Source organism: Pseudomonas sp. (genome assembly GCF_050739655.1).
Lineage (GTDB): Bacteria > Pseudomonadota > Gammaproteobacteria > Pseudomonadales > Pseudomonadaceae > Aquipseudomonas.
Genome location: NZ_JBOIBY010000003.1, coordinates 1 through 42392 on the forward strand (window position 1 = coordinate 1; position 42392 = coordinate 42392).

The window sequence follows — 42392 nt, forward strand, 5'->3', positions numbered from 1 at the left end:
ACACACTGCTTTCGCGAGCAAGCCCGCTCCCACATGGAGAAGTGTGTTACTTGCAGACCTTGGCGATGGCCTCAGCCAGCAAATCCAGGCGCGTGGCATCGATACCCGCCACGTTGGCCCGCCCGGAACTGACCATGTAGACGCTGTGATGGTCGCGCAGGTTTTTCACTTGCTCAGGCGTCAACCCGGTGTAGGAGAACATCCCGCGCTGCTGACCAATGTGTGCAAAGCGTTCGCGCAATCCGTGGGGCTCAAGGGCTTCCACCAAACCGCTGCGCAATTGGGCGATGCGAACGCGCATGGTTTCCACTTCGTCGGCCCAGAGATTTTTCAATTCCGGATCGCCGAGGATGGTCGCCACTACGGCGGCGCCATGATCCGGTGGGGTCGACCACAGGTTGCGGGCGATGTTGGCCAATTGGCTGCGGATGTCGATGAGCTTGTCTGCGTTTTTCGCACAAACAATCAGCGCACCGGTGCGATCGCGGTACAAGCCGAAGTTCTTCGAGCAGGAACTGGTGATCAGCACTTCCGGCAACTCGGCGGCGAACAGCCGGGTCGACCAGGCATCCTGCTCCAGGCCATCACCGAAACCTTGATAAGCAAAGTCGATCAGCGGCAGCAATTCACGGCGGCGCACTACTTCCAGCACTCGCTGCCAATCGTCATGGGACAAATCGAAGCCGGTCGGGTTGTGGCAGCAGGCGTGCAGCAACACAACGTCACCTTTCGGCGCTTCGTTGAGCACGGCGAGCATGCCCTCGACGTCGAGGCGGTTGTCGCTGCCCACGTAGGGGTAGTGACTGACCTTGACCTTGGCCGCCGCGAAAATGGTTTCGTGGATCGGCCAGGTCGGATTGCTCAGCCACACGCCACGGCCCGGCAGGCACTGGGCGATGAGTTCGGCGCTCAGGCGCAACGCACCGGTGCCACCCGGTGTCTGGGTGGCGCCGGCGCGGTGTTGGGCGATCAACTTGGAATCGGCGCCGAGCACCAACTCATTGATCGCTTTGCCGAAGGCAGGTTCGCCATGACCGCCGATGTAAATCTTGGTGGTTTGGGAGCCCACCAGACGCGCCTCGGCCAGTTTCACTGACTGAGGAATCGGCGTCAGGCCCTGGGCATCTTTATAGACGCCCACGCCAAGGTCGAACTTGCGCGGGTTCGGGTCCTGCGCATAGGCCTCCATCAGGCCCAGGATCGGGTCGCCAGGCACTCGACCGATGGCGTCGAAATGCATTATTTGCGGCCCTCGGCGTCTTTGGCCACTTCGTCAGTGCGCGCGGCCATGATGAAGTCGTTGCGGTGCAGGCCCTTGATCGAGTGGCTCCACCAGGTCACGGTGACTTTGCCCCACTCGGTCAGCAGGCCAGGGTGATGACCTTCTGCCTCGGAGATTTCGCCGACAGCGTTGGTGAACGCCAGGGCGTGCTTGAAATTTTTGAACAGGAAGACTTTTTCCAGCTGCATGATGCTGTCGCGTACTTCGATGTTCCAGTCCGGGATCTGCTTGATCAGGATCGGCAATTCTTCGTCGCTGACTTGTGGAGCGTCGGCGCGGCAGGCTTCGCAGTGGGCTTGGTTCAGTGTGGACATGATGTATTCCTGAATTCGAATTATTGGGGTTCGGCCGTCAGTGTCACCACGCTAAAGCAAAGCGTCGGCGCCGGACAGGCTCACTTGAATCTAAAAGCTGCGGTTCACGCCGCTTTTGGTTTTGGCGGAAATTTAGGTGCGTGCAAACCCATCTGCATCGCTTGCTTGACCATGCCCATGATGTCTTCGTGGGCCAGGTCGAACAGGCGCTTGAGGTTTGGCAGCGCGAAATACACCGGTTGCAGAATGTCGATGCGATACGGCGTGCGCATGCACTCCAGCGGATCGAAAGCTTGATGCTCCGGCTCGCTGGACAGGCTGTAAACGGTTTCCTTCGGTGAGGACAGGATGCCACCGCCGTAGATGCGCTGGCCTTGCGGGGTGTCGAGCAGGCCGAATTCGATGGTCATCCAGTACAGCCGCGCCAGGTACACGCGCTCTTCCTTGGTCGCTTGCAGGCCGAGTTTGCCGTAGGTGTGGGTGAATTCGGCGAACCAGGGATTGGTCAGCAATGGGCAGTGGCCGAAAATCTCGTGGAAAATGTCCGGCTCTTGCAGGTAATCCAGTTCTTCGCGGGTACGAATAAAGGTAGCCACTGGAAACTGCTTGCTGGCGAGCAATTCGAAAAAGGTCTGGAAGGGGATCAGCGCCGGAACGCGGGCGACCTGCCAGCCGGTGGTTTCACCGAGGACCTTGTTGATCTCGCCCAGTTGCGGAATGCGGTCGTGGGGCAGACCGAGTTTCTCGATACCGTCCAGGTACTCCTGGCACGCACGCCCTTCGATCACTTTCATTTGGCGAGTGATCAGCGTGTTCCACACCGCGTGTTCTTCGGCGGTGTAGTCGATAAAACCTTGCGCATCGGGCTCGCGAGCCACGTATTGCGTCTGCTTCATGCTGCTCTCCTGCTAAGGATTTCGTTCTTGTTATGTGCTGCTATGGACTTAGGAATAACCCATGAATTGCGTTGTTGCAGCAGATGGTTCGAGCCGTGCGTAGGAAAATCCTTCGATATTCGTAAAGTTTTCGTTACGGTTTTGCCGTTGTCGCGCAGATGTTGAGATTGGCGGGTGGGAAAAGCGCTCCACCTGTCACATAATCTTGACGACTATCTGGGTGCCTCGGCAGAAAAGTCGGGCGCTAAACCTGTGGGAGCCAGCCTGCTGGCGATAGCGGTGTGTCATTCGACATCAAATCGCCTGCTGCGACGCCATCGCCAGCAGGCTGGCTCCCACAGGTCAATCATCGTTTATCAGGTCTTTCATATGCGTATCAAAGTCCACTGCCAGAACCGCATCGGCATCCTGCGCGACATTCTCAACCTGTTGGTGGAGTACGGCATCAACGTCGCTCGCGGCGAGGTGGGCGGGGAGCATGGCAACGCGATCTATCTGCACTGTCCGAATCTGATCAACATTCAGTTCCAGGCGCTGCGTCCGAAATTCGAGGCGATTGGCGGGGTATTTGGCGTCAAGCGCGTAGGGCTGATGCCCAGCGAGCGTCGGCACATGGAGCTCAATGCGCTGCTCGGTGCCCTGGAGTTCCCGGTGTTGTCGATCGACATGGGTGGCTCGATCGTGGCGGCCAACCGTGCGGCGGCGCAACTGTTGGGCGTGCGGGTCGACGAGGTGCCAGGGATTCCGCTGTCGCGTTACGCCGAGGATTTTGATTTGCCGGAACTGGTGCGGGCCAACAAATCGCGAATCAACGGGCTGCGGGTCAAGGTCAAGGGCGATGTATTTCTGGCTGACATCGCGCCACTGCAATCGGAGCATGACGACAGCGAGGCCATGGCCGGCGCTGTGTTGACGCTGCACCGCGCCGACCGCGTGGGCGAGCGTATCTATAACGTGCGCAAGCAGGAATTGCGCGGCTTCGACAGCATCTTCCAAAGTTCGAAAGTGATGGCAGCAGTGGTGCGCGAGGCACGACGCATGGCGCCACTGGATGCGCCGCTATTGATAGAAGGCGAAACCGGCACGGGCAAGGAATTGTTGGCACGCGCCTGCCATCTGGCCAGCCCCCGGGGGCAATCGCCCTTGATGGCGCTCAATTGCGCGGGCCTGCCGGAATCCATGGCTGAGACTGAACTGTTCGGCTACGGCCCCGGTGCCTTCGAAGGGGCTCGGGCCGAGGGCAAGCTTGGGCTGTTGGAACTCACGGCGGGCGGTACGCTTTTTCTCGATGGTGTCGGAGAAATGAGCCCGCGCTTGCAGGTCAAGTTGCTGCGCTTCCTGCAGGACGGTTGCTTCCGGCGTGTAGGCAGCGATGAAGAGGTTTATCTGGATGTGCGGGTGATTTGCGCGACTCAGGTCGATCTCTCGGAGTTGTGCGCGCGCGGGGAGTTTCGACAGGACCTGTACCACCGCTTGAATGTGTTATCGCTGCATATTCCGCCGCTGCGCGAATGCCTCGACGGATTGACGCCGCTGGTGGAACACTTCCTCGATCAGGCCAGCCGGCAGATCGGCTGCCCGCTGCCCAAGCTGGCGCCAGCGGCCATGGAGCGACTCAGTCATTACCATTGGCCGGGCAATGTTCGGCAACTGGAAAACGTGTTGTTCCAGGCGGTTTCCCTGTGCGATGGCGGGACGGTCAAGGCAGAGCATATTCGTTTGCCGGACTACGGCGTGCGTCAGCCCCTTGGCGATTTTTCGCTGGAAGGCAGTCTGGACGAGATCGTCGGTCGTTTCGAAAAAGCGGTGCTTGAAAGCCTCTATTCCGAGCATCCGAGCAGTCGGCAACTGGGCAAGCGATTGGGGGTTTCCCATACCACCATCGCCAATAAGTTGCGTGATTACGAGGTGGGCAAGAGCCTCGGTGACTGATCGTTCCCACGCTCTGCGTGGTAACGCCTCAACGGACGCTCTGCGTCCGCTTTTGGGACGCAGAGCGTCCCGGGCTGCGTTCCCACGCAGAGCGTGGGAACGATCGCTGTGCAGGTCGGCATTTGCCGTTAGCGGCATGACACCGCCGGTTTTTCGTCTCTGACACAATTCCCCTAATCCCCTCTGTCCCCCTCAAGTCCTTTGTTTACCGGGCCTCACGTCGCCAAAAACAAGTTGGTCTGCAAATTGCTTATGGCTCATCAGTACAGCAGTGGGCGGCAAACGTCCAGCAGGCAGAGGAAAGATTGTGGACAAGTACCTTTATGTGGCAATGACCGGCGCCAGCCAGAATGCTCTGGCGCAAAAGGCCCATGCCAACAACCTCGCGAACATCTCCACCAACGGCTTCCAGAAAGACCTGGAGCAGGCGCGTTCGATGCCGGTGTTCGGTGACAGCTTTCCGGCGCGTGCGTTTGCCATGTCCGAACGCCCGGCCACCGACTTTTCTCCTGGCTCACTGGTTCAAACCGGTCGCGACCTCGATGTGGCCGTGCAAGGCAACGGCTGGCTGGCGGTGCAGAACCCCGATGGCGGTGAAAGCTATGTGCGCACCGGCAGTCTGGTGGTTGACGCATTGGGCGTGCTGCGTGCCGGCAATGGCATGCCGGTGATCGGCAATGGCGGACCGATTGCCGTGCCGCCCGAGCAGCAGATCGAAGTGGGCGAGGACGGCACCATCAGCATCCGTGCGATGGGTGAAGGCCCTCGCGTGATGGCGGAGGTCGACCGCATCAAGCTGGTCAATCCGGACTTCAAGAACATGACCAAGGGCCTGGACGGTTCGATCCACACCAAGGACGGCAAGCCGGCGCAAGCCGATGCCAACGTCAAGCTGGTGTCCGGTTTTCTTGAGTCGAGCAACGTCAATGCCGTGGAGGAAATGACCTCGGTGCTGGCTTTGTCCAAGCAGTTCGAGCTGCACATCAAGATGATGAACACCGCCAAAGAAGACGACCAGGCCATGGCTCGGGTCTTGCAGATCAGCTAATTATCAGAACGTCGCGCCGTAAAACAGGCGCACGAGGAGAATTGAATGCTTCCGGCTCTATGGGTTGCCAAAACCGGTCTGTCCGCCCAGGACACCAACCTGACCACCATTTCCAACAACCTGGCCAACGTGTCGACCACGGGTTTCAAACGTGACCGCGCCGAGTTCCAGGACCTGCTCTACCAGATCAAGCGTCAGCCAGGCGCCCAGTCGACCCAGGACAGCGAGCTGCCGTCGGGTCTGCAAGTGGGTACCGGTGTGCGCATCGTTGGCACCCAGAAAAACTTCACCGCCGGCAGCCTGCAAACCACCGAGCAGCCGCTGGACATGGCCATCGACGGTCGCGGTTTCTTCCAGATCCTGCAGCCGGACGGCACCACGTCCTACACCCGTGACGGTACTTTCCACCTGGACTCCAATGGCCAGATCGTCAACGCCAGCGGCTTTGCCCTGGAACCGGCGATTGTCATTCCCAACGATGCCCAGACGTTCACGGTCGGCAAGGACGGCACCGTGTCCATCACTGTGGCCGGCAACCCTGCCTCCCAGGTGATCGGCAACCTGCAAACCGCCGACTTCATCAACCCCGCCGGCCTGCAGGCGGTGGGTAACAACCTGTTCCTGGAAACCGCCGCCAGTGGTGCACCGCAAGTCGGTACGCCGGGCCTGGCCGGTTTCGGTACCACGCTGCAGAACACCCTGGAAACATCCAACGTCAGCACCGTTGAAGAGATGGTCAACATGATCACCACTCAGCGTGCCTACGAGATGAACTCCAAGGTGATCTCCACCGCCGACCAGATGCTCTCGTTCGTAACGCAGAATCTGTAATCAAGTCTATGAGGCGGTCATGAGACCGCCTGCAACACCGTGAGGTAAGGGTCATGAAACGCTTCGTCTCTGTTCTGGCATTGAGTGGGATCACCGCGCTCGCAGGCTGCGTGCCTGCGACGCCAAAGCCCAATGACCCTTACTACGCCCCGGTGTTGCCGCGTACGCCGCTGCCGGCTGCGGCGAACAACGGCTCGATCTATCAGGCCGGGTTTGAACAGAATCTCTACAGCGACCGCAAGGCGTTCCGGGTCGGTGACATCATCACCATCACCCTGAACGAGAAGACCCAGGCCAGCAAAAACGCCAACTCGCAAATCGGCAAGAACAGCAAGACCAGCATCGGCCTGAGCTCGCTGTTCGGCTCTACCCCGAACACCAACAATCCGTTTGGCAGCGGCGACCTGAGTCTGGACGCCAGCTATGAAGGCGACCGCGCGACCAAGGGTGACAGCAAGGCGGCGCAGGGCAACACCCTGACCGGTTCGATCACCGTGACGGTGGCCGATGTATTGCCCAACGGGATTATTGCGGTACGTGGCGAGAAGTGGATGACGCTCAACACCGGCGACGAGCTGGTGCGCATTGCCGGGCTGGTTCGTGCCGACGATATCTCGACCGATAACACCGTTTCGTCGACCCGTGTCGCCGATGCGCGCATCACCTATTCGGGCACCGGTTCGTTTGCCGATGCGAGTCAGCCAGGCTGGTTCGACCGTTTCTTCCTCAGCCCGCTGTTCCCTTTCTAGGTGGCTTTCCCGTTGAGCATGTTGAACTTCAGAAGTCTCATCGTTGCTGCCCTGATGCTGTCGGCAGCCTTCAATGCTCAGGCCGAGCGGCTGAAGGACATCGCCAGCATCTCCGGCGTGCGTTCCAACCAATTGATCGGCTACGGCCTGGTGGTCGGGCTTAATGGCACCGGCGACCAGACGACCCAGACACCGTTCACCCTGCAGACCTTCAACAACATGCTCTCGCAGTTCGGCATCAAGGTGCCGCCGGGTTCGGGCAACGTGCAGTTGAAGAACGTTGCGGCGGTGTCGATCAGTGCTGATTTGCCAGCCTTCGCCAAGCCGGGTCAGCAGGTCGACATCACCGTGGCGTCGATCGGTAACTCAAAAAGCCTGCGCGGCGGTACTTTGCTGCTGACACCCCTCAAAGGTATCGATGGCAACGTCTACGCAATCGCCCAAGGCAACCTGGTGGTTGGCGGTTTCGATGCTGAAGGTCGCGACGGTTCGAAGATCACCGTCAACGTTCCGTCGGCCGGTCGCATCCCTGGTGGTGCATCGGTTGAGCGGGCGGTGCCGAGCGGTTTCAATCAGGGCAACAGCCTGACCTTGAACCTCAACCGTTCCGACTTCACCACGGCCAAGCGCATCGTCGACAAGATCAACGACATGCTCGGCCCAGGCGTGGCCCAGGCCATCGACGGTGGTTCGATTCGCGTCACCGCGCCGCTGGATCCGAGCCAGCGTGTCGACTACCTGTCGATCCTCGAAAACCTCGAAGTCGATCCGGGTCAGGCGGTGGCGAAAGTCATCATCAACTCCCGTACCGGCACCATCGTGATCGGTCAGAACGTCAAGGTTTCCCCGGCCGCCGTCACCCACGGCAGCCTGACGGTGACTATCACCGAAGACCCGATCGTCAGCCAGCCAGGCCCTCTGTCCAATGGTCAGACCGCTGTCGTGCCGCGCTCGCGAGTCAATGCCGAGCAGGAAGCCAAGCCGATGTTCAAGTTCGGCCCGGGCACGACCCTGGACGAGATCGTGCGTGCGGTGAACCAGGTGGGCGCCGCACCGGGTGACCTGATGGCCATTCTCGAAGCATTGAAACAGGCCGGCGCGTTGCAAGCCGACCTGATCGTGATCTGAGGACGGCGACCATGGACATGTACAAGAGCGGTCGAATCAGCAGCAGCGATTCAGGATCATTTTCCGACCTGAACCGGCTGAACCAGCTCAAGGTCGGCGACAAGAACAGCGATGCCAACATGCGCAAGGTCGCGCAGGAGTTCGAGTCGCTGTTCCTCGGCGAAATGCTCAAGTCCATGCGCTCGGCCACCGAAGCGCTGAGCAAGGACAACCCGCTCAATACGCCTGAAGCCAAGCAATATCAGGAAATGTACGACCAGCAACTGGCGGTTTCCATGTCCCGCGAGGGCGGTGGTATCGGGCTGGCAGATGTGCTGATGCGGCAGATGTCGAAGAACAAACCGTTGGCACCCGGTGAGGCGGCGAGCTTGTCCGCCGCCAAGCAGGAAGCCGCGAAAGCCGCCGCGCAGACGCCAGTGGCGGCCGGCACGGTGGCGATCAACGGGCCGCTGTCGCGGGTCAATGGCGAGCGTCCGTTGTGGGCTTCGCGTTCGGTCAACGCGCCGACAGGCGAGGGCGCGCATCGCAATGACATGGCGCTGATCAATCAACGGCGTCTGGCGTTGCCACCGAAGCTCGCTGATCGTCTGTTGGCTGGCCTGGTGCCTTCCGCCACGACGACCCCCGCAGCAGTCAACAAGACGTCATTGCCGGAGCGTGTCGCAACCACCGGTGCAGGGCCTTTGTACAACGGCGACTGGCTGGCGAGCGCACAAGCCGCGTCGAGCGGGGGCCTGCAGATTCACGGTCGCGCCATTGCGCAAATCCCGCTGGCACCGGCAAAGAAAGCCTTCAGCTCCGCCGACGAATTCGTCAACACCATGCTGCCAATGGCCAAAGAGGCCGCCGACCGTATTGGTGTCGATCCACGTTACCTGGTGGCTCAGGCTGCCCTGGAAACCGGTTGGGGCAAGTCGGTCATGCGCGCCCAGGATGGCAGCAGCAGCCACAACCTGTTCGGCATCAAGGCCAGCAGCAATTGGCAGGGTAATTCGGCGCGGGCGATCACCAGCGAATTCAGGAATGGCGAGATGGTCAAGGAGACGGCCGAGTTCCGTTCCTATGACTCTTACAAGGACAGTTTCCATGACCTTGTCACGTTATTGCAGAGCAACAATCGCTATCAAGATGTCGTGAAGTCGGCCGATAACCCAGAACAATTTGTACGCGAGTTGCAAAAGGCCGGTTACGCAACCGACCCGAACTACGCCAGCAAGATTTCGCAGATAGCCAAGCAGATGACGAGTTACCAGAACTACGCTGCGGCGGGCGCTTCCACCACGCCTTTATAGGCATAAGGGACTGAACAATGAGTTTGCTCAATATCGGCATGTCGGGTCTGTCCGCTAGCCACGCCTCGTTGGTGACTACCGGTAACAACATTTCCAACGTCGATACCGTCGGGTACTCGCGCCAACAAACTGTGCAGAACAGCAAAGGTTCTATTCAGTACGGCAATGTGTTCATCGGCACCGGCACCTCGCTGGCAGATGTGCGTCGGGTGTACAACAGCTACCTCGATGCGCAGTTGCAGACCACCACTTCGCTCAACAGTGATGCGCAGGCTTATCTGAAGCAGGCTACCCAGGTCGACAAGTTGCTGTCCGACAGCGGCACTGGCGTGACCAAAACGCTGCAATCGTTCTTTGCCTCCTTGCAAACCCTGGCTGGCAATTCCAATGACAGCGCTGCTCGTCAGGCGTTGCTGACCAATGCCCAAGGCCTGAGCGGGCGCTTCAATGCCATTTCGCAACAGTTGAAGCAGCAAGGTACGTACATCAATGATCAACTGGGCTCTATGGCCGATCAGGTCAACAAGCTGGCGTCGACCGTTGCTGCTTACAACAAGAAAATTTCCGAAGTCAGCGGCTCGGGCGGCACGCCGAACGAACTGCTGGACCAACGCAATGAAACCATTCGCCAGCTCAATGAATTGGTTGGTACCCAGGTCACTCAGACCGAAGGGCGACTGGACATCTATCTGGGCAGCGGCCAGCCGCTGGTGATTGGTGACACTGTCAATAAGTTGCGTGTAGCGGTCGATCCCACCGACCCGACCCAGTCCTCGATCATCATGGACCGTAATGGTTCGTCGATCGACATCACCAACGTGATGGGCGGTGGCGAGATGGGCGGGCTGGTGCGTTATCGCAACGAGGTGCTGACACCTGCGGTCAATGGCCTGGGTCGTATCGCCATGGTCGTGGCCGATCAGGTCAACAAGCAGTTGGGCCAAGGGCTGGATCAGAACGGCAACTTCGGCGCGGCGCTGTTCAACAACATCAACAGTGCGGCAGCGATCAGCCAGCGCAGCATTGCTGGCGCCGATAACAATCCGGCATCCGGCAACCTGAACGTCACCATCAAGGACACCAGTAAACTGGCGGCCAGCGATTATCAGGTAACCATTACGGCTACGGGGTACAACGTGCGTCGCCTGTCGGATAACTCTGATATGGGCAACTTCGCCTTCGCCACTCCGCCTGCAGCGGATCCGGTCATCGATGGCTTCAGCCTGAGCCTGAATGGCGCCGGCGTGAATCCTGGCGATACATTCAAGATTACTCCGACCCGCAGCAGCGCCGCCGACATGACCACGGTCATGACCGACACTAAAACCTTGGCCACTTCCGCTCCACTGACGTCTACCAAGGCTTCGGGCAACAACGGCACCGGTGCGGTCAGCCAGCCAAACCTGACCACTGCCCTGGATATTTACGATCCGGTACAGCGCCTTGACGTGCAGACAGCGGTCAAGGCATCGATGCCTGTTCGCATGCTCATGACCAGCGCCAGCGCCTATGAAGTATTCGACGCCAAAGGCAACAGCATCGGCACCGGCAGCATCGTGCCAGGCCAGAACAATGATGTGAGTATTTCGGTGCCTTACACCGATGCGGGTGGCAACGCCAAAACCTTCAGCGTGGGAATGACTGTCAGCGGTAGCCCCAAGTCGGGCGACAGTTTCAACATTGCCATGACGGCGGCTGACAGCACTGACAACCGTAACGCCCAGGCACTGCTCGCTTTGCAAACCAAGGCTACCGTCGGCGCAACCACCACCAGCCCGGGTGTGAGCTTTACCGATGCGTATGGTGGCCTGGTATCGACCGTCGGCTCCCAAACAAAGCAGGGCCAGCTTGATGCCACGGCAACGGACACCATCCTGACCGGGGCGCGAAACGCCCGTGACTCGCTGTCGGGTGTCGACCTCGATGAAGAGGCAGGCAACCTGACCAAGTACCAGCAGTACTACACGGCTTCTTCGCAGATCATCAAGACTGCGCAGGAAATTTTCAGCACCCTGATCAATGCCCTTTAAGGAGCCGTAGAACATGCGCATTTCTACTGCACAGTATTACGCCACGACGGCAGCCAACTATTCCCGCAACCTCAGCAACGTCGTCAAGACGGCTGAGCAAGCCAGCAGCGGTGTAAAGCTCGAAACCGCGGCGGACGATCCGGTTGGAGCGGCTCGCTTGCTGCAACTCGAACAGCAAAAAGCCATGTTGGGTCAGTACACCACCAACATCAATGCGTTGAACACGGCTCAAGCACAGGAAGAAAGTGTGCTCGACAGCATTAACAACGTGCTGCAAAAAGTCAGTGAACTGGCGGTGCGTGCCGGTGGTGGTTCGTTGAACGACGATGACCGCAAATCCATTGCGGCAGAGCTCAAACAGTCCGAGGAGCAATTGCTGAGCCTGATGAACAGCAAGGACGCCAACGGCAAGTACATCTTTTCCGGCGCGAGCAATAATACGCAGCCTTTCGCGCGCAACAGCGATGGCACCTACAGCTATCAGGGCGACCAGACCCAGCTGGAGCTGAAGATCGGCGACTCGATGTCGCTGGGCCTCAACGATACCGGATGGGATGTTTTCCAGCAGGCGATCAATGCGGCCCGTAGTTCGACCAAGATGACCTTGCCGGTTGTCGACGATGGGCGTGTGGCCTTGTCGCCGGGACTGGTGAGTTCTGGTCCGGCTTTCGATGCAAATTTCCGCAGCGGTCAGCCTTACACCATGTCGTTCACCAGCAGCACCCAGTTCAAGATTACCGATGCGCTGGGTAATGACGTGACTGCCGAAGCGGCTGGCGGTGGCAAGTTTGACCCGAATGCCAAGGGCGGTTCCGACGTCAATTTCCGTGGTGTGACCTTCAAGCTGGATATCACGTTCCAGGCTGGTGACACCCCCGCTGATTCCGCCAGTGCCGATGCTGTGATTAAAGATCATAGTTTCCAGCTGACGGCCAAACCGGACAGCTTCGTCGCCAACCGCGCACCGAACAACCCGTCGACGGCGATCATTTCCCAGACCACGGTGACCAACGCTGCCGACTACAAGAGCTTCTTCCCTGAAGGCGGCGCAGTCCTGAAGTTCACCGGTCCTGGCGCCTTCGAGCTGTACGCCCGTCCATTGACCAGCACGAGCACCCCGGTCACCACCGGGACTGTAGTGGCCGGCGTGGCGACGGCGGCCGGCGTCAGCTTTACCTTGGGCGGCACGCCGCCGACTCCAGCAGCGGGTGATCAGTTCGATATCGCGGTCAATACCCACCAGACTCAAAATGTACTCGATACCATCAGTCAGCTACGTTCGGCCCTCGATACGCCGACTCAGGGCAATCCGGCCGCGCAACGTTTTCTCGAAGATACGATTGCGTCGTCCATTGCGAACCTGAACAACTCCAAGAACCAGGTCGACCTGGCACGTGGTGCGATCGGTGCACGTGGCAATGTGATGGATATGCAGACTGAGCAGAACACCAGCACCAGCTTAATCAACGAATCGACGAACAACTCGATCAAGAACACTGACCCGGCTGAAGTACTGACCCGTCTGACCTTGCAGCAAACCATGCTGCAGGCGGCGCAACTGGCGTTCGCCAAGGTTTCCCAGTTGAGCCTGTTCAACAAGCTTTGAGTCGGTCTTGACCGCTCGCGGCCAGCTCCTGTCATAGGGGGCTGGCTTTTTTTTGCCTTTTTTTCGGTGTCGGACGAAGCGGGGTAGTGCGCTTTCTTGGCCACAAAATCAAATAAAGCACTGATCTCTGAGTGACCCGTCAGTCAAAACGCGCATCTTCACTGTATCCTGTCTGCGGGCGGTGAAAGGTGGCGGACTGTTCAAGGTGTTTGCTTGAGCTCCGACGATGCCAGGCCCTGACTGTAGACGCCCTCGGTTCAGCGAGCGGCGATGTTCAGCTGTTTATTATTGGGAAGCCATAATGATTGGCATAAAAAATATAGCGAGTTACGTGCCGGCAGCCGGGGTTGATAACTACGCCCAGGGTGCAAAGTTCGACAAGGACGAAACCTTCATCCTTGGCAAAATCGGTTCAGCGTTTTTGCCGCGCATGGATGCCGATCAGGAAACTTCCGATCTGTGTGTCGAAGCCGCCAATGCGTTGTTCGCCGCCAGTCCCGAACTCAAGCGTGAAGCCATCGACTGCTTGATCGTCGTCACCCAGAACGGTGATGAAGAAGGCTTGCCGCATACCGCTGCAATCGTTCAGGACAAGTTGGGCCTGCCGACTCATGTTGCTGCATTCGATATTTCCCTGGGCTGTTCCGGCTACGTTTATGGCATCTATGCGATCAAGGGCTTCATGGAAGCGGCAGGGCTGAAAAATGGCCTGCTGATCACCGCCGATCCGTATTCGAAGATCGTCGACCCTGAAGACCGCAACACCACCATGCTGTTCGGCGATGCCGCCACCGCGACCTGGATGGGTGAAAACGCTGTCTGGCAGTTGGGCAAGTCGAAGTTCGGCACTGATGGTTCCGGTGCGCCACACCTGAAAGTCAGCGACGGCGTGTTCTTCATGAATGGTCGCCAGGTGTTCAACTTCGCCTTGCTCAAAGTCCCGGCGCATTTGCATGAGCTGCTGGATGAGTCGAACTTGCAAGCCAGCGACATCGATGCCTTCTGCATTCACCAGGGCAGCGCGGCCATCGTCGATGCGGTGGCGCGCCGTTTCGAAGAAGGTGAGCCGGAGAAGTTCGTCAAGGACATGCTCGAAACTGGCAACACGGTTTCATCGAGCATTCCGTTGTTGCTGCAAAACCATGTATTCGATTCCAAGTGGACGCGTGTGGCCATCAGTGGCTTTGGCGTGGGCCTTTCGTGGGGGTCGGCGATTCTTTATCGCGGCTGATCGACCTCTGCGCAGTCGCAATGAAGAACGCCCGGTAACGTAAGTTACCGGGCGTTTTGCGTTTTATTGACGCCGACTTTCTGGCTTTAAAACCTTGAAAACAAAGGGGCTGGCACGCGGCCACTAAAAAAATCAAAAAAACCGCTCAAGCAAAGTCCTATCACGACGATAACTATTACGTAGGTTCTCTAGGCCAAACCCGACGGATGTCAGGGCCGGAAGCCGAAGTATCCATCCAACGAGGATTTCGTCATGGCTTTAACAGTAAACACCAACCTTGCTTCCTTGACCGTTCAGAACAACCTGAACAAAGCTTCCGGCAACCTGCAGACTTCGATGCAGCGCCTGTCCTCCGGCCTGCGCATCAACAGCGCTAAAGACGACGCCGCTGGCCTGCAGATTTCCAACCGTTTGACCAGCCAGATCAACGGCCTGGGCACCGCCATCAAGAACGCCGGTGACGGTATCTCCATCGCGCAAACTGCTGAAGGCGCGATGCAGGAATCCACCAACATTCTGCAAAAAATGCGTACCCTGGCCCTGGCTTCCGCAAACGGCTCGCCAAGCGCTGAAGACCGTAAGTCGAACGACGCTGAATACGCTGCTCTGACTTCCGAACTGACCCGTATCGCTACTACCACTACTTTCGGTGGTCGCAATCTGCTTGATGGTTCTTTCGGTACCACCGCTTTCCAAGTGGGTGCTAACTCGAACCAAACTATCAACATGACTCTGGGCGATGTATCTGCCAGCAAAATTGGTTCGCAACAATTGAAAAGTGGCGGTATTACCCCGGGCGCTGGTGTCGCTGGCGGTACCATCACTGTAAACGGCAGCGGCCAATCGGTTAACGTAGTAACCGTCGCGAAAGACTCGGCCAAAACCATCGCCGCCGCTTTGGATGGCGCTGTAGGTGGTTTGTCTGCCACCGCGAGCACTGAGGTTACGTTCACTACTGCTGCGGCTACAATCACGGCCTCGAAACTCGACGTGACGGTGGGTGGTGCGACACTCAATCTAGTGGGTGTGACCAGTCTCACCGATATGGCCGATCAACTGAAGTCGGGTGCTGCAAAACTGGGTATCAGTGTGAACTTTGATGCCAAGGCAAATACTCTGTCGGTGAAGTCTGACACTGGTGAAAACGTCAGTTTCAATAACGTCACCTTGGGCGGCGCAGCGACTGACCTTAAAGTAGCGACCAAAGACGCTTCTGGCACTCTCGGTACTGCTGCCAACGTTGCGACTGGTGTTATTGCTACTGGCGCGGTCTCCTTGAACTCTACCTCCAGTTATTCGATGACCGAGGCCGCTGCTGGCACCTTGAGCGACATGTTCGGTGGTACATCTAAGAGCTCCGGCTTGGTAAGTGTTTCAAATACCAACGTGACTACTGCTGCCAACGCTCAGAACGCAATTGACGTGATCACCAAGGCGATCAGTAACATTGACTCCCAGCGTGCTGACCTCGGTGCGGTACAAAACCGTTTCGACAGCACCGTAGCTAACCTGCGCAGCATCTCGGACAACTCCACCGCAGCTCGTGGTGTGATCCAGGACGTTGACTTCGCTGCTGAAACCGCTCAGCTGACCAAGCAGCAAACCCTGCAACAGGCTTCCACCGCGATCCTGTCCCAGGCTAACCAGCTGCCATCGGCTGTGCTGAAACTGCTGGGTTAATTCCACAGTTTGATGAATGACGGAAGGGCGCGTTTACGTGCCCTTTTGTCTTTTGAGCGACGAGGAGATTTAGCATGGACATGAGCGTCAAGTTGAACCTGTCTTATCCCGCCGTTGCCCCGCAAAGTGCAACGCCAGTGGTTGCAGACAAAAAAGATCAGCCCAAAGTTGAAGCCGTTTCGGCATCGGGTTCCGAGCCTAAGCGTGACGAACTGAAAAAGGCTGTGAGTGATATTCAGGAATTCGTCCAGGCTGCCCAGCGCAATCTGGATTTTTCAATTGATGATTCCACTGGCCGCGTCGTGGTCAAGGTCATCGCCACCGAAACGGGGCTCGTGATTCGTCAGATCCCGTCGGAAGCTGCACTGAAGCTGGCCCGGAGCCTGTCGGACGCCAGTAGTTTGTTGTTTGACGACAAAGTCTGATCTGGCATGAATTTTGTTGCTGTCTGCGCTCGAGGCGCATTTCGTCAAGAAAGCAGCAGCCACTGAACAAGGAGATAGAGGATGGCGGGTACATCGGTTAGCGGTATCGGTTCGAACATTGATACCCAGAAGATTGTGCAGTCTTTGGTTGACTCCGAGAGAGCACCGAAACAGACGCAGATCAACAACCAGACGCTTAAAGCAACCACCTCGCTGTCGTCTATCGGCAAAATCCAGGCGGCGCTGGATGCCTTCCGTGGCGCGATGGATAACATGAAAACTACGTCAAGCTTCAGCGGTCTGAGTGGTTCGTCTTCTGACGAAAAAGTCGCCTCTGTGACCATTGGGGCTGGTGCGGCGGCAGGGAATTTTTCGCTGTTGGTTACTCAGCTGGCAACGGCGTCGAAAATTTCTACCAAGGTTTTCTCTGATGGTGCATCTTCGGTCGTCAACTCCGGTTCGGTGCCGTCCACTTTAAGTATCAAGCAGGGCTCTAATACTTTTGACGTCAGCGTTCCTGTCGGAGCGACGTTGCAGCAGGTCCGTGATTCGATCAACTCTCAGTACGCCAATCAGGGCTTAAGTGCCAACATCCTGACCGACGCGAATGGCTCTCGTATGGTGCTAACCTCTAGCACCACTGGTGTCGGCTCGGAGCTGACCCTGGCGGGTAACACGGGTTTGCAAACTGGTACCTCGATACTCGCCACACCGCAAAACGCCAAATACACTGTTGACGGTGTGGTGATGGAGTCCAAGAACAACACCATTGCTGACGCAGTGAGTGGCATTACCGTCAAGCTGACGGGTGTTTCTCCGACTCCGTCCGGTGGCGGGGCGGCAACGCCGGCCACGATCTCCGTGTCAGCCGATACCACGGCGCTGAAATCGGCGCTCAAGGGGTTTGTGGATACCTACAACGCGCTGATCAAGGCTGCCAGCGCAGAGACTCAGGTCACCACCAATGCCGATGGTTCGTTGACGGCAGGCGCCCTCACGGGCGATGCCTCTCTGCGTTCGTTGATGTCGTCTGTGCGTACCGAGTTGAACGCCATGGGTGGTACTGGCCAGATGAAGTCCCTGACTCAATTCGGTGTCCAGACCGATCAGAAGACCGGCTTGCTGTCGATCAATGACAAAGTGTTCAGTGCTGCAGCATTGACCAATGGTGCTGATATCAATGGGATCTTTTCCGGTGATTCCGGTTTGCTCTCACGCATGAAGTCCGCGACGGACACTTTCGCGCAGAAAACCACTGGCGTATTTGCTGCACGTTCGGCCAGTCTGAGCGACAGCCTGGCCGACCTGAAGAAACAGCAGGATGCTCTCGACGCGCGGATGACCAGCTTGCAAACCAGCCTGAGCGCCAAGTACACAGCGATGGACTCTCTGGTCGCCAAGTTGCGCGCCCAGAGCGACAGCATCATGACCACGCTCAATGCGCTGAACAATCCGAAAGACAGCTGATCGGATCAGGCTCAGACATAAAAAGCCCAGGCAGACTGTCATGACAGCGCCTGGGCTTTTTCGTTGGTTGAGGGTCTACGTTAAAGTTATGTGTCGAGCAGTCGACATAAAGATCAGAGCAGCCCATTTTCACGAGGTAGAAACATGAACCCCATGAGAGCCCTTCGCCAATACCAGAAGGTCAATTCCCATGCCCAGATCTCTGAAGCCAACCCCCATCGCCTGGTGCAGATGCTGATGGAGGGCGGGCTCGATCGCATGGCTCAGGCCAAAGGAGCGATGGAGCGGGGCGACACCGCGCTCAAGGGGTTGATGATGGGCAAGGCCGTGGACATCATCATCGGTCTGCGCGATGGCTTGAACCCGGAGAAGACCGAAGATCCGGCCTCGCTGCAGCAGCTCGACAACTTGTATGCCTACATGATGACGCGTCTGATGGAAGCCAATCGCGATAACAACGTGGCGATCATCGACGAAGTATCCGGTTTGCTGGAAACCCTGAAAAGCGGCTGGGATGCCATTGCCAATCAATAGGCCTGCGGGTCTGAGGATGACGTCATGAGTCAAGCGTTGCGGCGAATTGAAGAAACCCGTGAAGCCCTGGTTGACGCCCTGGCGGCGCGCAACTGGGATGCCATTGGCGAACTGGATACGACCTGTCGTGAATGCGTCGACGAAGTGCTCAGTGAGGCACCGATCGACGAAGAAGCGCTACGGACGAATCTGGAAGGGCTGCTGGCCGTTTATAAAGATTTGCTGACCGCAACAATGGGTGAGCGCCAAGCGATAGTCGACGAGATGTCGCAGATCAACCAAGCACAAAAAGCATCAAAGGTTTACCATCTGTTCGGTTAGTTAACCCCCGGTTAAACCAAACAAGTGCGCCATAAATTTGACTGTGCACGGTTTTTTGACTTAACTAGTGGCGGGTTCCAGATTTCAGTCGTCTTCAGGCGTATCAGGCCTGCAAGCGTTTAGCTTGCCCCAGTATTTTGGGCATGGTGTTGACTAGGGAAGTTGCTATTGCATGTGGCGTGAAACCAAAATTCTGCTGATTGATGACGATAGCGTCCGTCGCCGCGACCTGGCGGTGATTTTAAATTTTCTCGGTGAAGAAAATTTACCCTGCGGTAGCCACGATTGGCAGCAGGCTGTCGGCTCTTTGTCTTCTAGTCGGGAAGTGATCTGTGTCCTCATCGGGACGGTCAATGCTCCGGGTGCGCTTCTGGGCTTGTTAAAGACACTCTCAACATGGGATGAGTTCCTTCCAGTTTTGTTAATGGGCGATAATTCTTCCAGTGACTTGCCGGAAGACCAGCGTCGCCGGGTACTTTCCACCCTGGAAATGCCGCCCAGCTACAGCAAGTTGCTCGATTCGTTGCACCGCGCCCAGGTCTATCGCGAGATGTACGACCAGGCCCGCGAGCGTGGCCGTCATCGCGAACCCAATCTTTTCCGTAGTCTTGTCGGCACCAGCCGGGCGATTCAGCACGTCCGTCAGATGATGCAGCAAGTGGCCGACACCGATGCCAGCGTGCTGATCCTCGGTGAGTCCGGCACCGGCAAGGAAGTGGTCGCGCGTAACCTGCATTACCACTCCAAGCGCCGTGAGGCGCCGTTCGTGCCGGTCAACTGCGGCGCGATTCCCGCCGAGTTGCTGGAAAGCGAACTGTTCGGTCATGAGAAGGGCGCCTTTACCGGTGCAATCACCAGCCGTGCGGGGCGTTTTGAACTGGCCAACGGCGGCACTCTGTTCCTCGATGAAATCGGCGACATGCCATTGCCGATGCAGGTCAAACTGCTGCGTGTGCTGCAGGAGCGTACCTTCGAGCGCGTGGGCAGCAACAAGACCCAGAGCGTCGATGTGCGCATCATTGCGGCGACCCACAAGAACCTCGAAAGCATGATCGAGATCGGCACCTTCCGCGAAGACTTGTACTACCGCCTGAACGTGTTCCCGATCGAGATGGCGCCGCTGCGTGAGCGTGTCGAAGATATCCCCCTTTTGATGAACGAGCTGATCTCGCGCATGGAGCACGAGAAGCGCGGTTCTATCCGTTTCAACTCCGCAGCCATCATGTCGCTGTGCCGTCACGGTTGGCCGGGCAACGTCCGCGAACTGGCGAACCTGGTGGAGCGCATGGCGATCATGCACCCGTACGGTGTGATCGGTGTGGTCGAATTGCCGAAGAAATTCCGCTACGTCGACGACGAAGACGAGCAAATGGTCGACAGCCTGCGCAGCGATCTCGAAGAGCGGGTGGCGATCAATGGCCATACCCCGGACTTCACCGTCAATGCCTTGCTGCCGCCGGAAGGCCTGGATTTGAAGGACTACCTCGGTGGCCTGGAGCAGGGCCTGATTCAGCAGGCGCTCGATGATGCCAATGGCATTGTGGCCCGTGCTGCCGAACGCCTGCGTATCCGACGCACCACCTTGGTGGAGAAGATGCGCAAATACGGCATGAGTCGTCGTGATGGAGATGAACAGGCGGATGATTGACGCCTGTTTTTCAAGTCATTCATATATAAGCGGTTTTTTTTAGGCACGGGTATTGCTACATCCCTCGCAACGTTCCGTTTCAATGACGGTCAGTCAAGCGAGAGAGCACGATGCCCCAAGCCGCCCAGATGTCTCATGCCCCTGAAACCCTGGGGCAAACATCGTCCGTAGAACAGGCAAGCCGGCTTGGCCTCGAGCAGGCTTTTTCGCTGTTCAATCAGATGTCGAGCCAATTGACTGATTCCTACAGCATGCTTGAAGCACGGGTGACCGAGCTCAAGGGTGAGCTCGCTGTGGTCAGTGCTCAGCGCATGCAGGAACTGGCAGAAAAAGAACGCCTGGCCAACCGTCTGCAAAACCTCCTCGATCTGTTGCCCGGTGGCGTTATCGTCATCGATGCCTTGGGTATCGTGCGCGAAGCCAATCCAGCGGCCTGCGAGCTGCTTGGCCTGCCGCTCGAAGGCGAGTTGTGGCGTCATGTTATTGCCCGCTGCTTCGCGCCCCGTGAAGACGATGGTCATGAAGTCTCGCTCAAGGATGGTCGGCGGTTGTCGATCGCCACGCGTTCGCTGGATGCCGAGCCCGGTCAGTTGGTGCTGCTCAACGACCTGACTGAAACCCGTCATCTGCAGGATCAACTGGCTCGTCACGAGCGCCTGTCTTCCCTGGGTCGCATGGTTGCGTCGTTGGCCCATCAGATTCGTACGCCGCTCTCCGCTGCACTGCTTTATGCCAGTCATTTAACCGAGCAAGAGTTGCCGGTTGCTACCCAGCAACGGTTCGCCGGGCGGCTCAAGGAGCGCTTGCATGAGCTGGAGCATCAGGTGCGCGACATGTTGGTGTTCGCTCGCGGCGAGTTGCCGTTGACCGACCGCGTATCCCCCAGTCAATTGATGCAGTCGCTGCAGGCGGCGGCGCTGACCCATGTGCAGGATTTGCCGATTCGTTGGCAGTGCGACAGCCATGTCGGCGACCTGCTGTGCAATCGCGACACGCTGGTCGGGGCGATTCTTAACCTTATCGAAAACGCCATTCAGGCCAGTGCCGGTGATGTGCGTTTGAAGATCCATCTGTATACCCGGGATAACCATTTGCGCGTGTGCGTCAGCGATAGCGGCAGCGGTATCGACGAGGCTGTGCTGGCGCGTCTGGGAGAGCCATTTTTCACCACCAAGACCACCGGAACCGGGCTCGGCCTGACCGTGGTCAAGGCGGTTGCACGTGCTCATCAGGGAGAATTGCAACTGCGCTCGCGAATCGGTCGCGGCACGTGCGCGCAGGTGATCCTGCCGCTTTTTGTCAGTGAAAAAAGCAGCGCTCAGGGAGAGGAGTGAAGGTCATGGGGATCAAGGTTCTTCTGGTGGAGGATGACCGCGCCCTACGTGAAGCGCTGGCCGATACCCTGCTGCTGGCCGGGCATGCGTATAGCGCTGTAGGTTCGGCGGAAGAGGCCTTGATCGCGGTCGAGACCCAGGCATTCAATCTGGTGCTCAGTGACGTCAATATGCCGGGCATGGATGGTCATCAGTTGCTTGGCCTGCTGCGTGCGCGCCAGCCGCATCTGCCCGTGTTGCTGATGACTGCCCACGGTGCCGTGGAGCGCGCGGTCGATGCAATGCGTCAGGGCGCGGCGGACTACCTGGTCAAGCCGTTCGAGCCAAAAGCGCTGCTTGATTTGGTGGCGCGGCATGCGCTGGGCAATCTTGGCACCGCCGACAGTGAAGGGCCGGTCGCTTTCGAGCCGGCCAGTGCCCAATTATTGGAGCTGGCTGCACGGGTGGCGCGCAGTGATTCCACGGTGCTGATCTCGGGTGAGTCCGGTACGGGCAAAGAGGTGCTGGCGCGCTACATTCACCAGCATTCCCATCGTGCCAGTCAGCCGTTCATTGCGATCAACTGTGCGGCGATTCCGGACAACATGCTCGAAGCCACGCTTTTTGGTCACGAAAAAGGCTCGTTCACCGGTGCCATTGCTGCGCAGGCCGGCAAGTTCGAGCAGGCCGATGGCGGGACCATCCTGCTCGACGAAATTTCCGAAATGCCCCTGAGTCTGCAAGCTAAGTTGCTGCGAGTGCTGCAAGAGCGCGAAGTTGAGCGGGTGGGGGCGCGCAAGCCGATCCTGCTGGACATTCGCGTGGTCGCGACCACCAACCGGGATCTGGCCGGGGAGGTGGCGGCGGGGCGTTTCCGTGAAGATCTCTACTATCGCCTGTCGGTGTTTCCACTGGCCTGGCGACCGTTGCGCGAGCGCACCGCGGATATCCTGCCGCTCGCCGAGCGCTTGCTGGCCAAACACGTCAATAAAATGAAGCACGCGGCGGCGCGGCTCTCGCCCGAGGCGCAAGCGTGCCTGATCGAGTATCCGTGGCCGGGTAATGTGCGCGAACTGGATAACGCGATTCAGCGCGCATTGATCCTGCAGCAAGGTGGCATGATTGAGCCCCAGGATTTCTGTCTGGCCGGGCCAATTGCTTGTGCGCCGTTGCCGGCATTGGCGCCAGCGCCTGTGAGGGTTGTGGAAGTCGACGCCGAATCTGCCGGGGCGCTGGGTGATGACCTGCGTCGGCGTGAGTTCCAGATGATCATCGACACCTTGCGCACCGAGCGCGGCCGCCGCAAAGAGGCCGCCGAGCGCCTGGGCATCAGCCCGCGCACCCTGCGCTACAAGCTGGCGCAGATGCGTGATGCGGGAATGGACGTGGAAGCCTATCTATTCGCCACATAATCACGCACCCGGCCCCTGTAGGGGCGAGCTCGCTCGCGAAAAACGTCAACGATAACGTGGGTTGCCTGATGCCTAGCGGTGCTCTTGCGTTTTTCGCGAGCAAGCTCGCTCCTACACGGGGGCGAGGTTGTGTTCGGATCGGGGAATTTTTTCAGAGCTGGCACCCTTGTTGCTAACACCAGTTCATCCGCCGAGTGAGCGTCAAAAAATTGCGGGCCGCCCAAGAGAGTAGACCATGAGCCAAGGTATTGAATTTAATCGGTTGATGCTGGACATGCGCGCCATGCAAATGGATGCCATGTCTGCGCAGAAATCGACTGCCGCCGTCCCTGAACTGAACGGTAGCAGCTTTTCCGACATGCTCGGTCAGGCCGTCAATAAAGTGAACGACACCCAGCAGGCTTCCACTCAGTTGGCCAGTGCCTTCGAGATCGGCAAGAGCGGCGTCGACCTGACGGACGTGATGATTTCCTCACAGAAGGCCAGCGTATCTTTCCAGGCGCTGACCCAGGTGCGTAACAAGTTGGTTCAGGCTTATCAAGACATCATGCAGATGCCTGTTTAAAGGACGAGATTGAGTCATGGCAGAAGCAGTCGCCGATAATGTTCCGGCCAAGGCCACTCCCGTAGACGGCAAGCCGCCGCTGTTCGGGTTGTCCTTCCTGGAAAACCTCTCCGAGATGACCATGCTGCGTCAGGTGGGCCTGCTGGTCGGCCTGGCTGCGAGCGTGGCGATTGGTTTTGCCGTGGTGTTGTGGTCCCAGCAGCCGGACTATCGTCCGCTGTACGGCAGCCTTGCGGGTATGGATGCCAAACAGGTGATGGACACCCTGGCCGCCGCTGATATTCCTTATACCGTCGAACCCAACTCCGGTGCCTTGCTGGTCAAGGCCGATGATTTGTCACGTGCCCGACTCAAGCTGGCGGGCGCTGGTGTCACTCCCAGCGACGGCAACATCGGTTTTGAGATCCTCGACAAAGAGCAAGGGCTGGGCACCAGCCAGTTCATGGAAGCCACCCGTTACCGTCGTGGCCTGGAAGGCGAACTGGCGCGGACCATTTCCAGCCTGAACAACGTCAAGGGCGCTCGCGTGCACCTCGCGATTCCGAAGAGCTCGGTGTTCGTGCGTGACGAACGCAAACCGAGTGCTTCGGTGTTGGTGGAGCTCTATTCCGGTCGCTCGCTGGAGCCAGGCCAGGTGGTGGCCATCATCAATCTGGTGGCGACCAGTGTTCCTGAACTGAGCAAGTCGCAGATCACCGTGGTCGACCAGAAGGGCAACCTGCTTTCGGATCAGGCGGAAAACTCCGAACTGACCATGGCCGGCAAGCAATTCGATTACAGCCGTCGCATGGAAAGCATGCTCACCCAGCGTGTGCACAACATCCTGCAGCCGGTACTGGGTAACGATCGCTATAAAGCTGAAGTGTCGGCCGACGTTGATTTCAGTGCCGTCGAATCGACTTCCGAGCAGTTCAACCCGGATCAACCAGCACTGCGCAGTGAGCAGTCGGTCAATGAACAACGAACCGCCAGCAACGGCCCGCAAGGTGTGCCGGGTGCGCTGAGCAACCAGCCCCCATCGCCGGCCTCCGCGCCGCAATCCACTGCGGGTGCCGCTCCGGCTGCCGGTATGGTGCAGCCAGGTCAGCCGCTGATCGACGCCAATGGCCAGCAAATCATGGACCCGGCCACTGGTCAGCCGATGCTCGCGCCGTACCCGGCAGACAAGCGTCAACAGTCTACGAAGAACTTCGAACTCGACCGTTCCATCAGCCATACCAAACAGCAGCAAGGCCGTTTGAGTCGTCTGTCGGTGTCGGTGGTGGTCGATGATCAGGTCAAGATCAACCCGGCCAATGGTGAATCCACCCGCACGCCGTGGACCGCTGACGAATTGGCGCGTTTCACCCGTCTGGTGCAGGACGCCGTTGGTTTCGATGCCAGCCGCGGTGACAGCGTCAGCGTGATCAACATGCCGTTCTCCGCTGATCGCGGCGAAGTGATTGCCGACATTCCGTTCTATTCCCAGCCGTGGTTCTGGGACATCGTCAAGCAAGTGCTGGGTGTGTTGTTCATTCTGGTGCTGGTGTTCGGTGTGCTGCGTCCTGTGCTCAACAACATCACCGGTGGCGGCAAGGAAAAACAACTGGCCGGTATTGGCAGCGACGTCGAGTTGGGTGGCATGGGCGGCCTGGATGGCGAACTGGGTAACGACCGCGTCAGCCTGGGCGGTCCGACCAGTATCCTGTTGCCAAGCCCGAGCGAAGGCTATGACGCACAGTTGAACGCAATCAAGAGTCTGGTGGCAGAAGACCCGGGCCGAGTGGCCCAGGTCGTGAAAGAGTGGATTAACGCAGATGAGTGATAACCGAGCCGTTGCCGCCAAGCTGACCAAGGTCGACAAAGCCGCGATCCTGCTGCTGTCCCTTGGCTCTACCGACGCCGCCCAGGTGCTGCGCCACATGGGACCCAAAGAGGTCCAGCGTGTGGGCGTGGCCATGGCGCAGATGGGTAATGTGCACCGCGAGCAGGTCGAACAGGTGATGAGTGAGTTCGTCGACATCGTCGGCGACCAGACCAGCCTCGGCGTCGGCTCCGATGACTACGTGCGCAAAATGCTCACTCAGGCACTGGGCGAAGACAAGGCCAACGGCCTGATCGACCGCATCCTGCTGGGTGGCAACACCAGTGGCTTGGACAGCCTGAAGTGGATGGAACCGCGCGCCGTCGCCGACGTGATCCGTTTCGAGCACCCGCAGATCCAGGCGATCGTGGTGGCGTATCTCGATCCGGATCAGGCCGGTGAAGTGCTCGGCAACTTCGACCACAAGGTGCGCCTGGACATCATCCTGCGGGTTTCCTCGCTGAACACCGTGCAGCCTGCAGCATTGAAAGAACTCAACCAGATTCTGGAGAAGCAGTTCTCCGGCAACTCGAACGCTTCGCGTACCACCTTGGGCGGTATCAAGCGTGCGGCGGACATCATGAACTTCCTCGACAGCTCGATCGAAGGCCAGCTCATGGACTCGATCCGCGAAGTCGACGAAGACCTGTCCGGTCAGATCGAAGACCTCATGTTTGTGTTCAACAACCTGGCCGATGTCGACGATCGCGGTATCCAGGCGTTGCTGCGCGAAGTGTCTTCCGACGTGCTGGTGCTGGCCCTCAAAGGCTCGGACGAAGGCGTCAAGGAAAAGATCTTCAAGAACATGTCCAAGCGTGCGGCCGAACTGTTGCGCGACGACCTGGAAGCCAAAGGTCCGGTGCGCGTCAGCGACGTGGAAACCGCGCAGAAGGAAATCCTCACCATCGCCCGTCGTATGGCCGAAGCCGGAGAAATCGTGCTCGGTGGCAAGGGCGGCGAGGAAATGATCTAACGCCATGGCCAAGCATGATGAATCACCCACTGACCTGATCCGGGCCAGGGATGTCAGTGGTTTCGATACCTGGGCACTGCCAAGCTTCGATCCGCCTGCACCCGAGCCTGAGCCGGAGCCTGAGCCCGAACCCCCGGCAATCGAAGAAGTGCCGCTGGAAGAAGTCCAGCCACTGACCCTCGAAGAGCTCGAAAGCATTCGCCAGGAAGCCTACAACGAAGGCTTTGCAGTGGGTGAGAAAGAGGGGTTCCACAGCACCACGCTCAAGGTTCGCCAGGAAGCCGAAGTGGCGCTGGCTGCCAAGATCGCAGGGCTGGAGCGAATCATGGCGCACCTGTTCGAGCCCATCGCTGAACAGGACACTCTGATTGAAAAGTCGCTGGTCGATCTCGTGCAGCACATCACCAAACAAGTGATTCAGCGCGAACTGGCCATCGACTCGACGCAGATTGAACACGTCATGCGTGAAGCCCTCAAGCTCTTGCCATTGGGCGTGAACAACGTGCGGCTGTACGTCAATCCACAGGATTTCGCACAGGTCAAAGCCCTGCGCGAGCGCCATGAAGAAACCTGGCGCATCGTCGAGGATGAGGCACTGTTGCCCGGCGGTTGCCGGGTCGAGACAGAGCACAGCCGTATTGATGCCACTGTCGAAACCCGTGTTGCACGGGTCATGGACAAGCTGTTCGATCAACTTCACGAACAGGCCTTGCACCCGGCTGCGCCGGACGTGAGCCTGGATTTGTCGATCGACAGCAAACCGACAGCTGCGGACATTCCCGATGCGCCTTGAACGCACCAGTTTTGCCAAGCGCCTGGGCAGCTATGCCCAGGCCACGCAACTGGAAGGCGCGCCGATCCTGGAAGGTCGCCTGCTGCGCATGGTCGGCCTGACCCTCGAAGCCGAAGGCTTGCGCGCCGCCATGGGCAGCCGCTGCATGGTCATCAACGACGACAGTTATCACCCGGTGCAGGTCGAAGCCGAAGTCATGGGCTTTTCCGGCAGCAAAGTTTTTCTGATGCCAGTGGGCAGCGTTGCCGGTATTGCGCCTGGCGCTCGAGTGGTGCCGCTGTCCGACTCCGGTCGCTTGCCGATGGGCATGAGCATGCTTGGACGGGTGCTCGATGGCGCCGGTCGCGCGCTTGATGGCAAGGGCGGGATGAAGGCCGAAGACTGGGTGCCGATGGACGGCCCGACCATCAACCCGCTCAAGCGTGAACCCATTAGCGAACCGCTCGACGTAGGTATTCGCTGCATCAACGGCATGTTGACGGTCGGGCGTGGTCAGCGACTCGGCCTGTTCGCCGGTACCGGTGTCGGTAAATCCGTGCTGCTGGGCATGATGACCCGCTTCACCGAGGCCGACATCATTGTCGTTGGGCTGATCGGTGAGCGGGGTCGTGAAGTTAAAGAGTTCATCGAGCACATTCTCGGTGAAGAAGGGCTCAAGCGTTCGGTGGTGGTGGCGTCGCCTGCGGACGATGCGCCGCTGATGCGTCTGCGCGCTGCCATGTACTGCACGCGTATCGCCGAATATTTCCGCGACAAGGGCAAGAATGTCCTGTTGCTGATGGATTCACTGACCCGTTTCGCCCAGGCCCAGCGGGAAATCGCCCTGGCCATTGGTGAGCCACCGGCCACCAAGGGTTATCCGCCTTCGGTGTTCGCCAAGCTGCCGAAACTGGTGGAGCGGGCCGGTAATGCCGAAAAGGGCGGCGGGTCGATCACCGCGTTCTACACCGTGCTGTCTGAAGGCGATGACCAGCAGGATCCGATTGCCGACTCCGCGCGAGGCGTCCTCGACGGGCACATCGTGCTGTCCCGGCGACTGGCCGAGGAAGGTCACTACCCGGCCATCGACATCGAGGCCTCCATCAGCCGGGTCATGCCGGCCGTAGTGTCGCCAGAGCACATGACCCGTGCGCAGTACTTCAAGCAATTGTGGTCGCGTTATCAGCAGAGTCGGGATTTGATCAGCGTTGGCGCCTATGTCGCCGGTGGTGACCGCGAGACCGACCTGGCGATTTCCCTGCAACCGCAACTGGTCAAATACCTGCGTCAGGGCCTCAACGACAGCATCAGCCTGGGCGAAAGCGAAGCGTATCTCGCCTCGATCTTCGCGCCCGCGGCGGGCGGTTAACTGGTCATGGCCCAGACTCGGGCAGGGCGCCTGGCCCCCGTGGTGGAAATGGCCGAAAAGGCCGAAAAAACCGCTGTCCAGCGCCTGGGGCATTTTCAAGGGCAAGTGCGGTTGGCAGAGAGCAAACTGGCTGACCTCGAAGCCTTTCGTCTCGACTATCAAGAACAGTGGATCGTGCGCGGCAGCAGCGGTGTGACGGGCCAATGGTTGCTCGGCTATCAGGGCTTTCTCGCGCAATTGGGCACGGCCATCGATCAACAGCGCCAGAGTCTGGCCTGGCATCAAAACAACCTGAACAAGGCACGGGACACCTGGCAACAGGCGTTCGCCCGGGTTGAAGGCCTGCGCAAGCTGGTTCAACGTTACATGGACGAGGCGCGGGCGCTGGAAGACAAGCGTGAGCAAAAGCTGCTGGATGAGTTGTCCCAGCGTTTGCCGCGCCAGGATCAATATTGATGTGTGATGTGAAAAGATCGCAGCCTGCGGCAGCTCCTACATTGGGCGTGTGTAAATCGGCTTCTGTAGGAGCTGCCGAAGGCTGCGATCTTTTGAGCCTGATGTCCCGCCTTGCCGCAACCTCTACCAAATGCTAAACCTTGTACAAGAAGGTTCACCTATGACAAGGAAGCCATGAAATGTCAGTCATTACCGAAGTTTCCCCTGATGGCCAAAAACTGACGATTTCGGTCAAGGGGCGATTCGATTTCGCCAAGCATCAGGAATTTCGTGAATCTTACGAAAACAAGGACCTTGCCGAAGTCGTGGTCGATTTGAAAGAAGCGACCTACCTCGACAGTTCTGCGCTGGGCATGTTGCTGCTGTTGCGTGACCATGCCGGTGGTGAAGATTCCGATATCCGCGTCGTCAACAGCAGCTGCGACGTGCGAAAAATCCTCGCGATTTCCAACTTCGACAAGCTGTTCAAAATCAGTTGAACGCCGTGCAGCCTGCACTCGAATCGTTGACGATCCTGATCGCCGAAGACAGCGCGGCTGATCGCATGCTGTTGTCGAGCATCGTCCGCCGCCAAGGGCATCAGGTGCTGACGGCGGCCAATGGAGCCGAAGCGGTCGAGGCGTTTCGCCAGCAACGCCCGCAACTGGTCCTGATGGACGCGATGATGCCGGTGATGGACGGCTTCGAAGCGGCCCGTCAGATCAAGGTGTTGGCCGGGGAAACACTTGTTCCGATCATCTTCCTCACTTCGCTGTCCGAGAGCGAAGCCCTGGCCCGCTGCCTGGAGGCGGGAGGTGACGATTTTCTGGCGAAACCGTACAACCAGGTGATCCTTGCCGCCAAGATCAAGGCGATGGACCGCTTGCGACGATTGCAAGACACCGTTTTGCAGCAGCGAGACCAAATCGCCCGGCACCATGATTATTTGCTCAACGAACAGCGGGTGGCCAAGGCCGTGTTCGACAAAGTGGCCCACTCCGGCTGCTTGAATGCGCCCAATATCCGCTACCTGCAATCGCCCTACGCGCTGTTCAACGGCGATCTGCTTCTGGCCGCATTCACCCCGGCCGGTGACATGCATGTACTGCTCGGTGATTTCACCGGCCACGGTTTGCCCGCCGCCGTTGGTGCAATGCCCCTGGCCGAAGTCTTCTACGGTATGACGGCCAAGGGTTATGGCTTGTCGGAAACCCTGCGGGAGATGAACGCCAAGCTCAAGCGCATCCTGCCGGTGGATATGTTCTGTTGTGCCACGCTGCTGTGCCTGAGCTTCCAGCGCCGCTCGGTGGAGGTGTGGAACGGTGGCATGCCGGACGGCTACCTGCACAGCATCGCCAGCGGCGAGCGCACGCCGATGACGGCCAGGCATTTGCCCCTGGGCGTGCTGAGCCCACAGACATTCGATGATCGTACGCAAGTGTTTCCGATGGCGGTCGGGGATCGGGTTTTCCTGCTGTCTGACGGGGTCGTCGATACCTGCGATGCCAACGATCAGTTGTTTGGCGTGCAGCGCTTGCAACAGGTGTTTGCGGCCAATCGTGAGCTGGATGCGTTGTTCGCGGAAATCGAGCAGGCGCTGCAGGACTTTGGTGGCGAGGCACGCGACGATGTCAGCATGGTCGAAATCAGCCTGCTGGATCCGATGCAACTGACTCCCCCGGCGCCGGTCTATTCCGATAGCGGCCAGTCATGCCCGCTGGACTGGTCGGTGAGCTTCGAGTTTCGCGCCGCCACGCTCAAGCGCTTCAATCCACTGCCGTATCTTTTGCAATTGCTGCTTGAGGTTCATGGATTACGGGCGCAAAGCGGGGCGCTTTACAGTGTATTGGCCGAGTTGTACTCCAATGCTCTGGAGCATGGTGTGCTCGGACTGGACTCAAGCCTCAAGCGCGATGTCTCGGGCTTCACCCGGTACTATCAGCAACGCAACGAGCGGCTGGAGCAGTTGCAGTACGGCTACGTGCGGGTGCATCTGCAGGTTACGCCGCAAGGTGAGGGGGGGTGCCTGGTGATCCGCGTCGAGGACAGCGGTAAAGGATTCGATGTCGGTCGTGTGCTCGATCGCCCCGTTGATCCTGTCCGTTTGTCGGGACGTGGGGTCAGTCTGATCCGTCAGTTGGGGCGTAACGCCAGTTGGTCCGACGACGGCCGAAGTGCCCGCGTGGAGTTTTTCTGGGAGGCTCTGGCATAATCCGCGCATTCTTGATCAAGGAGTGAGCAAGTGGCTGACAAACATCTGGATCCCGACGTGCTTAGCGCGTTGCGGGATGTCATGGAGGATGAGTTTTCGACCTTGATCGATACCTTCCTCGCTGATTCCGAGCAGCGGTTGCGGCAGTTGACTGTGGCTGTCGATGCCACGCAATTGCTTGAAGCGGCGCATAGCTTCAAGGGCAGCAGCGGCAACATGGGGGCGACTCGCCTCGCCGCCCTGTGTCATGACCTGGAGCAAAGGACAAAAGAGTTCAACCTTTCAGACCTTGAGCCGCTGATCGCCGATATCGCTCGAGAGTTCGCATTTATCCGCCCCCTCTACGAGGAGGAGCGGCAGCGCTCGATCTCTGCCATCTCTTCCGTCCGGCCTTATTGATCCCGATCTAACAAAACTGGCGCGACCTTTGCAGTCAAGTTTCTCAACTGTACCTACGATCCCAGTGCAGCGGAGACCGTTCAATGCCCGTTACCCCCAACACGCTTCTTCAGGCTGCCGCGCAGGCCAAGACTCAAGCCGCCTCCGCCAATTCCACGGCGTTGTCCGCTGAGCCCGGGAACAAGGCCGCAAGCTTCGCCCAGGTGTATGCCAAGCAGGCTCCAGGCAAGCCTGTGGCTGCTGATGACGGTGTCACCAAGTCTGTGCGTGACAAGTCTGCGGACGGGGCTGGCAAGAAGGACGTTGCCGACGACAAATCTGCCGCCGCGCAACCAGCAGTTGCCGATAGCGGCAAAACCTTGCCCGCCGAAAAACCGGCGGCGACCGACGACCAGGCAGTCAGTGATGATGCGTCAGACGCCGCGCAAATACCGGTTGTCGATGCCGCGCCTGTTGATCCAGCGCTTGATCCTGCCTTGTTGCAGGAAGCGCAACCGCTCGTCACGGCACCTGCACCTGCACCGGTTATGCCGCCGGTTGTGGATGCCGTTCAATCGTTGGTTGACGAATCGGCTGCCATTACGGTTGCAGCCGGGGCAGTCACTGCTACCGCAGACACCGATTTCGACCCTGAAGCCGATCCTCTCGATGCGTTGCCTGCCTTGCGCATGGCCATGGAGCAGAGTGGGCACGTTTCCGCGTCCAGTCAGGCACAGTCCAAAGCCACGCCGACGTCCGCCCAGGCTCAAGCCGATGGCGAGCAGACCGCCGCGCAGAACTTTGCCGCCGGCATGGTCACCATGCTCGATGCTCAGGCCAGCAAGGACAGCACCAGCCAGGGAGGCGACAAGGCATTCAGTGGCCTGATCGATGACGGTCTCAAGGACCTGAAGTCGGCCAGCAGCGATACCCGGGTCGATGATTTTGCCAACCGTCTGGCGGCGCTGACCCAGGCTGCCACGCCGAAAACCGCCAATGCCGTGCCGGTCAATCAGCCGATCGCCATGCATCAGAATGGCTGGACCGAAGAAGTGGTGAATCGGGTCATGTACCTGTCCAGCGCCAATCTCAAGGCGGCTGATATCCAGTTGCAACCGGCTGAATTGGGGCGCCTGGATATTCGAGTGAACATGGTTCCCGACCAGCAGACCCAGGTGACGTTCGTGAGCGCCCATCCGGGTGTTCGAGAAGCGCTGGACGGGCAGGTTCATCGTCTGCGGGACATGTTTGCGCAGCAGGGCATGGGGCAGGTCGATGTCAATGTGTCTGACCAGAACCGTGGCTCCCAGGATCAAGGGCAGAATCAGCAGGCGCAGAGTGGCCGTACCAATGCCGGTGGTGGTCGTCTCGACTCGATGGATGATGACATCGCTCCAGGCGTCGCCGAAGTCGCGGCGCCAGTGACAAGCGTGATCGGTTCCAGCGCAGTCGACTATTACGCCTGATTGACCGCAACACCAATCCCTGTGGGAGCTAGCCTGCTAGCGATGACGACGGCACATTCGACATCTTCTTTGAATGTGAAGGCCCTATCGCTAGCAGGCTAGCTCCCACAGTGGTTTCGGACCACCCATCTTCGCTCCGACACTTCTGGCATAACACTTGCTCTTGCCTTGCCGTGCGACTGTGAAACCCCGAATAGCGACGGATTATTGGCATGGCGAAGAGCGACGCAGCAGTAAAAGACCCCGCAACCAAAGGCAAACTCAAGTTGATCATTGTGATCGTGGTGGCTCTGCTGCTGGCGATCGGCTTGTCCGTGGGGGCGACCTGGTACTTCATGCACAGCGCTCAGAGCAAGCCTGCCGCGGTGGTAAAAACCGCCCCGTTGGGCAAGCAGCCGGCGATTTTCGAGCCAATGGCGCCGGCGTTTGTGGCCAATTACAACCAGAACGGCCGTCAGCGCTACATGCAGGTCAGCATCTCCATGCTCGCCCGCAACCAGGCTGATCTGGACGCCCTCAAGGTCCACATGCCGGTGATCCGCAATAACCTGGTCATGCTGTTCTCCGGGCAGGACTTCGCGACGCTTGCATCGCCGGTCGGCCAGGAAATGTTGCGCCAGAAGGCGACGGCCAGCGTCCAGGAAGTGGCGCAGAAAGAGCTCGGCAAAGTGGTCGTCGAACAGTTGCTTTTCACTAATTTCGTACTGCAGTAGGAACACGACATGGCCGTGCAGGACCTGCTGTCCCAGGATGAAATCGACGCGCTGTTGCATGGCGTGGATGATGGTCTGGTACAGACCGATACCGTTGCCGAGGCCGGCAGCGTCAAAAGCTACGACCTGACCAGCCAGGATCGCATCGTCCGTGGACGCATGCCGACCCTGGAAATGATCAACGAGCGTTTCGCCCGCTATACGCGTATCAGCATGTTCAACATGCTGCGTCGCTCGGCGGACGTGGCGGTGGGTGGCGTACAGGTGATGAAATTTGGCGAGTACGTGCACTCGCTGTACGTGCCGACCAGTCTCAACCTGGTCAAGATCAAACCGCTGCGCGGCACCGCACTGTTCATCCTCGATGCCAAGCTGGTGTTCAAGCTGGTGGACAACTTCTTCGGTGGCGACGGCCGTCACGCCAAGATCGAAGGGCGTGAATTCACCCCGACCGAATTGCGCGTGGTGCGCATGGTGCTGGAGCAGGCCTTCATCGACTTGAAGGAAGCCTGGCAGGCGATCATGGAAGTGAATTTCGAGTACATCAACTCGGAAGTGAACCCGGCCATGGCCAACATCGTCGGCCCGAGCGAGGCCATTGTGGTGTCGACCTTCCACATCGAACTCGATGGCGGTGGCGGCGACCTGCACGTGACCATGCCCTACTCCATGATCGAACCGGTACGCGAAATGCTCGACGCCGGCTTCCAGTCGGACCTCGATGACCAGGACGAGCGCTGGGTCAATGCCCTGCGCCAGGACGTCATGGATGTCGACGTGCCGATCGGCGCGACCGTCGCCCGTCGTCAGTTGAAACTGCGCGACATCCTGCACATGCAGCCGGGGGACATCATCCCGGTGGAAATGCCGGAAGACATGATCATGCGCGCCAACGGCGTGCCGGCCTTCAAGGTCAAGATGGGCTCGCACAAAGGCAACCTGGCGTTGCAGGTTATCGAGCCGATCGAGCGCCGTTGAACGGCGCATCACACATACGTTTTTAACTGAAGGCTTCCCCTTGAAAGGTGGCCCGCCGAGGACACATTGATGGCTGACGATATGAACAACGACCAGGCACTGGCTGACGAGTGGGCCGCGGCCCTGGAAGAATCCGGTGATGGCGGTCAGGCCGACATCGACGCACTGCTGGCGGCCGATGCGGGCATTTCCGGCTCCAACCGCTTGCCAATGGAAGAATTCGGCAGCGCGCCGAGAAACAATGAGCCGGCGAGCATGGACGGTCCAAACCTGGACGTGATCCTTGATATCCCGGTGTCGATTTCCATGGAAGTGGGCAGCACCGACATCAACATCCGCAACCTGTTGCAACTCAACCAGGGTTCGGTCATCGAGCTCGATCGACTGGCTGGCGAGCCGCTGGATGTACTGGTCAACGGCACACTCATCGCCCATGGCGAGGTGGTGGTGGTCAACGAGAAGTTCGGCATCCGCCTGACCGACGTGATCAGCCCAAGCGAACGCATCAAGAAGCTGCGCTGAGTGAAAAAGCTTTTCGGGGTACTTCTTGCGTTGCCATTGAGCGTGCTGGCGGCCGAGCCTGTTGCGACCGCTGCCACGACCGCTGCGCCCATCGCCAGCAGCGGCGTGGCCGGGCAATTGACACAGCTGGTGTTCGGCTTGCTATTGGTGCTGGGGCTGATCTTCTTACTCGCTTGGCTGTTGCGCCGGGTCCAGCAAGCAGGCCCCGCCGGCAAGGGGCAGGTGATCGAACTCATTGGCTCCCGCGCCCTTGGGCCGCGTGATCGCTTGATGCTGGTGCAGGTCGGTAATGAGCAGATTTTGCTCGGCCTGAGCCCTGGCACCATCACCGCGTTGCATGTGCTCAAGGAGCCGGTGCAGGTGCCCAGCGCGACCGAAAAGACCACGCCGGAGTTTGCCCAGCGCCTGTTGGAGATCCTGGGCAAAGATCAGAAGGATAAGAAGTAATGGGTGCGCTTCGCATCGTCTTGACGCTGGCCCTGATGCTGGCCGCGCCGCTGGCGTTCGCCGCCGATCCGTTGTCGATCCCGGCGATTACCCTGGGCACCAACGCCGATGGCGCTCAGGAATACTCGGTCAGCCTGCAAATCCTGCTGATCATGACCGCGCTGAGTTTCATTCCAGCGTTCGTCATGCTGATGACCAGTTTCACCCGGATCATCATCGTGTTCTCGATCCTGCGTCAGGCCCTCGGCTTGCAACAGACGCCCTCGAACCAGATCCTTACCGGCATGGCGCTGTTTTTGACCCTGTTCATCATGGCGCCGGTGTTCGACCGCGTGAATCAGGACGCCTTGCAGCCCTACCTGGCGGAAAAAATGACCGCCCAGGACGCTGTGGCCAAGGCGCAAGTGCCGATCAAGGACTTCATGCTGGCCCAGACGCGCACCAGTGACCTGGAGTTGTTCATGCGCCTGTCCAAGCGCACGGACATCGCCTCGCCTGATCAAGCACCGTTGACCATCCTGGTGCCGGCCTTCGTGACTTCGGAGCTCAAGACGGCATTCCAGATTGGTTTCATGATCTTCATTCCGTTTTTGATCATCGACCTCGTCGTGGCCAGTGTGCTGATGGCCATGGGTATGATGATGCTCTCTCCACTGATCATTTCCCTGCCGTTCAAAATCATGCTGTTCGTGCTGGTTGACGGTTGGGCGCTGATCATCGGCACCTTGGCCAGCAGTTTCGGTGGTGTGTCGCCATGACGCCTGAAGTTGCCGTCGACATCTTCCGTGAAGCGCTGTGGCTGACCACGATGATGGTTGCTGTGCTGGTGATTCCGAGCCTGCTGGTGGGGCTGCTGGTGGCGATGTTCCAGGCCGCCACCCAGATCAACGAACAAACCCTGAGCTTCCTGCCGCGCCTGCTGGTGATGCTGGTGACGCTGATCGTGGCCGGCCCGTGGCTGGTGCAAACCTTCATGGAATACATCCAGCAGTTGTACGGCAGTATTCCGCAGGTCATCGGCTAAGCCATGTCGTCGCTGCTGCAACTGACCGATACCCAGATCAGCACCTGGGTGGCGACTTTCATGTTGCCGTTGTTTCGCGTCGGCGCCTTGCTGATGGTCATGCCGGTGTTCGGCACCTCGCTGGTGCCCAAGCGCATCCGCCTGTATTTCGCCCTCGCTATCACCGTGGTCATCGCCCCCAATCTGCCGCCCATGCCGCCAGTGAGTGCGCTGGATCTGAGCGGGTTGCTGCTGATTGCCGAGCAGATCCTGGTGGGCGCGATCCTGGGGTTTTCCTTGCAGTTGTTCTTCCAGGCGTTCGTGGTGGCGGGGCAGATTGTCGCGATCCAGATGGGCATGGCCTTCGCTTCGATGGTCGACCCTACCAACGGCGTTTCGGCGGCGGTGATCGGGCAGTTCTTCACCATGCTGGTGACGCTGTTGTTCCTGGCGATGAACGGCCATCTGGTGGTGTTCGAAGTCCTCACCGAAAGCTTCACCACGCTGCCGGTCGGTAGCGGCCTGATGGTCAATCACTACTGGGAGTTGGCCGGCAAGCTTGGCTGGGTGCTCGGCGCGGCGCTGTTGCTGGTGTTGCCAGCGATTACCGCGTTGCTGGTGGTTAACATTGCCTTCGGTGTGATGACCCGGGCGGCGCCGCAACTGAACATTTTCTCCATCGGCTTCCCTCTGACCTTGGTGCTCGGCCTGTTTATCGTTTGGGTCGGGCTGGCCGACATTCTCAATCAGTATCAACCGCTGGCCAGCGAGGCCTTGCAGTTTTTACGTGAACTGGCAAAGGCGCGCTGAAGCATGGCTGAGAGCGAGAGCGGTCAGGACAAAACAGAAGACCCCACGGAGAAAAAGAAAAAGGACGCCCGGGAGAAGGGTGAGATTGCCCGATCCAAGGAGCTCAATACCCTGGCGGTCATGCTCGCTGGCGCCGGTGCGCTGCTGGTGTTCGGTGGGGCTCTGGCCCAGGACTTGATGGACCTGATGCGCCTGAATTTTTCCCTGTCGCGGGAAGTGGTACTGGATCAGCGATCGATGGGCACCTTTCTGCTGCATTCGGGGCAGATCGCCTTGCTGGCGATTCAGCCGGTGATGATCACCTTGTTGCTGGCCGCGCTGATCGGGCCGATCTCCCTCGGCGGCTGGCTGTTCTCCGCCAGCACCATGGCGCCCAAGTTCAGTCGCATGAACCCCGGGGCGGGTCTCAAGCGCATGTTCTCGGCCAAAGCCTTGGCTGAACTGCTCAAGGCCCTGGCGAAATTCTTCATCGTGTTGTTCGTGGCCTTGACGGTTTTGTCGGCCGACATCGACGACCTGCTGCGCATCGCCCACGAACCGCTGGACCGAGCCATCATTCACAGCCTGCAAGTGGTCGGCTGGAGCACCCTGTGGATGGCCTGCGGGTTGATCATCATCGCCGCTGTCGACGTGCCGATTCAGATCTGGGAAAGCATCAAGAAGCTGAAGATGACCAAGCAGGAAGTGCGCGACGAGCACAAGGACCAGGAAGGCCGGCCTGAGGTCAAGCAACGCATTCGCCAGTTGCAACGGGAAATGTCCCAGCGGCGGATGATGGCAGCGATTCCCGACGCCGACGTGGTCATCACCAACCCGACCCACTACGCCGTAGCGCTCAAGTACGACCCGGACAAGAGCGGGGCGCCTATGCTGATCGCCAAGGGCAGCGACTTCCTTGCGCTGAAAATTCGGGAGATTGCCGCGGCTAACGAGATCCTGCTGCTGGAATCGCCTGCGCTGGCGCGATCGATTTATTACTCCACCGAACTGGAGCAGGAAATTCCGGGCGGGTTGTATCTCGCCGTGGCGCAAGTCCTGGCGTACGTCTATCAGATCCGCCAATACCGCGCCGGCAAGGGCAAGCGGCCGGATCCGCTTAAGGATGATCTGCCGATTCCGCCCGATCTTCGCCGCGATTCCTGACAAGTATCGAGCCATTCAGTTAGCAAAAAACCTGTAGGAGCGAGGCTTGCCCGCGAAGAATCTGGGCCAGTCGGTTTAGTTATCGACTGGCACTGCAATCTCGCTGCTCAGGATTTCATTAGCTGGATTTTTAGCCACTACCAACTGTCGGAATTCACCTTAAACCTGTTATTTATGACAGTAGCCACTCTCCTTCCTACAGCCTTTAATGACGCCTCGTATCACTAATCGCAAAAAGGAATTCGACATGACGAACTTTTCGATGGATAGGGCTGCGGGGCTTAATAATCTAGTGAAAGATGGCGAGTTTAAGGAGGTGGGAAGCCCCGAGTGGTCTTTTAAAGGGGAGACGCTGCAGTCGCTAGCCGTCCGAGATTTCGACGCTGGCAACCCACACTTTGCCGCCTCTCTTTCCGGCTCCGCAACGCAAGTGGTTGGGGGGATTACAGCATCGACGCTCTATACCCTCTCAGTACGCACCCGAGGTAGTGAGCGACAATCCGACGGCCAGAGTCAAAATCCCACTGGCTACATGGAGGTCATTGGCGGCGGGCTGGAGTTACGTTTCTTTTTGCGTGATGTACACGATTGGAAAGAGCAGAAGGTGCGTTTCAGGAGCGTTTCGGCCACGGAAAGTCTCCAGATCACCTTCTTTGCAATTACCGGAAAGTTGGATTTCGATGATGTCTTGCTAGCCAAAGAGGAAGAGGTCATCGATCCCGATGAGTTGCTCAAAAATGGCTTCTTTAGTGAGAGAGAAGCGTATTGGGAATGGTTTCCGCCTGCCGTCGGTAAGGCGGAGATTTTTCTTGATAATGGCAACCCTTGTGCCCTCTTTTCCAATGTGGGCAGTGCTAGTCAATCGGTGAATGTAACCCCTGGTAAAACGTACATTCTTAAATTCAGAGTCAAGGTAGTGGGGCCTGATGGGGCACAGGGTGGACGCGTGTATTTGAGAAATCTTGAGCAGGGCGTGACAGAAAAATTTCTAAAAGTCACAAATGATTGGATCGATGACCAGGTAGAGCACACAGTGTTTCCTAGCGGCCACAATACTTCGCTACAGGTCAGCTTGAGCGGTGGCACTGAAAGCAGTGGTACAACTACTTATTTTGACAATGTTTCACTCAAGCTCAAAGAGTAGGTAACGAGTCGGGGGAAATTGGAAGAAAGGGGGCGTCCATTAGCCGATACCAAGTCGAGGCTAATGGGCGTTCCCTTTTTTTGCATCGTCCATCATTTGCTCATTCCGCTTGTGCAGTTGCGCGCAACCTTGTGGGAGCGTGGCTTGCCCGCGATGACGTCAGTCCAGGCAATACAAATTCCCCAGAAAAAACTCTCTATTTCTTTCCAAGCAAAAGTTGGACAGCTTTTTGCAGTAGCCGCCCTGCGCCCGCTTCAGGCGTCAAAAGTTTGCTTTAAAGGAACGGGGAAAACCGGTGGATCGCTCTCAGTTTATCAACAGTGCCCGCAGCAACATGGCAGACCTCAGTCGAGGCAATCTGGGCGTGCCGCTGTTGCTGCTGGTCATGCTGGCGATGATGATGTTGCCGGTGCCGCCGTTCCTGCTCGACGTGTTTTTCACCTTCAACATCGCCTTGTCGATTGTCGTTCTGCTGGTTTGTGTGTACGCCCTGCGGCCGCTGGATTTCGCGGTGTTCCCGACCATTTTGCTGGTGGCGACGTTGTTACGCCTGGCATTGAACGTTGCGTCCACGCGGGTGGTGATGCTTCACGGTCAGGATGGCCATGCCGCTGCCGGTAAGGTAATTCAGGCCTTCGGTGAGGTGGTGATCGGCGGTAACTACGTGGTCGGTATCGTGGTCTTCGCGATTTTGATGATCATCAACTTCGTTGTAGTGACCAAGGGTGCCGGGCGGATTTCCGAGGTAAGCGCGCGTTTCACCCTCGATGCGATGCCCGGCAAACAAATGGCCATCGACGCCGATCTCAATGCCGGCCTGATCGATCAGGCGCAGGCCAAGGCCCGTCGTTCGGAAGTGGCCCAGGAAGCCGAGTTTTATGGCTCCATGGACGGTGCCAGCAAGTTCGTACGCGGTGACGCCATCGCCGGCTTGCTGATTCTGTTCATCAACCTGATCGGCGGCATGGCGGTCGGTATCTTCCAGCACGGCATGACATTCGGCGACGCCGGCAAGGTTTACGCGCTGTTGACCATCGGTGACGGTTTGGTGGCGCAATTGCCATCACTGTTGTTATCTACAGCTGCAGCCATCATGGTGACCCGTGCTTCCGGGTCCGAAGACATGGGCAAGCAGATCAATCGCCAGATGTTCGCCTCGCCCAAAGCGTTGGCCGTATCGGCAGGTTTGATGGCGGTGATGGGGCTGGTGCCCGGCATGCCGCATTTCTCGTTCCTGACCATGGCTGCGTTGGCGGCTGGCGGTGCGTACTTGTTCTGGCGCAAGCAGAACGTCGCCAAGTTGCAGGCTGTGCAAGAGGTCAAGCGTCAACAGGAGCTGTTGCCTTCGCCGGCTCGCGCCCAGGAAACCAAGGAGTTGGGTTGGGATGACGTAACGCCGATCGACATGATCGGCCTGGAAGTGGGTTACCGCCTGATTCCGCTGGTGGACCGTAACCAGGGTGGTCAGTTGCTGGCGCGGATCAAGGGCGTGCGCAAGAAGCTGTCCCAGGACCTGGGCTTCCTGATGCCCACCGTGCACATCCGCGACAACCTTGACCTGGCACCAAGCGCCTATCGCCTGACCCTGATGGGGGTGATCCTGGCCGAGGCGGAGATCTATCCGGATCGCGAGCTCGCGATCAACCCAGGGCAGGTTTACGGCACGCTCAACGGCATAACCGCCAAAGATCCGGCTTTCGGCCTGGAAGCGGTCTGGATCGAAATCAGCCAACGTGCGCAAGCGCAATCCCTTGGTTACACCGTGGTCGATGCCAGTACAGTGGTGGCAACTCACTTGAACCAGATTTTGTACAAGCACTCCAGTGAGCTGATCGGGCACGAAGAAGTCCAGCAACTGATGCAATTGCTGGCGAAAAACTCGCCAAAACTCGCTGAAGAGCTGATACCGGGTGTGCTGTCGCTGTCGCAAATGCTCAAGGTTCTGCAAGCGTTGCTGGCCGAACAGGTACCGGTTCGTGACATTCGCAGCATTGCCGAAGCCATCGCTAACAATGCGGCCAAGAGTCAAGATACCGCCGCATTGGTGGCTGCCGTGCGCGTCGGCGTATCCCGCGCCATCGTGCAAAGCATTGTAGGTACTGAGTCCGAGCTACCAGTGATCACGCTGGAGCCAAGGTTGGAACAAATATTGCTCAATAGTTTGCAGAAGGCAGGACAAGGCTCGGAAGAGGGCGTTCTGCTGGAGCCAAGCATGGCTGAAAAGCTGCAACGCTCGCTGATCGATGCAGCGCAGCGCCAAGAGATGCAAGGTCAACCGGTGATTCTGTTGGTAGCAGGTCCGGTACGCGCGATGCTCTCGCGGTTTGGCCGGCTGGCAGTCCCGGGTTTGCACGTGTTGGCTTACCAGGAAATCCCTGACAACAAGCAAGTGACCATCGTTGCGACAGTAGGGCCCAACGGCTGAGGTAGTGGTTTATGCAAGTTAAGCGTTTTTTCGCCGCCGATATGCGTCAGGCCAT

General features: G+C 58.6%; 40 protein-coding genes. 37 read left to right on the forward strand and 3 right to left on the reverse strand.

What is annotated here, in order from left to right:
• Positions 1-46 precede the first annotated feature (46 nt).
• The 3 genes from ACRESJ_RS00055 to phhA all read right to left on the reverse strand — a co-directional run bounded on the left by ACRESJ_RS00055 (position 47) and on the right by phhA (position 2492).
• Positions 47-1240 carry an amino acid aminotransferase gene (locus ACRESJ_RS00055; protein ID WP_431756039.1) on the reverse strand — a complete coding sequence of 398 codons (1194 nt, stop codon included), beginning with the start codon at positions 1238-1240 and terminating at the stop codon, positions 47-49.
• Positions 1240-1596, reverse strand: coding sequence for a 4a-hydroxytetrahydrobiopterin dehydratase (locus ACRESJ_RS00060; protein ID WP_007975310.1), 357 nt, complete (start codon positions 1594-1596; stop codon positions 1240-1242). The genes ACRESJ_RS00055 and ACRESJ_RS00060 overlap by 1 nt, the downstream gene beginning before the upstream one ends.
• 104 nt (positions 1597-1700) lie before the next feature.
• Positions 1701-2492, reverse strand: a complete 792-nt coding sequence (gene phhA, locus ACRESJ_RS00065; protein WP_431756040.1) for a phenylalanine 4-monooxygenase — start codon at positions 2490-2492, stop codon at positions 1701-1703.
• A 369-nt stretch (positions 2493-2861) separates the two neighbouring features.
• On the opposite strand from phhA, the gene ACRESJ_RS00070 reads away from it, so the two are divergent.
• From ACRESJ_RS00070 to flhA, 37 genes are all read left to right on the forward strand, one after another.
• Positions 2862-4424 (forward strand): sigma-54-dependent transcriptional regulator, encoded by a 1563-nt coding sequence (locus ACRESJ_RS00070; RefSeq protein ID WP_431756041.1) that lies wholly within the window; start codon positions 2862-2864, stop codon positions 4422-4424.
• 307 nt (positions 4425-4731) lie between these two features.
• A complete protein-coding gene (locus tag ACRESJ_RS00075; RefSeq protein WP_431756042.1) occupies positions 4732-5472 on the forward strand; it encodes a flagellar basal body rod protein FlgF in 741 nt (246 codons plus the stop codon).
• A 45-nt stretch (positions 5473-5517) separates the two neighbouring features.
• Positions 5518-6303, forward strand: a complete 786-nt coding sequence (gene flgG / locus ACRESJ_RS00080) for a flagellar basal-body rod protein FlgG (RefSeq protein ID WP_431756043.1) — start codon at positions 5518-5520, stop codon at positions 6301-6303.
• 53 nt (positions 6304-6356) lie between these two features.
• The gene (flgH, locus tag ACRESJ_RS00085) at positions 6357-7052 is read left to right on the forward strand and encodes a flagellar basal body L-ring protein FlgH (RefSeq protein WP_431756044.1); all 696 of its coding nucleotides are present in this window, start codon (positions 6357-6359) and stop codon (positions 7050-7052) included.
• Positions 7053-7070: 18 nt separating this feature from the next.
• Positions 7071-8180: a flagellar basal body P-ring protein FlgI gene (locus ACRESJ_RS00090; RefSeq protein ID WP_431756076.1), complete on the forward strand. Its 1110-nt coding sequence runs from the start codon at positions 7071-7073 to the stop codon at positions 8178-8180.
• Between the two features lie 11 nt (positions 8181-8191).
• Positions 8192-9472 carry a flagellar assembly peptidoglycan hydrolase FlgJ gene (gene flgJ, locus ACRESJ_RS00095; protein ID WP_431756045.1) on the forward strand — a complete coding sequence of 427 codons (1281 nt, stop codon included), beginning with the start codon at positions 8192-8194 and terminating at the stop codon, positions 9470-9472.
• 17 nt (positions 9473-9489) lie between these two features.
• The gene (gene flgK, locus ACRESJ_RS00100) at positions 9490-11502 is read left to right on the forward strand and encodes a flagellar hook-associated protein FlgK (RefSeq protein WP_431756046.1); all 2013 of its coding nucleotides are present in this window, start codon (positions 9490-9492) and stop codon (positions 11500-11502) included.
• Between the two features lie 13 nt (positions 11503-11515).
• The gene (locus tag ACRESJ_RS00105) at positions 11516-13108 is read left to right on the forward strand and encodes a flagellar hook-associated protein 3 (protein WP_431756047.1); all 1593 of its coding nucleotides are present in this window, start codon (positions 11516-11518) and stop codon (positions 13106-13108) included.
• A 301-nt stretch (positions 13109-13409) separates the two neighbouring features.
• Entirely contained in the window at positions 13410-14339 is a 930-nt protein-coding gene (locus ACRESJ_RS00110) for a ketoacyl-ACP synthase III (RefSeq protein ID WP_431756048.1), read from the forward strand.
• A gap of 252 nt (positions 14340-14591) precedes the next feature.
• Positions 14592-16019 carry a flagellin gene (locus ACRESJ_RS00115; RefSeq protein ID WP_431756049.1) on the forward strand — a complete coding sequence of 476 codons (1428 nt, stop codon included), beginning with the start codon at positions 14592-14594 and terminating at the stop codon, positions 16017-16019.
• Positions 16020-16093: 74 nt separating this feature from the next.
• The gene (locus ACRESJ_RS00120) at positions 16094-16444 is read left to right on the forward strand and encodes a flagellar protein FlaG (RefSeq protein WP_431756050.1); all 351 of its coding nucleotides are present in this window, start codon (positions 16094-16096) and stop codon (positions 16442-16444) included.
• 81 nt (positions 16445-16525) lie between these two features.
• The gene (gene fliD / locus ACRESJ_RS00125; protein WP_431756051.1) at positions 16526-17911 is read left to right on the forward strand and encodes a flagellar filament capping protein FliD; all 1386 of its coding nucleotides are present in this window, start codon (positions 16526-16528) and stop codon (positions 17909-17911) included.
• Between the two features lie 144 nt (positions 17912-18055).
• The gene (gene fliS / locus ACRESJ_RS00130; RefSeq protein ID WP_431756052.1) at positions 18056-18445 is read left to right on the forward strand and encodes a flagellar export chaperone FliS; all 390 of its coding nucleotides are present in this window, start codon (positions 18056-18058) and stop codon (positions 18443-18445) included.
• 24 nt (positions 18446-18469) lie between these two features.
• Positions 18470-18766, forward strand: coding sequence for a flagellar protein FliT (gene fliT, locus ACRESJ_RS00135; RefSeq protein WP_431756053.1), 297 nt, complete (start codon positions 18470-18472; stop codon positions 18764-18766).
• A gap of 172 nt (positions 18767-18938) precedes the next feature.
• Positions 18939-20414, forward strand: coding sequence for a sigma-54 dependent transcriptional regulator (locus tag ACRESJ_RS00140; protein ID WP_431756054.1), 1476 nt, complete (start codon positions 18939-18941; stop codon positions 20412-20414).
• A 110-nt stretch (positions 20415-20524) separates the two neighbouring features.
• Positions 20525-21748 (forward strand): sensor histidine kinase, encoded by a 1224-nt coding sequence (locus tag ACRESJ_RS00145; protein ID WP_431756055.1) that lies wholly within the window; start codon positions 20525-20527, stop codon positions 21746-21748.
• Between the two features lie 5 nt (positions 21749-21753).
• On the forward strand, positions 21754-23139 hold the full coding sequence (locus tag ACRESJ_RS00150; RefSeq protein WP_431756056.1) for a sigma-54-dependent transcriptional regulator: 1386 nt from the start codon (positions 21754-21756) through the stop codon (positions 23137-23139).
• Between the two features lie 235 nt (positions 23140-23374).
• On the forward strand, positions 23375-23704 hold the full coding sequence (gene fliE / locus ACRESJ_RS00155; RefSeq protein ID WP_431756057.1) for a flagellar hook-basal body complex protein FliE: 330 nt from the start codon (positions 23375-23377) through the stop codon (positions 23702-23704).
• Between the two features lie 16 nt (positions 23705-23720).
• On the forward strand, positions 23721-25508 hold the full coding sequence (fliF, locus tag ACRESJ_RS00160) for a flagellar basal-body MS-ring/collar protein FliF (protein ID WP_431756058.1): 1788 nt from the start codon (positions 23721-23723) through the stop codon (positions 25506-25508).
• Positions 25501-26520 carry a flagellar motor switch protein FliG gene (fliG, locus tag ACRESJ_RS00165; RefSeq protein ID WP_431756059.1) on the forward strand — a complete coding sequence of 340 codons (1020 nt, stop codon included), beginning with the start codon at positions 25501-25503 and terminating at the stop codon, positions 26518-26520. The genes fliF and fliG overlap by 8 nt, the downstream gene beginning before the upstream one ends.
• A 4-nt stretch (positions 26521-26524) precedes the next feature.
• Positions 26525-27313: a flagellar assembly protein FliH gene (fliH, locus tag ACRESJ_RS00170; protein ID WP_431756060.1), complete on the forward strand. Its 789-nt coding sequence runs from the start codon at positions 26525-26527 to the stop codon at positions 27311-27313.
• Positions 27303-28661 (forward strand): flagellar protein export ATPase FliI, encoded by a 1359-nt coding sequence (gene fliI, locus ACRESJ_RS00175; protein WP_431756061.1) that lies wholly within the window; start codon positions 27303-27305, stop codon positions 28659-28661. Before fliH ends, fliI begins: the two co-directional genes overlap by 11 nt.
• 6 nt (positions 28662-28667) lie before the next feature.
• Positions 28668-29117 (forward strand): flagellar export protein FliJ, encoded by a 450-nt coding sequence (gene fliJ, locus ACRESJ_RS00180; RefSeq protein WP_431756062.1) that lies wholly within the window; start codon positions 28668-28670, stop codon positions 29115-29117.
• Positions 29118-29296: 179 nt separating this feature from the next.
• Positions 29297-29596: an STAS domain-containing protein gene (locus ACRESJ_RS00185; RefSeq protein WP_431756063.1), complete on the forward strand. Its 300-nt coding sequence runs from the start codon at positions 29297-29299 to the stop codon at positions 29594-29596.
• A gap of 5 nt (positions 29597-29601) precedes the next feature.
• Complete coding sequence (locus ACRESJ_RS00190) at positions 29602-31308, forward strand: ATP-binding SpoIIE family protein phosphatase (RefSeq protein WP_431756064.1); 1707 nt, start codon at positions 29602-29604, stop codon at positions 31306-31308.
• A 30-nt stretch (positions 31309-31338) separates the two neighbouring features.
• Positions 31339-31707, forward strand: coding sequence for an Hpt domain-containing protein (locus ACRESJ_RS00195; RefSeq protein WP_431756065.1), 369 nt, complete (start codon positions 31339-31341; stop codon positions 31705-31707).
• A gap of 83 nt (positions 31708-31790) precedes the next feature.
• A complete protein-coding gene (locus tag ACRESJ_RS00200; protein WP_431756066.1) occupies positions 31791-33152 on the forward strand; it encodes a flagellar hook-length control protein FliK in 1362 nt (453 codons plus the stop codon).
• A 212-nt stretch (positions 33153-33364) separates the two neighbouring features.
• The gene (fliL, locus tag ACRESJ_RS00205; protein WP_431756067.1) at positions 33365-33865 is read left to right on the forward strand and encodes a flagellar basal body-associated protein FliL; all 501 of its coding nucleotides are present in this window, start codon (positions 33365-33367) and stop codon (positions 33863-33865) included.
• 9 nt (positions 33866-33874) lie between these two features.
• The gene (fliM, locus tag ACRESJ_RS00210; protein WP_431756068.1) at positions 33875-34843 is read left to right on the forward strand and encodes a flagellar motor switch protein FliM; all 969 of its coding nucleotides are present in this window, start codon (positions 33875-33877) and stop codon (positions 34841-34843) included.
• Between the two features lie 69 nt (positions 34844-34912).
• Positions 34913-35365 carry a flagellar motor switch protein FliN gene (gene fliN, locus ACRESJ_RS00215; protein WP_431756069.1) on the forward strand — a complete coding sequence of 151 codons (453 nt, stop codon included), beginning with the start codon at positions 34913-34915 and terminating at the stop codon, positions 35363-35365.
• Positions 35366-35812, forward strand: coding sequence for a flagellar biosynthetic protein FliO (gene fliO, locus ACRESJ_RS00220; RefSeq protein WP_431756070.1), 447 nt, complete (start codon positions 35366-35368; stop codon positions 35810-35812).
• Positions 35812-36570, forward strand: a complete 759-nt coding sequence (gene fliP / locus ACRESJ_RS00225; protein WP_431756071.1) for a flagellar type III secretion system pore protein FliP — start codon at positions 35812-35814, stop codon at positions 36568-36570. Before fliO ends, fliP begins: the two co-directional genes overlap by 1 nt.
• On the forward strand, positions 36567-36836 hold the full coding sequence (gene fliQ, locus ACRESJ_RS00230; protein ID WP_103402486.1) for a flagellar biosynthesis protein FliQ: 270 nt from the start codon (positions 36567-36569) through the stop codon (positions 36834-36836). The genes fliP and fliQ overlap by 4 nt, the downstream gene beginning before the upstream one ends.
• 3 nt (positions 36837-36839) lie before the next feature.
• Entirely contained in the window at positions 36840-37625 is a 786-nt protein-coding gene (fliR, locus tag ACRESJ_RS00235; RefSeq protein WP_431756072.1) for a flagellar biosynthetic protein FliR, read from the forward strand.
• Positions 37626-37628: 3 nt separating this feature from the next.
• Positions 37629-38768: a flagellar biosynthesis protein FlhB gene (gene flhB / locus ACRESJ_RS00240; RefSeq protein WP_431756073.1), complete on the forward strand. Its 1140-nt coding sequence runs from the start codon at positions 37629-37631 to the stop codon at positions 38766-38768.
• A 247-nt stretch (positions 38769-39015) separates the two neighbouring features.
• The gene (locus ACRESJ_RS00245; protein ID WP_431756074.1) at positions 39016-39912 is read left to right on the forward strand and encodes a hypothetical protein; all 897 of its coding nucleotides are present in this window, start codon (positions 39016-39018) and stop codon (positions 39910-39912) included.
• Positions 39913-40207: 295 nt separating this feature from the next.
• Positions 40208-42337 carry a flagellar biosynthesis protein FlhA gene (gene flhA, locus ACRESJ_RS00250; RefSeq protein WP_431756075.1) on the forward strand — a complete coding sequence of 710 codons (2130 nt, stop codon included), beginning with the start codon at positions 40208-40210 and terminating at the stop codon, positions 42335-42337.
• Positions 42338-42392: the final 55 nt, after the last annotated feature.

Coding starts and splice junctions, on each gene's coding strand:
- fliT (WP_431756053.1), top strand. CDS start 18,470: ATGAGTCAAGCGTTGCGGCGAATTGAAGAAACCCGTGAAGCCCTGGTT.
- fliR (WP_431756072.1), top strand. CDS start 36,840: ATGTCGTCGCTGCTGCAACTGACCGATACCCAGATCAGCACCTGGGTG.
- flgJ (WP_431756045.1), top strand. CDS start 8,192: ATGGACATGTACAAGAGCGGTCGAATCAGCAGCAGCGATTCAGGATCA.
- fliM (WP_431756068.1), top strand. CDS start 33,875: ATGGCCGTGCAGGACCTGCTGTCCCAGGATGAAATCGACGCGCTGTTG.
- fliJ (WP_431756062.1), top strand. CDS start 28,668: ATGGCCCAGACTCGGGCAGGGCGCCTGGCCCCCGTGGTGGAAATGGCC.
- fliQ (WP_103402486.1), top strand. CDS start 36,567: ATGACGCCTGAAGTTGCCGTCGACATCTTCCGTGAAGCGCTGTGGCTG.
- flgG (WP_431756043.1), top strand. CDS start 5,518: ATGCTTCCGGCTCTATGGGTTGCCAAAACCGGTCTGTCCGCCCAGGAC.
- ACRESJ_RS00110 (WP_431756048.1), top strand. CDS start 13,410: ATGATTGGCATAAAAAATATAGCGAGTTACGTGCCGGCAGCCGGGGTT.
- ACRESJ_RS00140 (WP_431756054.1), top strand. CDS start 18,939: ATGTGGCGTGAAACCAAAATTCTGCTGATTGATGACGATAGCGTCCGT.
- fliL (WP_431756067.1), top strand. CDS start 33,365: ATGGCGAAGAGCGACGCAGCAGTAAAAGACCCCGCAACCAAAGGCAAA.
- ACRESJ_RS00200 (WP_431756066.1), top strand. CDS start 31,791: ATGCCCGTTACCCCCAACACGCTTCTTCAGGCTGCCGCGCAGGCCAAG.
- fliI (WP_431756061.1), top strand. CDS start 27,303: ATGCGCCTTGAACGCACCAGTTTTGCCAAGCGCCTGGGCAGCTATGCC.
- ACRESJ_RS00105 (WP_431756047.1), top strand. CDS start 11,516: ATGCGCATTTCTACTGCACAGTATTACGCCACGACGGCAGCCAACTAT.
- ACRESJ_RS00070 (WP_431756041.1), top strand. CDS start 2,862: ATGCGTATCAAAGTCCACTGCCAGAACCGCATCGGCATCCTGCGCGAC.
- ACRESJ_RS00055 (WP_431756039.1), bottom strand. CDS start 1,240: ATGCATTTCGACGCCATCGGTCGAGTGCCTGGCGACCCGATCCTGGGC.
- fliH (WP_431756060.1), top strand. CDS start 26,525: ATGGCCAAGCATGATGAATCACCCACTGACCTGATCCGGGCCAGGGAT.
- ACRESJ_RS00145 (WP_431756055.1), top strand. CDS start 20,525: ATGCCCCAAGCCGCCCAGATGTCTCATGCCCCTGAAACCCTGGGGCAA.
- fliS (WP_431756052.1), top strand. CDS start 18,056: ATGAACCCCATGAGAGCCCTTCGCCAATACCAGAAGGTCAATTCCCAT.
- ACRESJ_RS00115 (WP_431756049.1), top strand. CDS start 14,592: ATGGCTTTAACAGTAAACACCAACCTTGCTTCCTTGACCGTTCAGAAC.
- fliF (WP_431756058.1), top strand. CDS start 23,721: ATGGCAGAAGCAGTCGCCGATAATGTTCCGGCCAAGGCCACTCCCGTA.
- flhB (WP_431756073.1), top strand. CDS start 37,629: ATGGCTGAGAGCGAGAGCGGTCAGGACAAAACAGAAGACCCCACGGAG.
- fliE (WP_431756057.1), top strand. CDS start 23,375: ATGAGCCAAGGTATTGAATTTAATCGGTTGATGCTGGACATGCGCGCC.
- ACRESJ_RS00120 (WP_431756050.1), top strand. CDS start 16,094: ATGGACATGAGCGTCAAGTTGAACCTGTCTTATCCCGCCGTTGCCCCG.
- flgH (WP_431756044.1), top strand. CDS start 6,357: ATGAAACGCTTCGTCTCTGTTCTGGCATTGAGTGGGATCACCGCGCTC.
- ACRESJ_RS00090 (WP_431756076.1), top strand. CDS start 7,071: ATGTTGAACTTCAGAAGTCTCATCGTTGCTGCCCTGATGCTGTCGGCA.
- ACRESJ_RS00060 (WP_007975310.1), bottom strand. CDS start 1,596: ATGTCCACACTGAACCAAGCCCACTGCGAAGCCTGCCGCGCCGACGCT.
- fliD (WP_431756051.1), top strand. CDS start 16,526: ATGGCGGGTACATCGGTTAGCGGTATCGGTTCGAACATTGATACCCAG.
- ACRESJ_RS00150 (WP_431756056.1), top strand. CDS start 21,754: ATGGGGATCAAGGTTCTTCTGGTGGAGGATGACCGCGCCCTACGTGAA.
- fliP (WP_431756071.1), top strand. CDS start 35,812: ATGGGTGCGCTTCGCATCGTCTTGACGCTGGCCCTGATGCTGGCCGCG.
- fliG (WP_431756059.1), top strand. CDS start 25,501: ATGAGTGATAACCGAGCCGTTGCCGCCAAGCTGACCAAGGTCGACAAA.
- fliN (WP_431756069.1), top strand. CDS start 34,913: ATGGCTGACGATATGAACAACGACCAGGCACTGGCTGACGAGTGGGCC.
- ACRESJ_RS00185 (WP_431756063.1), top strand. CDS start 29,297: ATGTCAGTCATTACCGAAGTTTCCCCTGATGGCCAAAAACTGACGATT.
- phhA (WP_431756040.1), bottom strand. CDS start 2,492: ATGAAGCAGACGCAATACGTGGCTCGCGAGCCCGATGCGCAAGGTTTT.
- ACRESJ_RS00245 (WP_431756074.1), top strand. CDS start 39,016: ATGACGAACTTTTCGATGGATAGGGCTGCGGGGCTTAATAATCTAGTG.
- flgK (WP_431756046.1), top strand. CDS start 9,490: ATGAGTTTGCTCAATATCGGCATGTCGGGTCTGTCCGCTAGCCACGCC.